The 55,956-nt window shown below is 71.8% G+C and carries 53 protein-coding genes and 1 pseudogene (2 of these 54 only partly in view); 30 read left to right on the top strand and 24 right to left on the bottom strand.

Annotated elements, in window-relative coordinates; genetic code table 11:
• The 3 genes from ACZ7HT_RS15190 to ACZ7HT_RS15200 form a co-directional block, all read right to left on the bottom strand.
• Window positions 1-146, bottom strand: partial view of a pyridoxine/pyridoxamine 5'-phosphate oxidase gene (locus ACZ7HT_RS15190; protein ID WP_471165033.1) — the beginning only. The gene continues 508 nt to the left of window position 1, outside the view; the window shows 146 of its 654 coding nt (coding positions 1-146); its start codon is at window positions 144-146; its stop codon lies beyond the left edge, outside the window.
• Window positions 143-1,378: an FAD-dependent monooxygenase gene (locus tag ACZ7HT_RS15195; RefSeq protein ID WP_471165037.1), complete on the bottom strand. Its 1,236-nt coding sequence runs from the start codon at window positions 1,376-1,378 to the stop codon at window positions 143-145. The genes ACZ7HT_RS15190 and ACZ7HT_RS15195 overlap by 4 nt, the downstream gene beginning before the upstream one ends.
• 119 nt (window positions 1,379-1,497) lie before the next feature.
• Window positions 1,498-2,661 carry a thiolase C-terminal domain-containing protein gene (locus tag ACZ7HT_RS15200; RefSeq protein ID WP_471165041.1) on the bottom strand — a complete coding sequence of 388 codons (1,164 nt, stop codon included), beginning with the start codon at window positions 2,659-2,661 and terminating at the stop codon, window positions 1,498-1,500.
• Window positions 2,662-3,169: 508 nt separating this feature from the next.
• On the opposite strand from ACZ7HT_RS15200, the pseudogene ACZ7HT_RS15205 reads away from it, so the two are divergent.
• Window positions 3,170-4,213 (top strand): annotated as a pseudogene (locus tag ACZ7HT_RS15205) (acyl-CoA dehydrogenase family protein); the annotation flags it as partial.
• Window positions 4,214-4,684, top strand: a complete 471-nt coding sequence (locus ACZ7HT_RS15210; protein WP_471165044.1) for a nitroreductase family deazaflavin-dependent oxidoreductase — start codon at window positions 4,214-4,216, stop codon at window positions 4,682-4,684.
• Window positions 4,685-4,786: 102 nt separating this feature from the next.
• On the opposite strand, the gene ACZ7HT_RS15215 is transcribed toward ACZ7HT_RS15210, so the two are convergent.
• Window positions 4,787-5,434: a TetR family transcriptional regulator gene (locus ACZ7HT_RS15215; protein WP_471165050.1), complete on the bottom strand. Its 648-nt coding sequence runs from the start codon at window positions 5,432-5,434 to the stop codon at window positions 4,787-4,789.
• 317 nt (window positions 5,435-5,751) lie between these two features.
• Between ACZ7HT_RS15215 and ACZ7HT_RS15220 the strand changes: the two genes are divergently transcribed.
• On the top strand, window positions 5,752-6,537 hold the full coding sequence (locus tag ACZ7HT_RS15220; RefSeq protein WP_471165051.1) for a VOC family protein: 786 nt from the start codon (window positions 5,752-5,754) through the stop codon (window positions 6,535-6,537).
• Between the two features lie 138 nt (window positions 6,538-6,675).
• Complete coding sequence (afsK, locus tag ACZ7HT_RS15225) at window positions 6,676-9,102, top strand: protein serine/threonine kinase AfsK (protein ID WP_471165053.1); 2,427 nt, start codon at window positions 6,676-6,678, stop codon at window positions 9,100-9,102.
• A 30-nt stretch (window positions 9,103-9,132) separates the two neighbouring features.
• Here afsK and ACZ7HT_RS15230 read toward each other — a convergent pair whose 3' ends face one another.
• The gene (locus tag ACZ7HT_RS15230) at window positions 9,133-9,759 is read right to left on the bottom strand and encodes a hypothetical protein (protein ID WP_471165056.1); all 627 of its coding nucleotides are present in this window, start codon (window positions 9,757-9,759) and stop codon (window positions 9,133-9,135) included.
• 126 nt (window positions 9,760-9,885) lie between these two features.
• Here ACZ7HT_RS15230 and ACZ7HT_RS15235 point away from each other — a divergent pair, with 126 nt between their 5' ends.
• Window positions 9,886-10,455: a hypothetical protein gene (locus ACZ7HT_RS15235; protein WP_471165058.1), complete on the top strand. Its 570-nt coding sequence runs from the start codon at window positions 9,886-9,888 to the stop codon at window positions 10,453-10,455.
• Window positions 10,456-10,564: 109 nt separating this feature from the next.
• On the opposite strand, the gene ACZ7HT_RS15240 is transcribed toward ACZ7HT_RS15235, so the two are convergent.
• The 3 genes from ACZ7HT_RS15240 to ACZ7HT_RS15250 are packed head-to-tail and all read right to left on the bottom strand — an operon-like array spanning window position 10,565 to window position 12,909.
• Complete coding sequence (locus ACZ7HT_RS15240) at window positions 10,565-11,335, bottom strand: enoyl-CoA hydratase/isomerase family protein (RefSeq protein WP_471165060.1); 771 nt, start codon at window positions 11,333-11,335, stop codon at window positions 10,565-10,567.
• A complete protein-coding gene (locus ACZ7HT_RS15245; protein WP_471165064.1) occupies window positions 11,332-11,757 on the bottom strand; it encodes a Zn-ribbon domain-containing OB-fold protein in 426 nt (141 codons plus the stop codon). The genes ACZ7HT_RS15240 and ACZ7HT_RS15245 overlap by 4 nt, the downstream gene beginning before the upstream one ends.
• Window positions 11,758-11,766: 9 nt before the next feature.
• Window positions 11,767-12,909, bottom strand: coding sequence for a lipid-transfer protein (locus tag ACZ7HT_RS15250; protein WP_471165066.1), 1,143 nt, complete (start codon window positions 12,907-12,909; stop codon window positions 11,767-11,769).
• Between the two features lie 87 nt (window positions 12,910-12,996).
• On the opposite strand from ACZ7HT_RS15250, the gene ACZ7HT_RS15255 reads away from it, so the two are divergent.
• The 3 genes from ACZ7HT_RS15255 (at window position 12,997) to ACZ7HT_RS15265 (ending at window position 15,443) form a co-directional block, all read left to right on the top strand.
• Window positions 12,997-14,556 carry a FadD3 family acyl-CoA ligase gene (locus tag ACZ7HT_RS15255; protein ID WP_471165068.1) on the top strand — a complete coding sequence of 520 codons (1,560 nt, stop codon included), beginning with the start codon at window positions 12,997-12,999 and terminating at the stop codon, window positions 14,554-14,556.
• Window positions 14,557-14,796: 240 nt separating this feature from the next.
• On the top strand, window positions 14,797-15,045 hold the full coding sequence (locus ACZ7HT_RS15260) for a type II toxin-antitoxin system CcdA family antitoxin (protein WP_471165071.1): 249 nt from the start codon (window positions 14,797-14,799) through the stop codon (window positions 15,043-15,045).
• Entirely contained in the window at window positions 15,042-15,443 is a 402-nt protein-coding gene (locus tag ACZ7HT_RS15265; RefSeq protein ID WP_471165074.1) for a DNA-binding protein, read from the top strand. The genes ACZ7HT_RS15260 and ACZ7HT_RS15265 overlap by 4 nt, the downstream gene beginning before the upstream one ends.
• Window positions 15,444-15,672: 229 nt before the next feature.
• Here ACZ7HT_RS15265 and ACZ7HT_RS15270 read toward each other — a convergent pair whose 3' ends face one another.
• Window positions 15,673-15,900, bottom strand: a complete 228-nt coding sequence (locus tag ACZ7HT_RS15270) for a hypothetical protein (protein WP_471165076.1) — start codon at window positions 15,898-15,900, stop codon at window positions 15,673-15,675.
• A gap of 214 nt (window positions 15,901-16,114) precedes the next feature.
• Window positions 16,115-19,216, bottom strand: coding sequence for an SARP-family global regulator AfsR (gene afsR, locus ACZ7HT_RS15275; protein ID WP_471165079.1), 3,102 nt, complete (start codon window positions 19,214-19,216; stop codon window positions 16,115-16,117).
• Between the two features lie 177 nt (window positions 19,217-19,393).
• On the opposite strand from afsR, the gene ACZ7HT_RS15280 reads away from it, so the two are divergent.
• From ACZ7HT_RS15280 to ACZ7HT_RS15315, 8 genes are all read left to right on the top strand, one after another.
• A complete protein-coding gene (locus tag ACZ7HT_RS15280) occupies window positions 19,394-20,611 on the top strand; it encodes an amidohydrolase family protein (RefSeq protein ID WP_471165082.1) in 1,218 nt (405 codons plus the stop codon).
• A 432-nt stretch (window positions 20,612-21,043) separates the two neighbouring features.
• Window positions 21,044-22,114, top strand: a complete 1,071-nt coding sequence (locus tag ACZ7HT_RS15285; RefSeq protein ID WP_471165085.1) for a hypothetical protein — start codon at window positions 21,044-21,046, stop codon at window positions 22,112-22,114.
• A gap of 201 nt (window positions 22,115-22,315) precedes the next feature.
• Window positions 22,316-23,233, top strand: a complete 918-nt coding sequence (locus tag ACZ7HT_RS15290; protein ID WP_471165088.1) for an LLM class F420-dependent oxidoreductase — start codon at window positions 22,316-22,318, stop codon at window positions 23,231-23,233.
• Window positions 23,234-23,251: 18 nt separating this feature from the next.
• Complete coding sequence (locus ACZ7HT_RS15295; protein ID WP_471165090.1) at window positions 23,252-24,013, top strand: SDR family NAD(P)-dependent oxidoreductase; 762 nt, start codon at window positions 23,252-23,254, stop codon at window positions 24,011-24,013.
• A 102-nt stretch (window positions 24,014-24,115) separates the two neighbouring features.
• Window positions 24,116-25,240: an LLM class flavin-dependent oxidoreductase gene (locus ACZ7HT_RS15300; protein WP_471165093.1), complete on the top strand. Its 1,125-nt coding sequence runs from the start codon at window positions 24,116-24,118 to the stop codon at window positions 25,238-25,240.
• A gap of 250 nt (window positions 25,241-25,490) precedes the next feature.
• On the top strand, window positions 25,491-27,218 hold the full coding sequence (locus ACZ7HT_RS15305; RefSeq protein ID WP_471165096.1) for an N-acyl-D-amino-acid deacylase family protein: 1,728 nt from the start codon (window positions 25,491-25,493) through the stop codon (window positions 27,216-27,218).
• Window positions 27,215-28,669, top strand: a complete 1,455-nt coding sequence (locus tag ACZ7HT_RS15310) for an aldehyde dehydrogenase family protein (protein WP_471165099.1) — start codon at window positions 27,215-27,217, stop codon at window positions 28,667-28,669. The genes ACZ7HT_RS15305 and ACZ7HT_RS15310 overlap by 4 nt, the downstream gene beginning before the upstream one ends.
• Window positions 28,670-28,907: 238 nt before the next feature.
• Complete coding sequence (locus ACZ7HT_RS15315) at window positions 28,908-30,479, top strand: APC family permease (RefSeq protein ID WP_471165102.1); 1,572 nt, start codon at window positions 28,908-28,910, stop codon at window positions 30,477-30,479.
• Window positions 30,480-30,556: 77 nt separating this feature from the next.
• Here the strand turns inward: ACZ7HT_RS15315 and ACZ7HT_RS15320 are convergent, their stop codons facing one another.
• The 4 genes from ACZ7HT_RS15320 to ACZ7HT_RS15335 form a co-directional block, all read right to left on the bottom strand.
• Window positions 30,557-30,775 (bottom strand): hypothetical protein, encoded by a 219-nt coding sequence (locus tag ACZ7HT_RS15320; RefSeq protein WP_116160445.1) that lies wholly within the window; start codon window positions 30,773-30,775, stop codon window positions 30,557-30,559.
• Between the two features lie 37 nt (window positions 30,776-30,812).
• Complete coding sequence (locus ACZ7HT_RS15325) at window positions 30,813-31,271, bottom strand: carboxymuconolactone decarboxylase family protein (RefSeq protein WP_376582385.1); 459 nt, start codon at window positions 31,269-31,271, stop codon at window positions 30,813-30,815.
• A gap of 71 nt (window positions 31,272-31,342) precedes the next feature.
• Window positions 31,343-31,810 (bottom strand): carboxymuconolactone decarboxylase family protein, encoded by a 468-nt coding sequence (locus tag ACZ7HT_RS15330; protein ID WP_471165107.1) that lies wholly within the window; start codon window positions 31,808-31,810, stop codon window positions 31,343-31,345.
• Window positions 31,811-32,008: 198 nt separating this feature from the next.
• Window positions 32,009-32,749 carry a GNAT family N-acetyltransferase gene (locus ACZ7HT_RS15335; RefSeq protein WP_471165111.1) on the bottom strand — a complete coding sequence of 247 codons (741 nt, stop codon included), beginning with the start codon at window positions 32,747-32,749 and terminating at the stop codon, window positions 32,009-32,011.
• 115 nt (window positions 32,750-32,864) lie between these two features.
• Here ACZ7HT_RS15335 and ACZ7HT_RS15340 point away from each other — a divergent pair, with 115 nt between their 5' ends.
• From ACZ7HT_RS15340 to ACZ7HT_RS15365, 6 genes are all read left to right on the top strand, one after another.
• Entirely contained in the window at window positions 32,865-33,503 is a 639-nt protein-coding gene (locus tag ACZ7HT_RS15340) for a hypothetical protein (protein ID WP_471165114.1), read from the top strand.
• Window positions 33,504-33,561: 58 nt separating this feature from the next.
• On the top strand, window positions 33,562-34,392 hold the full coding sequence (locus ACZ7HT_RS15345; RefSeq protein WP_471165117.1) for an LLM class F420-dependent oxidoreductase: 831 nt from the start codon (window positions 33,562-33,564) through the stop codon (window positions 34,390-34,392).
• Window positions 34,393-34,432: 40 nt separating this feature from the next.
• Window positions 34,433-34,894 (top strand): prevent-host-death family protein, encoded by a 462-nt coding sequence (locus ACZ7HT_RS15350; protein ID WP_471165119.1) that lies wholly within the window; start codon window positions 34,433-34,435, stop codon window positions 34,892-34,894.
• Window positions 34,891-35,244 (top strand): hypothetical protein, encoded by a 354-nt coding sequence (locus tag ACZ7HT_RS15355; RefSeq protein WP_471165121.1) that lies wholly within the window; start codon window positions 34,891-34,893, stop codon window positions 35,242-35,244. Before ACZ7HT_RS15350 ends, ACZ7HT_RS15355 begins: the two co-directional genes overlap by 4 nt.
• A gap of 57 nt (window positions 35,245-35,301) precedes the next feature.
• Window positions 35,302-37,884, top strand: coding sequence for a bifunctional FO biosynthesis protein CofGH (locus ACZ7HT_RS15360; RefSeq protein ID WP_471165124.1), 2,583 nt, complete (start codon window positions 35,302-35,304; stop codon window positions 37,882-37,884).
• A gap of 134 nt (window positions 37,885-38,018) precedes the next feature.
• On the top strand, window positions 38,019-39,134 hold the full coding sequence (locus ACZ7HT_RS15365) for an ADP-ribosylglycohydrolase family protein (RefSeq protein WP_471165127.1): 1,116 nt from the start codon (window positions 38,019-38,021) through the stop codon (window positions 39,132-39,134).
• A 21-nt stretch (window positions 39,135-39,155) separates the two neighbouring features.
• On the opposite strand, the gene ACZ7HT_RS15370 is transcribed toward ACZ7HT_RS15365, so the two are convergent.
• Entirely contained in the window at window positions 39,156-39,938 is a 783-nt protein-coding gene (locus ACZ7HT_RS15370) for an SDR family oxidoreductase (protein ID WP_471165129.1), read from the bottom strand.
• A gap of 82 nt (window positions 39,939-40,020) precedes the next feature.
• Between ACZ7HT_RS15370 and ACZ7HT_RS15375 the strand changes: the two genes are divergently transcribed.
• Entirely contained in the window at window positions 40,021-40,854 is an 834-nt protein-coding gene (locus ACZ7HT_RS15375; RefSeq protein ID WP_471165131.1) for a hypothetical protein, read from the top strand.
• 97 nt (window positions 40,855-40,951) lie between these two features.
• Here the strand turns inward: ACZ7HT_RS15375 and ACZ7HT_RS15380 are convergent, their stop codons facing one another.
• The 3 genes from ACZ7HT_RS15380 to ACZ7HT_RS15390 form a co-directional block, all read right to left on the bottom strand.
• The gene (locus ACZ7HT_RS15380) at window positions 40,952-41,152 is read right to left on the bottom strand and encodes a DUF397 domain-containing protein (protein WP_116160455.1); all 201 of its coding nucleotides are present in this window, start codon (window positions 41,150-41,152) and stop codon (window positions 40,952-40,954) included.
• A 179-nt stretch (window positions 41,153-41,331) separates the two neighbouring features.
• Window positions 41,332-42,192, bottom strand: a complete 861-nt coding sequence (locus ACZ7HT_RS15385; RefSeq protein WP_471165134.1) for a helix-turn-helix domain-containing protein — start codon at window positions 42,190-42,192, stop codon at window positions 41,332-41,334.
• Between the two features lie 237 nt (window positions 42,193-42,429).
• The gene (locus ACZ7HT_RS15390; protein WP_471165136.1) at window positions 42,430-43,137 is read right to left on the bottom strand and encodes a GOLPH3/VPS74 family protein; all 708 of its coding nucleotides are present in this window, start codon (window positions 43,135-43,137) and stop codon (window positions 42,430-42,432) included.
• A 183-nt stretch (window positions 43,138-43,320) separates the two neighbouring features.
• On the opposite strand from ACZ7HT_RS15390, the gene ACZ7HT_RS15395 reads away from it, so the two are divergent.
• A complete protein-coding gene (locus tag ACZ7HT_RS15395) occupies window positions 43,321-45,699 on the top strand; it encodes a D-alanyl-D-alanine carboxypeptidase family protein (protein ID WP_471165140.1) in 2,379 nt (792 codons plus the stop codon).
• A 145-nt stretch (window positions 45,700-45,844) separates the two neighbouring features.
• Window positions 45,845-47,791, top strand: a complete 1,947-nt coding sequence (locus tag ACZ7HT_RS15400) for an MFS transporter (protein WP_471165143.1) — start codon at window positions 45,845-45,847, stop codon at window positions 47,789-47,791.
• Between the two features lie 10 nt (window positions 47,792-47,801).
• On the opposite strand, the gene ACZ7HT_RS15405 is transcribed toward ACZ7HT_RS15400, so the two are convergent.
• Window positions 47,802-48,167 (bottom strand): hypothetical protein, encoded by a 366-nt coding sequence (locus ACZ7HT_RS15405; RefSeq protein WP_471165146.1) that lies wholly within the window; start codon window positions 48,165-48,167, stop codon window positions 47,802-47,804.
• Window positions 48,168-48,326: 159 nt separating this feature from the next.
• Between ACZ7HT_RS15405 and ACZ7HT_RS15410 the strand changes: the two genes are divergently transcribed.
• Window positions 48,327-48,620, top strand: coding sequence for an antibiotic biosynthesis monooxygenase family protein (locus ACZ7HT_RS15410; protein ID WP_471165149.1), 294 nt, complete (start codon window positions 48,327-48,329; stop codon window positions 48,618-48,620).
• 67 nt (window positions 48,621-48,687) lie between these two features.
• On the opposite strand, the gene ACZ7HT_RS15415 is transcribed toward ACZ7HT_RS15410, so the two are convergent.
• The 5 genes from ACZ7HT_RS15415 to ACZ7HT_RS15435 all read right to left on the bottom strand — a co-directional run bounded on the left by ACZ7HT_RS15415 (window position 48,688) and on the right by ACZ7HT_RS15435 (window position 52,925).
• Window positions 48,688-49,167, bottom strand: coding sequence for a DUF3515 family protein (locus tag ACZ7HT_RS15415; RefSeq protein WP_471165152.1), 480 nt, complete (start codon window positions 49,165-49,167; stop codon window positions 48,688-48,690).
• A gap of 56 nt (window positions 49,168-49,223) precedes the next feature.
• Entirely contained in the window at window positions 49,224-49,448 is a 225-nt protein-coding gene (locus ACZ7HT_RS15420; RefSeq protein ID WP_471165155.1) for a helix-turn-helix domain-containing protein, read from the bottom strand.
• Entirely contained in the window at window positions 49,448-49,993 is a 546-nt protein-coding gene (locus tag ACZ7HT_RS15425; RefSeq protein ID WP_471165158.1) for a DUF2975 domain-containing protein, read from the bottom strand. The genes ACZ7HT_RS15420 and ACZ7HT_RS15425 overlap by 1 nt, the downstream gene beginning before the upstream one ends.
• A gap of 1,187 nt (window positions 49,994-51,180) precedes the next feature.
• Complete coding sequence (locus tag ACZ7HT_RS15430) at window positions 51,181-51,819, bottom strand: hypothetical protein (RefSeq protein WP_471165161.1); 639 nt, start codon at window positions 51,817-51,819, stop codon at window positions 51,181-51,183.
• Between the two features lie 803 nt (window positions 51,820-52,622).
• Window positions 52,623-52,925, bottom strand: coding sequence for a hypothetical protein (locus ACZ7HT_RS15435; RefSeq protein ID WP_471165164.1), 303 nt, complete (start codon window positions 52,923-52,925; stop codon window positions 52,623-52,625).
• Window positions 52,926-53,272: 347 nt separating this feature from the next.
• On the opposite strand from ACZ7HT_RS15435, the gene ACZ7HT_RS15440 reads away from it, so the two are divergent.
• The 4 genes from ACZ7HT_RS15440 to ACZ7HT_RS15455 all read left to right on the top strand — a co-directional run.
• Entirely contained in the window at window positions 53,273-53,935 is a 663-nt protein-coding gene (locus ACZ7HT_RS15440; protein ID WP_471165166.1) for an HAD-IA family hydrolase, read from the top strand.
• 89 nt (window positions 53,936-54,024) lie between these two features.
• Window positions 54,025-55,227: a helix-turn-helix domain-containing protein gene (locus ACZ7HT_RS15445; RefSeq protein WP_471165170.1), complete on the top strand. Its 1,203-nt coding sequence runs from the start codon at window positions 54,025-54,027 to the stop codon at window positions 55,225-55,227.
• 194 nt (window positions 55,228-55,421) lie between these two features.
• Complete coding sequence (locus ACZ7HT_RS15450; RefSeq protein WP_189285127.1) at window positions 55,422-55,868, top strand: recombinase family protein; 447 nt, start codon at window positions 55,422-55,424, stop codon at window positions 55,866-55,868.
• Window positions 55,865-55,956: the start of a hypothetical protein gene (locus tag ACZ7HT_RS15455; RefSeq protein ID WP_018961500.1), read on the top strand. It continues 103 nt past the right edge of the window; 92 of the gene's 195 nt are visible here — the first part of the coding sequence; it begins with the start codon at window positions 55,865-55,867; its stop codon lies beyond the right edge, outside the window. Before ACZ7HT_RS15450 ends, ACZ7HT_RS15455 begins: the two co-directional genes overlap by 4 nt.

Below are 55,956 nucleotides of genomic sequence, written 5' to 3' on the forward strand. Positions count from 1 at the left end.
GGCTCGGTCTGGCCGGCCGCGGCGGCGGCCGTGAACCAGTCGTGGAAGAGGGGGAGCGGCTCGGGCGGGGCGCTCGCCGGGTCGAAGGAGGGGAGTGCGGTGTCCCAGACCCTGAGCGAGTGGAGGGCGCGGTGGAAGTCGGTCATGCGGCCACGGTAGGCCGTGCGGTGGTGTCGTGGTCCTCGATCGGGACGGCGTTCGCCGCGGCCTGGATCTCGTCGCGGATCTTCTTCGCGATGAGGTTCTTCCAGGGGGTCTTCGGCAGGGTCCGGACCATGAGCATGCGCAGGGCGATCTTCCACTTCCGGTCGACGACCATCTCCTTGACGAAGCGCTCGGCCATCCGCTGGTTGCGCTCCACGCCGGGCCGCATCCGCTCCTCGTAGCGGGCGAAGGCGACGGTGTGGTCGCCGCCCGCCCGGGCGAGCTCGCCCGCCAGGACGTACGCGCCGGTGAGGGCGAGGCCCGTGCCCTGGCCCGAGGCGGGGGAGGTGCAGTGGGCGGCGTCGCCGAGCAGCACGACCCGGCCGGTGGACCAGCGGTCCATCTCCACGAGGGCGATGGAGTCGAGGTAGAAGTCGTCGGCCCCGGCGGCGTGGCCGAGCAGGCGCGGGATCTCCCAGCCGTCGCCCTGGAAGGTGCGGGCGAGGAAGCGCTTCTGGGCGGCGGTGTCGTGGTGGTCGGGCTGGGGCTCCGTGGAGGAGAAGACGAAGAGGTTCTTGGCGTCGGTCTCGCCGGCGGAGCTGTAGACGCAGGTCAGCTTCCCGGGGAGCGCGTGGTAGGTCTCCCAGCGGTCCAGGCCCAGGTGGTTGGGGGCCGTGAAGATGGAGATGTACGCGTCGAGGTGGCGCTTGTAGCGCTCCTCCGGGCCGAAGGCGAGCCTCCGGGTGTTCGAGTGGAGTCCGTCGGCGCCGACGACCAGGTCGAAGCGGCGGACGGTGCCGCTCTCGAAGGTGACGGTGACGCCGTCGGCGTCCTCCGCCATGGAGGCGATCGAGTCGCCGAAGACGTACTCGACGTCCTCGCGGGTCCGGTCGTACAGGATGCGGGCGAGCTCGCCGCGCATGATCTCGTCGTCCTCCTCGACGCGGCCGCCGAAGATGTCGGCGGGCAGTTCGCCGATGGTGCGGCCGGCGTCGTCGACGTACGAACCGCCGCGCATGTCCGTGGAGTGGGCGCGGATCTCGTCGAGGACGCCCATCCGGCGGCAGACCTCGATGGCGGTGCCGCGGATGTCGACCTTGTATCCGCCGGTGCGCAGTTCGGGGGCGCGCTCGACGACGGTCGGGACGAAGCCGTGGCGGTGCAGCGAGAGGGCGAGGGCGGGGCCTGCGATCGAGGCGCCGGAGATCAGGACGGTCTTGGCGGTGCGCTGCATGTCGGACTCCTTGTCGGGTGTCTGCGGGCCGTTCCCCTGCCCGCGGACATGACTATACGGATGTCCTACACGGTTGTCTATGACGCTTGTGTAGATTCCTGGGCGGAGGTCCTGAGGGGTCAGTCCCGGCCCAGCACCACCGTCCCCGAGGAGCAGAACCAGCCCCCCGTCCCCGAGGCCACCGCCAGCTCCGGCAGGGAGCCGTCCGGGCGCCGCACCTGCAATCCCGGTGCCTCGCCGCGCAGTTGGCGTACCGCCTCCACGAGCAGGAACAGGCCCCGCATCCCCGGGTGGCAGGCCGAGAGGCCGCCGCCGTCCGTGTTCACCGGCAGCCGGTCCTTCTCCTGGACGAACGCGCCGCCCTCGCCCTTCGCGCAGAAGCCCAGGTCCTCCAGGGTCACCAGGGTCATGTAGGTGAAGGCGTCGTAGATCTCGGCGACATCGACGTCGGCCGGCCGGACGCCCGCCCGCTCGAAGGCCAGCCGGCCGCTGACGGCCGCCGGGGAGACCGTGAAGTCCTCCCACTCGGACATCGTCGTGTGCGAGACGTGCTCGCCGGTGCCGAGCACCCAGACCGGGGCCTTGCGGCAGTCCCGCACGTACTCCTCGGCCACGAGCAGCACCGCGCAGCCGCCGTCGCTGCGGATGCAGCAGTGCAGTCTGGTGAACGGGTCCGCGATCATCGGCCCGTCCAGGACGTCGTCGACGGTGATCGGCTCGCGGAACATCGCCTCCGGGTTGAGCGCCGCGTTCGCCCGCGCCCGCACGGCCACCTCCGCGAGCTGCTCCAGGGTGGTGCCGTACTCGTGCATGTGACGGCGGGCGGCCATCGCGTACTTGGCGATCAGGGTGTGCCCGTACGGCGCCTCGAACTGGAGCGGGCCGCGCGAGCCGAAGGAGAGGTTCGAGGTGCGGCGCCGGGCGCGGATGTCGGTGCGGGCGGTGGAGCCGTACACGAGCAGGACCGCGTTCGCGTGGCCCGCGGCGATCGCGTCGGCGGCGTGCGCGGCCATGACCTCCCAGGTGGCGCCGCCGACGGCGGTCGAGTCCACCCAGCGGGGGCGCAGGCCCAGGTACTCGGCGACCTCGACCGGGGCGAGCGTGCCGAGGCCCGCCGAGGCGAGGCCGTCGATCAGCGAGCGGTCGAGGCCGCTGTCCGCGAGGGCGCGGCGGGCGGCCTGGGCGTGCAGGGCGTACGGGGTGGCCTCGTCGACCCGGCCGCAGTCGGAGAGGGAGACGCCGACGACGGCGACGCGGCGGGAGCTGCGCGTGGTGGTGGGCATGAATCTGACGGTACATCAGATTCCTTGAATCGGGACCGGCGCCTCTCTGGGCAACCGGGGTCGCACCGCCCTAGCATGACGGACCGTCAGATACGGAGGGAGCCCCATGGACGCCGATTCCGCTGCGCTCAACGCCTCGAGGGTGGAACCGCCCGCGGGCCCGCCCCCGGCGGAACCGCCTGCCGGCCCGGGGCCGGACGCGCCCGCCGCCGCGCGGACGGGACCGCCTGCCGCCCAGGGGTCGGACGCGCCTGCCGTTCCGGGGGCGGAACCGCCCGCCGCCTCGGCGGCGGGACCGCTCGCCGTCCCGCCCGCGGGCCGGGCTGACCCCTGCGCGACCCCGCCCGCGGCGCCGTTCGCCGGCGCGCCCGCGCCACCGACGCCACCCGCGCCGCCGGAGGCACCCGCCGCCCCGCCCACGGCGCCTCTCGCCGAGGCGTCCGCGACGGCGCCCGCCGTCCCGCCCGTCTCCCAGCCCGCCGTCCCGCCCGCCGTCCCGCCCGCCCAGGATCAGCGGGAGCTCCGGGACGCCCTGCGGGAGCTGCTCGCCGAGCGCGCCGGGGCGGACGGGAGCCGGGGCTTCGGCCCCGGCCGGTACGACACCGCGCTCTGGGTCCGCCTCGCCGGCACCCTCGGTCTCGCCGGGCTCGCCATCGCCGAGGAGTACGGAGGCGCCGGCCGCGACCCCGCCGCCCTCGCCCCCGTCTGCGAGGAGACCGGCCGGGCCCTCGCCCCCTCCCCGCTCCTGGCCACCACCGTCCTCGCCGCCCCGCTGCTCGCCGCCCTCGGCACCCCGGCCCAGCGCGCCGCCCACCTCCCGCGCATCGCCGAAGGCGGTCTCACCTGCGCCCTCGCCGCCCCCGGCGGCCTCTCCCGGGCCCTCGGCCTCACCGGCGACAACACCGACGGGAACTGGTCGGGCGGCGGCCGCGCCGGCGGCATCCAGGCCGCCCGCGGGGCGGACGGCGGCTGGCGCCTCTACGGCGAGGCCGCCCAGGTCGTCGACGGACACAGCGCCGGTCTGCTCCTCGTCGCCGCCCACGCCGGCGGCTTCGCCCGCAGCCGTACGCTGCTCTTCCTCGTCCCGGCGGACGCCCCCGGCCTCGTACGGACCCGGCAGCCCGCCCTCGACCCCACCCGGCCCCTGGCCACCGTCCAGTTCCGGGACACCGGGGCCGAACTCCTCGGCGAGGAACCGGCCGACGTCCTCGGCGCCCTCGCCGCCACCGGCCGTACCGCCGCCGTGATGCTGGCCGCCGAGGCCGTCGGCGCCGCCGCGGCCGCGCTCGACCGCGCGGCCGGGCGCTTCCCACAGGGCCTCGCCGACCTCCACGTCCAGGTCGAGGTGGCCCGCTCCCTGACGTACTGCGCGGCCCGCGAACCCGACGGCGGACCGCTCGCCCTCGCCCACGCCCTGGAGGCGCTGCGCGCCACCGCCGACGACCTCTGCTTCAAGCGGGCGGCCTCCGACGAGCTGCTCTTCGGCCCCGCCCGGCGGCTGCGCGCCCGGGCCGCGGAACGGACCGGACTCTTCGGAGAGGAGGCGGCGTAGATGGCCGCCGGACGGAAGCTCGTGCAGAAGGTTTCCTCGACCCGGACCTTCGCCAAGGTCGCCCCGCACCTCATCCCGGCCATGGACCGGGCCGTGCACCGGCTGACCAAGGGAAAGGTGCTGCTCAGCGCGCGGATGCTGCCCGGCGTGATCCTCACCGCCCGGGGCGCGAAGAGCGGGCAGCCGCGGGTCACCCCGCTCGCCTGCATGCCGGAGGGGGACGGCCGCTGGCTCCTCGTCGGCTCCAACTTCGGGCGGCCGGGCCACCCGGCCTGGACGGCGAACCTGCTCGCCCATCCGGACGTCGAGGTCAACTGGCGGGGCGAGGACGTACCCGTACGGGCGGAACTGCTCGACGGCGAGGAACGGGCGGCGGCCTGGAAGGCGGCCCTCGACTTCTGGCCGCCCTACGCCACGTACCAGGCACGGATCGAGCGCGAGATCCGGCTCTTCCGGCTCACCCGCCGGTAGCGGCCCGGCACGGCGACGCCGACGGCGGTCCCGCCCCCCGTTTCTCGGGGAGCGGGCCGCCGCCGGCGTCGTCGACAGGACGGGTGAAGGAGGGGGGCGGAGCTATCTGGTCGGCTTCTTGCCGGTGATTCCCAGGTGCACCAACAAGGCGAGGTTCGGCTTGAGTTCGGCCTGCTTCACGCCCCAGGTCTGGAAGCCCTTCTGGTGGCCGGCGACCGAGGCCAGCATCGCCACCAGGGAGCCGGCCATCGCGGCGGGACTGATGTCCTTGTCGACCTTGCCCTTGGCCTGGAGCTCCTTCACCGCGTCCGTCAGGGAGTTGGTGACCGAGTTCAGGATCTTCATGCGGATCTTGTAGAACCGCTTGTCGCCCTCGGCGGCACCGAGGTCCACGACCCGCAGGATCGCGTCGTGCTTGCGCCAGAAGTCCAGGAAGCCCTCGACGAGTTCCTCCGAGGTCTGCCAGCCGGCCTTGCCGACCCAGGAGCGGCCGGAGACCAGCTCGGTCAACGCGGCGCCCTCCTTGGCCATTTCCTCCGCGATCTCGAGGACCGCTCCCTCGACGTCCGGGAAGTACTGATAGAACGTCGCGGGTGAAGTACCCGCCTTCCGGGCCACATCGATGACCTTGACGTCCCGGTAGGGCGAGGAGCTGAGCATCTCACCGAGGCAGTCGAGCAGCTTCTGCCGCGTCGCCTGGCCGCGTCGTCCGGCCACGCGGCCGTCGACGGTGCGTACTTGTCCTGTCATGCCGTCAGCTTACCGAGGGGGCTTCGGCGCGCGATTCGGCCGAGTGCAAATGGGGTGCACCCCGTTCTCCGAGGTCGGCCCGCGTGTCCCCGACGGAGGGGAGGGGCGGGTTCCGGCCACCTCGGCTCCGGATCCGGGACGCCCGTACCCGGGACGGTGGACCTCCGTGCCCGGACGTCCCCGGATCGGCTTATGAACAGTCTGTGGACAACTTCGGTGGACAACCCGGGCGCCCCAAGGGCTCCGGCCCCATGAATCGGCATTTTGTTCCCATCTCGGGGCGTGCGGGGCGGCCCCCGCCGTCCTAGCGTGTGGACATGGCCGTACGCATTGAGGGCACCCCCTGCTGGGTGGACGCACAGCTCCCCGACCTGGAAGCGGGCAAGCGCTTCTACGGCGAGCTCTTCGGCTGGACCTTCGACCCCGCCCGTGACGAGGCCCTCCTCGGCGGCCGCCGGGTCGCCGGGCTCGTCCCCAAGCGCGACGGGCGCATGCCCACCACCTGGACCCTCTACCTCGCCACCGAGGACGCCGGCACCCTCGCCGCCCGGATCAAGGCCGCCGGCGGGCAGATGGTCATGGAGCCCTACCCCGTCGGCCCCTTCGGCGTCTACGCGCTCGCCGCCGACCCCGGCGGCGCGGTCTTCGGCATCCGCCAGGAGGGCGACCCCGACGGCTTCGAGGTCACGAACGAGCCGGGCGCCTTCTGCTGGATGGAGGTCTACACCCGCCTCCCCGACGCCGTCGACACCTTCTACGCCAGCGTCTTCGGCTACCTCGGCCGCCAGGCCGACGCCGAGGCGGACGGCAGGGACCCCGGCTTCGACTACCGCGTCTGGTCCCCGCCCGGCTCACGGCCCGGCGACGACAGCGCCTTCGGCGGACGCGCCGTCATCAGCGAGGACTTCCCCGCCGAGATGCCCGGCCACGTCCTCGTGTACTTCGCCGTCGCCGACTGCGACGAGGCCTGTGCGACCACCGTCCGGCTCGGTGGCCGGGTCGCCACCCCGGCCTTCGACACCCCGCACGGCCGGATCGCCGTCCTCCACGACAACCAGGGCGCCCGCTTCGCCGTCCTCGCGGAACCCGCCGACGGAAGCTGACCACCGCCGCCGATCCGCCGCCGATATGAGGTGTGACACCCCGATCCGCCCCCGGGTTCGCAACCAGGCCCTCGGACAGGAAGAATCAGGGGCCACGGGGCCGTACCCTCATGGCCCGTACGGGGAGGTGGCAGGCAAGTGGAACAGCTGACGCAGCACGACCCGAGACGTATCGGGCCCTTCGAGGTGCTGGGCCGGCTCGGCGCGGGCGGAATGGGCCTGGTCTATCTCGCGCGCTCGGCCTCGGGCCGGCGCGTGGCGATCAAGACCGTGCGCACGGAGCTCGCGGAGGACCAGCTGTTCCGGGTCCGCTTCACCCGGGAGGTAGAGGCCGCCCGGGCGGTCTCCGGCTTCTACACGGCGGCCGTCGTCGACGCCGACCCGCGCGCCGCCGTGCCCTGGCTGGCCACCGCGTACGTGCCGGCGCCCTCGCTCGAAGAGATAGTGAACGAGTGCGGGCCGCTCCCGGCCCAGGCCGTCCGCTGGCTCGCCGCGGGCGTCGCCGAGGCCCTGCAGTCCATCCACGGCGCGGGCCTGGTCCACCGCGACCTCAAGCCCTCCAACGTCCTCGTCGTCGAGGACGGCCCCCGGGTGATCGACTTCGGCATCGCGTCGGGCGTCTCCAACACGCGCCTGACCATGACCAACGTCGCCGTCGGCACCCCCGCCTACATGTCGCCCGAGCAGGCCCGCGACTCGCGCAGCGTCACCGGCGCCAGCGACGTCTTCTCGCTGGGCTCGATGCTGGTCTTCGCCGCCACCGGGCACGCGCCCTACCACGGCGCCAACCCCGTCGAGACGGTGTTCATGCTGCTGCGGGAGGGCCCGGACCTGGAGGGGCTGCCGGACGAGCTGCGGCCCCTCATCGACGCCTGCATGCAGATGGACGTCACCCGCCGGCCCACCCCGGCCGACCTCCAGGCGCAGCTCGCCCCGCACCTCTTCGGCCCCGGCAGCGACGACAGCGGCACGGCCTCCGCGTGGCTGCCGCTGAGCGCGACCGCCATGATCGAGCGGCGCCGCGGCGGCGGCCGTCAGGTGCCGGGACCGACGCCGCCCCCGCCCCCGGCGGACCCGCCGGTCCCGGGCCGGGACCCGCGCTTCCCGGAGCGGACACCGGAGCGGGCGCCGGAGCACGCGCCCCCCGGCGGCCGGCACGCCGGGCCCGCCGCGAGCGCGGGCGGTCCCGTGCGCCTCGGCGGCGCGACCGTGCCGATCGGCCCCGGCCCCCGGGTCGCCGACACCCGGGCGGCGCTCGCCGTCGGCCGGGGCGCCGACGCGGGCCCCGCGACCGGCTGGATCCGCCCGCCCGGCGGCGGCCCGCACGGCGCCGACTCCGGTACGGCACCGGGGCCCGGGCCGCAGCACGTCCCGGCCCAGGGGAGCGGCCAGGCGGCCGCCCCGCAGCCCCCGCCGGAGCCCGGCCACTGGCGGCCCTGGCGCTTCCGCATGTCGAACGACGTCTGGGGCACCCCGGTCGTCGACGGCGACCTGCTGTACGTGACCTCCTTCGAGGTGCACGCCCTGGACACGGGGAGCGGCCGGCGCCAGTTCAAGACCCGGGACGTGGCCTGGTCGATGGCCGTCGCCTCGGGCCGTATCCACGCCTCCGACGGACCCACCCTGTACGCCCTCGACGCCGGCGACGGCAGCGAGCGCTGGCGGCTGTCCACGGACGCCTGGGTGTACTCGCTGAAGGTCGACCGGGGCACGGTCGTCACCGGTACCCGCGGCGGCGGCGTGCAGGCCTGGGAGGCCTCCAACGGCGCCAAGCTGTGGGAGCTCACCGGCGCGCAGACCGACTTCGAGACCCCGGAGGCGGGGCCCGCCGTGCACGGCGACACCGTGTACCTGTGGCGGGACGCCCGGCTCCAGGCCCTCGACGCCCGCACGGGCGTGGAGCGCTGGTCGTACCCGATCGGCGACGCCGCCTCCTGCGCCAACGTGCCGGTACGGGTGGCCCCGGCCGAGGACGGCTGCGTGTACGTCTCCGCCGGGACCCGGGTCCTGTCGATCGACATCGCCGCCGGGCACGTCCGCTGGCACTTCGAGGCGCCGGCCGTGTTCCTCTCCCCGCCCGCGTTCGCGCCGGGACCGGCCGTCACGGGCGGCGGGGTGTACCTCTCGGACCACCTCGGCACCGTGTACGCCCTCGACGCGACCACCGGGCAGGACCGCTGGCGGATCGCGACCGAGCCGCGCCAGTCGACCGAGCCGGTGCTCGTCGCCGACGGGAACGTGCACGTCGGCAGCGGCAGCGCGCTCTACACGCTGGACGCGGTCACCGGCACCCCCCGGTGGCGGTTCGCGGCGGGCGGCGAGCTGGTCGGCTCCCCGGTCGTCGCCGACGGCCGGGTGCACTTCGGCTCGGCCGACCACGTCCTGTACACCCTGGACGCGACCGGCGGCCAGCTCCGCTGGAAGCTCGCGACCGGCGGCGAGATCACCGGCTCGCCGGTGGCGAAGGGCGGGGTCGTGTACGCGTGCAGCAAGGACCGCTGCGTGTACGCGCTCGACGCGGTCAAGGGCACGGCGACGGGCCGGGGCGCGGCGGCGCGGGCGTGACGGCCTGAGGGTCCAAGGGGGGCCGGGGCGCTAGGTCCGGTCCGGGCCCTGGGTGTGTTCGGGGCCGTCCTCCAGGGGCGGCTCCGGCGGGCTCGGGTACGTGAGCGTCCGGTCCGTCCCGGCGGGCTCCGCGGGCTCGGGCGCGCTCGGGTACGTCAGCGTCCGGTCCGTCCCGGCGGGCTCCGCGGGTTCCGCACCCTCCGGAGGGTGCGGGGGCCGGTAGGGCCGGTCCACCCGGTGGGCGTGGCTGCGGCCCGACATCACGAGCGCGCCGAGGAGCAGCAGGACCCCGCCGCCGAAGGCGAACGCGAGCCCGTCGCCGAGCCCCGTACCGTCGGCGTCGATCGTGAGGCTGCCCTCCGCCTCGCCGACCCGCACCATCCACAGGATGGCGAAGCCGAGGACGACGATCCCGGCGAAGGCGACGAGCAGGCGGGAGCGGAGCAGTACGCCGACGACGGTGACGAGGGCAGCGAAGGCGAAGGGCAGCAGGATCGAGCCCACGATGTCGGCCTTGGCGTCGGTGATGCCGGTGAACAGGTCACCGATGGCGTAGTCACGCCCGTGACGGCCGTCGTACCAGGCACGGAAGGGGCTCCAGACGGCGGCCGTCGCTCCGGCGAGAGCCAGGACGGAGCCGGCGATGTTGCGGATCATCGGTGCGGCCTCCTCGGCGGTCCGGCCCTCGTTCCCGACGCTACGCCGGGTGTGGGGGCCCCGCCACGTGGCACGGACCCGCCGCTAGGGTGGCGCGGACACGACACACAGGGAGGGGTGGCGGCGATGGTACGGACGCGGCTGAAGCTCGCGGCGACGCTCACGGTGGTGGTCCTCGCGCTGACCGGTTTCCACACCGGCAAGGGCGGCCACGGCAGCGGTGGCGGCAGCGGGAAGAGCGGCAAGAGCAAGAGCCGGAGCCACAAGGGCTCCCACGACGACGACGATTCGGGCGGCGGCTGCTCCAGCGACGAGCAGGGCAACGACGACTACATCAGTACGGACGACGCGGGCGGCTCGACGGCCACCGCGAGCCCGTCCCCGACGTCGGCGCGGGTCGAGGTGGTGGTCGTCGACTGCGTGAAGCCGGCCCAGAAGAAGCGGAAGGGCAGGCCGGCCCGGAAGGCGGACACCACGTCGACGCTGAAGATCACCTCGCACGACGCCCTTGAGGGGACGTACGAGGTGACGGTGGACTTCAAGGGCGGCACGGGTTCCGCCGTCGACTCGACGACGGCCGTCGTCACCGTCGGGGCCTACGAGGAGAAGACCTTCGAGGTCGCGATGAACAACCCGATGGCCGTCTCGTCCGTGAAGAACTGCCGGGTCTACGACGTACGGAAGAAGAGGACGTAGCCCCGGCGAGGGTCGGTTCCAGCGGATCAGCGTCGTCGTCGGGGCGTTCCCACCGCTGTGGACGGTGTCTCGTCAGGCGAAGATCCATTAAGACAGACCTTCGCATCCGCTATCGGAGCCGGTGACCGCCGCTCCTTCGGGTGAACAGCTCGGCCTGCCGTTCCGGTGGCAGGTTCCCGAGCGCGACCAGGTGCGGGGCGTGGGCGAGGGCCTGGGCGCGGGCGGCCTCGCCGGCGGACCACAGCGCCCGTACCGTCCCCTGGACGGCCCCGGTCGGGTAGGAGGCGATGACGGCGGCGGCCTCGCGGGCGGCGTCGAGCGCCCCTCCCGGCTCCGTCACCTCGCTGACCAGGCCCGTCTCGTACGCGCGCCGGGCGGAGACCCGTTCGGCGGTGCCCATGAGGGCCATCCGGGCGATTTCCCCGTACGGCATCTTCTGGGCCATGTGGACGGTCTCGAAGGCGCTGACCATCCCGTACGTGGTGTGCGGGTCGAAGAAGGTGGCGCTCTCGCCCGCGATCAGGAACTCGGCCTCGCCGAGCAGGTAGAAGGCCCCGCCGCAGGCCATGCCCTCGACGGCGGCGATCACCGGCTTCCACAGGTCGTTCGCCTTGGGACCGAGGGCGATCAGGGGGTCGTCGATCGTGTACGGGGAGGAGGGCTGCGGCACGTCCACGGAGCGGTCGATCCCGGTGCAGAAGGCCCGCCCGCCGGCCCCGGTGACGACGATCGCCCGGACGTCGTCCTCGTAGCGGAACCCCCGCCAGGCGGCGGCGAGTTCGCGGGCCATGCCGAGGGTGATCGCGTTGTGCTTCTCCGGCCGGTCGAGGGTGACGACCGCGACCCCGGTCTCCTTGTCGCGCTCGATCCGGATGCTCACGGGCGCTCCAGGAGCCAGCGGGGGACGGTGACGCCGTCGACCTCGGTGAAGGCGACCCGTACGGGGGCGCCGATGCGCAGCCGGGCCGGGTCGACCGAGTTCAGGGGGGCGTCCGGGGCGGCGACGACGTTGCCGACGAGGCGGACGCGGGGGGCGTCGGCGAGTTCGACGAGCACCGCGTTGTACGGGGCCTGGGCGGCGTACTCGGGGAGGAGCGGCGGGTGGGGGAGGACGTACGACCAGATCCGGCCGCGTCCGGACATGAGCCGCCACTCGCTGTCGAAGGACCGGCAGTGCGGGCAGCAGGGGCGGGGCGGAAAGCGGAGCTCACCGCAGTCCGCGCACGCCTGGACGCGCAGTTCGCCCCGGGCGGCGTACTCCCAGAAGGGCGCGCCGTCCTCGTCGATGAGGGGTGTGAGCATCTCGACTCCTCAGGCTCGCAGCAGGATGGCGGATGTGGGGACGCCCTCGCCGGCCGTGACCAGGCAGGTGGCGGCGTCGGGGACCTGGGCGGTGGAGGTGCCGCGGAGCTGCTTCACGCCCTCGGTGATGAGGTTGAAGCCGTGCACGTACGCCTCGGAGAGCCCGCCGCCGCCGGTGTTGAGCGGCAGCCGGCCGCCGATCTCCAGGGCGCCCCCTTCGGTGAAGGCGGCGCCTTCGCCCCGGCCGCAGAAGCCGTAGCCCTCCAGGGAGAGCGGGACGAGCGGGGTGAAGGCGTCGTAGATCTGGGCGACGTCGACGTCCTCGGGGCCGAAGTCCGCGGTCTTCCACAGGTGCCGGGCGGCGGTCCAGGCGGGGCCGGAGAGCGGGTCGTCGTTCCAGTAGTTGACCATGCCGTGGTGCTGGGCGGGCAGGCCCTGGGCGGCGGAGTGCACGTAGACGGGCTTCTGCCGGCAGTCGCGGGCGCGTTCGGCGGAGACGACGACGCAGGCGAGCGCCCCGTCGGTCTCCAGGCAGTTGTCGAAGAGGCAGAGGGGTTCGCTGATCCAGCGGGCGGTCATGTACATCTCGCGGGTCAGCGGCCGCTCGTACATGATCGCGGCGGGGTTCTGGTTGGCGCGGTTGCGGCAGGCCAGGGCGACGTTGAAGAGGTGGTCGCGGGTGGCGCCGTACTCGTGCATGTAGCGGCGGGCGAGCATGCCGATCTCGTCGGCGGGCCGCAGCAGCCCGAAGGGCCGGGTCCACTGGCCGGGGGTGGGCAGCTGGACGGCGGTGTCGGTCCAGGGCCGGCGTCCGGAGCCCCGCTTCCTGGACCGCCAGGCGACGCCGACGCTCGCCTGTCCGGTGGCGACGGCGGCGGCGAGGTGCCCGACGGTGGCGCAGGACCCTCCCCCTCCGTATCCCACCTTGCTGAAGAAGGTGACGTCACCGGCGCCGATGGCCTTCGCCACCTCGACCTCGTCGGTCTCCTCCATCGTGTACGAGGCGAAGGCGTCGACCTCGGACGGGTCGATCCCGGCGTCGTCGAGCGCGGCGAGGATCGCCCGGCAGGCGAGGGCCTTCTCGGTCTCGGGGAGCCGTTTCGCGAAGGTGGTCTGTCCTATCCCGACGATGGCCGTGGCGTCCTTGAGCACCGAACCTCCTCCTGGGGCAGCACTGCTGACAGCGCGTCAGGCTACAACTAATCTGACGGATAGTCAGCTACGGGAGGTGGGGTCAGGATGGAGTGCGGCTCTGGGGTCAGGACGGAGCAAGGCTCGATACCGGAGGTGGTGCGCTGGGCGGCCGAGCGGTACGGGCCGGGGGAGGCGGTCGTCGAGGGCCGCACCCGTGTCTCGTACGCCGAACTCGGCGCCCGGGTGGAACGGGCGGCGGCCGCGTGCCTCGCCGGCGGCGTACGGCTCGGGGACCGGGTCGCGATCTGGGCGCCCAACACCCTCGACTGGATCGTCGCCGCGCTCGGCGCGGTGAGCGCGGGCGCCGTCCTCGTCCCGCTCAACACCCGCTTCAAGGGCGCCGAGGCCGCCGACGTCCTCGCCCGCTCCCGCGCCCGGCTGCTCTTCGTCACCGGCACCTTCCTCGGCACCTCGTACGTGGCCTCGCTGCGCCGCGCCGCCGCCGGACTCCCGGACCTGCGGCGGGTGGTGGTGTTCAGCGACACGGTGCCGGACGACCCGGCGTACACCACCTGGAAGTCCTTCCTCGCGGAGGGCGACGGGGTGGATCCGGCGCGGGTACGGGCCCGGGCCGACTCCGTCGCCCCCTCGGACCCCTCCGACATCATCTACACCTCGGGCACCACCGGCCGGCCCAAGGGCGCCGTCATCACCCATGAGCAGACCCTGCGCTGCTACGAGGTGTGGAGCGAGCTCGCGGGCCTGCGGGAGGGCGACCGCTACCTCATCGTGAACCCCTTCTTCCACACCTTCGGGTACAAGGCCGGGATCGTCGCGTGCCTGCTGCGCGGGGCGGTGATGGTGCCGCAGCCGGTCTTCAGCGTGGACACGGTCCTCGCCAACATCGCGGCGGAACGCATCTCGGTCCTGCCCGGCCCGCCGACCCTCCACCAGTCCCTCCTGGACCACCCGGCCCGAGCGGCCCACGACCTCTCCAGCCTCCGCCTGGTCGTGACGGGCGCGGCGGTGGTCCCGCTGCGGCTCGTCGAAAGGCTGCGGTCGGAACTGGGCGTGGGCACGGTCCTCACGGCGTACGGCCTCTCCGAGGCGAGCGGCATCGTCACGATGTGCCGCCGGGGCGACCCGGCCGAGGCCGTCGCGTACACCTCGGGCCGCGCGATCCCGGACACGGAGGTCCGCCTGTCGGCGTCGGGCGAGGTCCTGGTCCGCGGCTTCCACGTCATGCGCGGCTACTTCGAGGACGAGGAGGCGACGGCGGCGGCGATCGACGCGGACGGCTGGCTGCACACGGGAGACGTGGGCGTCCTGGACGGGACGGGCAACCTCCGCATCACGGACCGCATCAAGGACATGTTCATCGTCGGCGGCTTCAACGCCTACCCGGCCGAGATCGAACAGCTCCTCGGCCTCCACCCCGACATCGCGGACGCCGCCGTCATCGGCATCCCGGACCCCCGCCTGGGCGAGGTCGGCAAGGCCTTCGTGGTCCGCCGCCCGGGCTCGCCCCTGACGGCGGACGACGTCATCGCCTGGTCGCGCCGGGAGATGGCGAACTACAAGGTCCCGAGGGAGGTCGAGTTCGTGGCGGAACTGCCGCGGAACGCGAGCGGGAAGGTGGTGAAGGGGGGGTTGCGGGGGCGCTGAACGCGTGCCGCGGGCCAGGGCGTGTCCGGCGGATCAGGCGCGGCCCCGGCCATGATCCGCCGGACGGGGCCTGGGTGGGCGGACAGGCCCTAGGAGGGCGGACGGCCCCTAGGAGGCCGGACAGCCCCTAGGTGGGCGGACGGCTCAGCACCACGATCCCGTCCGCCTCCCGCACCACTCGCCACCCCCGCTCCCCGGATCATCTCGGCAGCGTCGCGCATACCGCAGTATGCTGACTTCATGGCTGACACGACCCGCATCACGGTCACTCTGCCCACGGAGCAGGTGGCGGAGCTGAAGAGGCTTACGGACAACGTCTCCGGCTACGTCGCGGAGGCGGTTGCCCGCCAGATCAGGCACCAGCTGCTCGGTGAGGAGCTGCGTCGCTATGAGGAGGAGCACGGCGCCTTCACCGATGACGAGCTGGCCGCAGCCCACGCGAGGATCTTCGGTGCGGCCGAGTCCGGGGACTCGGCGAGCGCAGTGTGAACAATCGCCTTGAGACCGTCGTGCTGGACTCCCAAGGGCTGTCCTCCTGGATCTCGCAGGACCGGGGCACGCTCGCGATGATCCGGTCCTTCCACACGATGGCGGCCGAACTGGTGGTCTGCTCCAACACCATCGTGGAAGTCGCGCACGCCCGGGTGAGCATCCCCCGACTCGACTGGGTGCTCTCCCAGGTCAGAGTGGAAGCGGTGACCGAGCGGGCGGCCAGAGCCGCCGCCGCGCTGCTGAAGGAGGCCGGCCTGCACGGCCACAAGTACGCGATCGACGCCACCGTCGCCGAGCTGGCGCTCCGCCGGCCGGGCCCGGTGGCCATCCTCACGTCCGACGTCGACGACATGGCCAAGCTCTGCGGCAATCGCGTCCGGCTCATTCCGGTCTGACACCGGCTTCGCCGGGGACCGTACAGACAGGAGGGGCCGGGCGGATGCCCGGCCCCTCCGTTGTGCGGTGGTCCGATCGCGTTGCGCACGGGCCCTGCCCGGACGGATCCCCCCTGGTTCCGCCGGGTGTCCCCCGAGCCCGTGTGCTCCCCCGTCGACCGGACCTCCCAGGTTGGCCCCGGCGGCTCCCCCGAAGTCGCCGCCGCGGCCGTTCCCCGTCGGGAGTGGCTTAGTTGGCCGGCTCGGTGGTGACGTGGACGTTGCCGAGCGGCGCGGCAAGCTCGGCGTCGGCAGTCGGCTCGGTCGTCACGTGGACGTTCTTGATGCCGATCTTCTCGGCTATCGCGTCCGTGGCGTCCTCGCCGCCGGTGACATGCACGTTCTTGGTCTCGATGTCGGCGAGCTCGCCGCCGGTGACGTGCACGTTCGTCGGCTTGATGATCTGGTCGTCACTCATCGTCGTCTCCTGTTGCTAGGGCAGGGCGGTTCTGCTGGGCCCGTCCGGCTGTTCCCCCGTGGACAGTCGGACGGGCCTCTGGTGCAGGGCCGTTCACCCTAGTTCCTGGGAGTGACGGCCTCTCCGTCGACCCGTCTGCCCCCCGACGCGGCGGATCGATGAGTAGAGCATCGCCGGTGGCGATAAACGAACGATGAACGCCCGCTGCCCGGACTCAGGCGACGGCGGCGGGGTGGAGGAGAGCGTGGACTTCGGCGGCCTCGGGGGAACCCAGGTGCGTGTAGATGTCGAGTGCCTCCTGCCAGCAGACACGGGCTCGATCGGTCTGGCCCAGGGGGTCCAAGGCCCGGCCCAGGACGGTCAGTACGTTGCCCCGGCGCCACTCGCCGCCGATGTCACGGAGCACGGTCAGTGCCATTTCGGCGTTGGAGGCCGCCTGGGCGTGCTTGCGTGCCGCCATGTCGACCTCGGCCAGCCGGAACAGGGCCATGCCCTGCCACAGGCGCTGGCGGCTGTCCGTGAAGACGGCCAGGGCGTCCCGAAGACGGTTCGACGCCTCGGGCAGCTGACCGCTGCGGGTGAGTGCCACTCCGAGTGCGTACCAGCCGTTCGCCCCCTTGAGCGCGTGGCCGAGCGAGTCGTACATCTCGGCCCCTTCACGCGCCAGGCGGACGGCGCTGTCCGTGCGTCCGGTCAGCAGATGGATACGGGACAGGTTGCACAGGGCGCTCGCCTCGCCGGCGGAGTCCTCGGCGAGCCGGAACTCGTCGATGGCCCGTTCGAGTTGTGTCTCGCCATCGTCGTACCGATTGCGGTAGATGGCAGTCACGCCGAGAAGGTTGGCGGCCCAGCAGCGGGGCAGTGGGTCCGCGTTCTCCGAGGCCAGGGCCCACGCCTCGCCCGCCTCTTGGTCGGCCTGATCGAACCGGCCGGACAGTTGGTGCACGTACGCCGACGTGATCGCGGCGCGGCCCGCCGCCCGAGTGTCCCCCACCCCGCCCGCCGCCTCCCGCAGCACCGTGGCCACCGCCTCGTACTCCTTCGAGTTCGCCCCCGACTCCGCCAGGTCCAGGGACGCCCACAGGAGGTCCACCCCCCGTCGCAGAGTGCCCGGGGACGACGCCGACTGGCGGACGCAGGCCAGGAGGCAGTTCGCTTCCGCGTAGAGCCAGTCCTGGGCCTCGTGGCGGTCGGTGAAGGTGAGGCCTTCGTAGGCGGTGGGTTCCAGGTGGTCCACCAGGCGGTCGCCGGGGCGTTCGATGGCGTACACGCGCGCCGCCGTCGAGAGGTAGAAGTCCAGGAGGCGGGAGAGCGCCGCCTCCTTCTCCGACGGGGGCTGTTCGTCGCGGTCCGCGCACGCACGCGCGTAGAGGCGGACCAGGTCGTGGTAGCGGTAGCGGCCGGGGGCCGCCGATTCCACCAGGGACGTGTCCACCAGGGCCTCCAGGAGGTCCTCCGTGTCCCAGAGCGGGAGGTCCAGGACCGCCGCCGCTGCCGCCAGTGAGATGTCCGGGCCGTCCGCCAGGCCCAGGAGGCGGAAGGCGCGCGCCTGGGCCGGTTCCAGCTGGCCGTAGCCGAGTTCGAACGTCGCCTTGACCGCCAGGTCGCCCGCCTGGAGCTCGTCCAGGCGGCGCCGCTCGTCCGCCAGCTTCGCCGCCAGGACGGAGACCGTCCACGTGCGGCGCGCCGCCAGGCGGGACGCCGCGATGCGGATCGCCAACGGGAGGAAGCCGCAGGCCGCCACCACGTCCAGGGCCGATTCCCGTTCGGCTCCGACGCGTTCCTCGCCGACGATACGAGTGAACAGCTGGAGCGCTTCCTCCGGCGACATCACGTCCAGGTCCACCAGGTGCGCCCCCGCCAGGTCGACCATCCGGATGCGGCTCGTGACCAGGGCCGCGCAGCCCGCCGTGCCCGGGAGCAGGGGGCGGATCTGGGCCGCGTCACGGGCGTTGTCCAGGAGTACCAGGACCCGGCGGCCGTCGAGCGTCGAGCGGTACAGCGCCGCCCGGTCGTCGAGCGAGTCCGGGATGGCCGAGTCCGGGGTGCCCAGGGCCCGGAGGAACGAGCCGAGGACCGTCTCCGGCGCGGCGGCGCGGTTGCCCGCGCCCTGGAGGTCCACGTACAGCTGGCCGTCGGGGAAGTGCGGCCGCGCCTCGTGGGCGACGTGTACGGCGAGCGTGGTCTTGCCGACGCCACCGATGCCCGCGAGCGCCGAGACCGCCATGACCGATCCCTCGGCCGTGGCGAGACGCGTGCCCAGTTCCCGTACGAAGGACGACCGGCCGGTGAAGTCCGGGACCGTCGCCGGGAGCTGGGCCGGGCGGGCGACCGGCGCCGCCGTCGGCGCCGGCTCCTCCACCGGTCGGGCGAGTTCCGCGTCGGCCTGGAGGATGCGCTGCTGGAGCCGGGAGAGTTCCGGGGTCGGGTCGACGCCCAGCTCGTCGGCGAGGAGCCGGCGCGTGTCCGCGTACACCGCGAGCGCTTCCGCCTGCCGTCCGCTGCGGTAGAGGGCGAGCATGAGGAGCTCGCGGAGGCGTTCGCGCAGGGGGTGCGCGGCCGTCAGTGCCGTCAGTTCGGAGACGGCCTCCGCGTGCGCGCCGACCTCCAGGTCGATGTCCAGGCGGGTTTCGAGGAGGGTGAGGCGCCACTCCTCCAGGCGGGTCCGCTGCGTCTCGGCGTACGGGCCCGGTACGGACGCCAGCACTTCGCCGTCCCACAGGTCGAGCGCCTCGGCCAGCCGCGCCCGCGCGGCCGTCCGGTCCCCGGCCGCGCGGAGCCTCTCGGCCCCGGCGGCCAGCTCCTGCGCGGCGGTCACGTCGAGCGCGTCGGCGCGCGTCCGGAGGGCGTAGCCGCCGGACTCGCTGACCAGCACCTTCGGGTCGAGGGCCTTGCGGAGCCGGGAGGCGTACGTACGGACCGCGGCGAGGGCCTGGGAGGGCGGGTCCTCGCCCCACAGCGCGTCGATCAGCTCGTGCGCGGTGGCGGTGCGGCCGCCGCGCAGGAGCAGCGCGGCGAGCAGGGCGCGCTGCTGGGGGGAGCCGGTGGGGACGGGTTCGCCGTCGCGCCAGGCGCGGACGGGCCCGAGCACGCCGAAGCGGAACCCGCCGCCGGAGGGCTGCCCCGAGGTGGCCGTCTCGCCCGTGGCCGTCTCGTCCGTGGTCGTCGCCTCCGTGCCGGTCGTGGCCTTGTGCTGCTCACCGCCGGGAGCTGCCGTCCTCCGGCCGTTCCGCTGCGCAGGCACGCCGGGTGCGGCCTTGGCGTCGCTTCCGTCCGGGATCCGTGCCGGAACTCGCGGCCCGTTCTCACGGTCCATCGCTCCCCCTGCCCTTACCGCTGGTTTCGCCCAGGACAGTCTGCCTTGTCCGGAGGGAGTCCGTCAGCATCGGGTCGGCCGTTGTACGGGCGTTGTGAAGCCGTTGTGAGGCCGCAACCCGGTCGTTCTGAGGCCCACTAGCTGACGGGTCGTCAGATCGGCGCTACCGTGAAGGACATGGAGACCTTCCCGAAGATCATCTCGGTGGACGACCACACCGTGGAGCCCCCGCACGTCTGGCGGGACCGGCTCCCGTCCCGGTACCGCGACACCGGACCCCGGATCGTCCGCGCCCCCCTCAAGGAAATGACCTTCCTCGGCGGAAGGTTCGCCCCCGTCATGGGCGCCAAGGGCGACGACGGGCCGATCGGCGACTGGTGGGTGTACGAGGATCTGCACAGGCCCCTCACCCGGCTCGACACCGCCGTCGGCTACGACCGCGACGAGATCCGCCTCGAAGTCATCACCTACGAGCAGATGCGGCCCGGCTCCCACTCCGTCCCGGACCGGCTCGCCGACATGGACGTCAACCACGTCCAGTCCGCGCTCTGCTTCCCCACCTTCCCGCGCTTCTGCGGGCAGACCTTCACCGAGGCGGGCGACCGCGAGCTCGGGCTGCTCTGCGTCCGCGCCTACAACGACTGGATGGTCGAGGAGTGGTGCGGCCCCGAGGCGCACGGGCGGCTCATCCCGCTCACCCTCATCCCGCTCTGGGACCCCGAGCTCGCCGCCGCCGAGGTCCGCCGCAACGCCGCGCGCGGGGTCCGGGCCGTCGCCTTCTCCGAGATCCCGCCGCACCTCGGGCTCCCCTCCGTCCACACGGACCACTGGGACCCCTTCTTCCGCGCGTGCGACGAGACCGGCACGGTCATCGCGATGCACATCGGCTCCTCCAGCCGGATGCCCTCGACCTCCGCCGACGCGCCGCCGGCCGTCGGCTCCACCATCACCTTCGCGAACTGCTGCTTCTCGATGGTCGACTGGCTGATGAGCGGCAAGTTCGAGCGCTTCCCGAACCTGCGGATCATGTACGCGGAGGGGCAGATCGGCTGGATCCCGTACATCCTGGAGCGCGCCGACGTCGTCTGGGAGGAGAACCGCGCCTGGGGCGGCGTCGCCGACAAGGTCACGCGGCCGCCCTCCGAGCTCTTCGCCGGCCACGTCTTCGGCTGCTTCTTCGACGACGCCTTCGGGCTGCGCAACCTCGACGCGATCGGGGCGGGGAACGTCCTGTACGAGACGGACTACCCGCACTCGGACTCCACCTGGCCCAAGTCGAAGGAGGTCGGCGAGGCCCAGATGGGCCACCTGTCGGCGGACGTCGTCGAGCGGATCGTCCGGGGCAACGCGATCGAGCTGCTCGGGCTGACGCCGGAAGGGCTCTGGCGGGCGTAGTCCCGCCGGCGCCGCGGCCGGGCTCCCTGCCGGGAGGGGAGCCCGGCCGTTTGTCGCCTGAACGGGTCAACCAGGCGGCCCCCTGATGGCGGAGTGTCGTGGACTGCGCACAAATAGTAGTCAAGTGTGCGTTTCTTGCACATCACGAGACAGCCAGTGGATGTCCCCCCGGGGACGTTCACGAACGGAGCCTGTGACATGACCCCCGACCCCCTCCCACACATCCATTCCGCGGACGACGACATAGAACCGACCGCCACAGAGCCCCGCCCGGTTCCGTCCCGCCAGCCGATCGTCTCCTCGCCTCCGACGCCGAAGCCGACGGCGATGCCGACGGTGACGCCGGCGTCGACGCCGACGGCGGCAGTGTCGCCGACGTCGACGGCATCCCGTGTCGTACCGAAGTACCCCATCGCGGCGAAGTCCCCTGTCGTGTCGGCGGTCCCGATCGGGGCGGCGTTCCCGCAGACCGCCCCGAAGTCTCCGGTCGGCCCGGAGTCCCCGGCGGAGCCGGAGCCGGAGCCGCAGGCCGCTGCCGCGAAGTCCCCGGTCGGCCCGGAGCCGCAGGCCGCCGCTCTGCACCCCCAGTCCGCTTCCGAGCCGTCCGCTCACGATGAGTCCGCTTACGACGAGTCCGCTCACGACGAGTCCGGTGACGAAGCGGTGCACACGCTGCTGCGGACGGCGGCGACCGAGCGGCCGGTGGAGGAGGTCGCCGCGCTCGTGGCCCGCCTCCAGGAGACCGGCGAACTCTCCAGCCCCGCGGACGTGGCCCTCCGCGCCGCGGCCGTCACCCGCCCCCTGGACGAAGTGCGCCAGCTGCTCGCGCTCCTGAACGAGACCGGGTACGACCTCCATCAGGCCGAGACCACGCTGCGCGCCGCGGCGGTGGGCCGGCCGGTCGAGGACGTGGTCCAGCTCGTCGGCATCCTCGGCGCCGACAGCAGCGACTGGCAGTCCACCGCGGACGGCGAGGGAGCCCCACAGGCCGCCACCACCAGCGCCACCGCCGCCACCGCCCCGAAGCGCGTCCGGAGCGCCTCGAAGGGGCGGAAGTCCCCCCTGGACGGCGCGCTGGCCTCGGGTCCCGGCAGTCACACCGCCTCGCCCGCGCTGCGGTCGGTCCTGCGCTGGCCCGCCGCGCTCGCCCTGTTCGCCTGTGGCCTCATCCATCTGCCGACGGACCTCTCGGGCCTGCGCTCGGGCGGCGACGCGCAGGCGCTGTCCGTGGTCGTCACCGTGCTCTGCCTGGCGTGCGCGGTGTGGCTCGCGGCCAGGGACACCCTGATCGCCTGGGCCGCCGCCGCGGGTGTCGCCGTCTTCGTCATCGCGCTCCACGGAGTGGCGGGCGTGCGCACCGTCGACCTCCTGAGCGGCAGCCTCGGCACCACCTTCGCCTGGGCGAAGGCGCTGGCGCTGCTGAGCGCCGTGGGCATCGTCTGCCTGGCCGCCTCGGCCGTGGTGCGCCACGTGAGGGCGACGGGCGCGGCGGACAGCGCCTGACGTACCGGAGTACGAGGACGAAGACCCTTCCCCCGCCCGGGCAGCGAGCAGCTGCCCGGGCGGGGGCGTTCCGTGCCGCCGGAGTGGCCCCGCGTGCCCCTACCCCTTGCCTGATGGATCGTCAGGTACGAGCATGGGCCTGCTCGTGGAAGTGACGATCCGTCAGATGCGGGCCGCGTGCCCGGGCTCAAGGGGGTTTCCATGGTGGTCTACGGCATGCAGCTGCCGGTCCAGTCGCAGAGCACCCTCTACGCCGAGGCCTGGGAGGCGGGCGCGGGTCCCGCGGATCTGGTCGCCGTCGCCCGGGCCGCCGAGGCCCACGGCTTCGACTACCTCGCGAGCTGCGACCACGTCGCCATCCCGCGCCGGCTCGCCGGGCCCATGAGCACCGTCTGGTACGACCCGGTGGCCACGCTCTCCTACCTCGCCGCCGCCACCGAGCGGATCCGGCTCCTCTCGCACGTCGCCGTCGTCGGCCTGCGCCATCCGCTCGTCACGGCCAAGGCGTACGCGACGCTCGACCACCTCTCCGGCGGCCGTCTGGTCCTCGGGGTCGGCGCCGGGCACGTCCAGGAGGAGTTCGAGGTGCTGGGCGTGGACTTCGGGCGGCGCGGCGCCGTGCTCGACGAGACCGTCGACGCGCTGCGGGCGGCCCTCGGGCCTGAGGAGTACCCGGAGCACCTGGGGGAGCGGTTCGCCTTCAAGGACCTCGGGCAGCTGCCCCGGCCCGCGCAGGAGCGGGTCCCGCTCTGGGTGGGCGGCTCCTCGCCGGCCGCCGTGCGCCGGGCCGCGCTCAAGGGCGACGGCTGGCTCCCGCAGGGCGACCCGCGCGACAGGCTCCCCGCACAGATCGCGAGGCTGCTGCGGCTCCGTACGGAGGCCGGTATCGCGGAGCCGGTCACCGTCGGCGCGATCACCGAGGCGCTGTACGTCGGCACGCCCGGCTGGGAGGCCGGCCGGCGCACCCTGACCGGCCGGCCGGAGGAGCTCGCCGCCTCCCTGCGCGCGTACGGGGAGATGGGCGTGCACCAGATCCAGGTGCGGTTCCGCTCCCGGAGCCGTACCGAACTCATCGACCAGATGGCGGCCTTCGGCACGGAGGTCGCCCCCCATCTGTAGACCTCTAGGAGTACGGACATGGGAAAGCTCGACGGGCGGGTCGTCCTCGTCACCGGTGCGGCGCGCGGGCAGGGCGAGCAGGAGGCGCGGCTGTTCGCCGCCGAGGGCGCGAAGGTGGTCCTCGCGGACGTCCTCGACGGCCCCGGGGAGGCGCTCGCGAAGGAGCTGGGCGAGGACCGTGCCGCGTACGTCCATCTGGACGTGACGAGCGAGGACGGCTGGGCGGCGGCCGTGGCGTCGGCCAAGGAGCGGTTCGGGAAGATCGACGGCCTCGTCAACAACGCGGGCATCCTCCGCTTCAACGAGCTGGTCTCGACGCCCCTGGAGGAGTTCCAGGCGATCGTGTCCGTGAACCAGACCGGCTGCTTCCTGGGCATCCGCACGGTCGCGCCCGAGATCGCGGCGGCGGGCGGCGGGACGATCGTCAACACCGCCTCGTACACGGGACTGACGGGGATGGCCGGCGTCGGCGCCTACGCCGCTTCCAAGCACGCCGTCCTCGGTCTGACCCGGGTGGCCGCCCTCGAACTGGCCGCCAGGGGCATCCGGGTGAACGCCGTCTGCCCGGGCGCGATCGACACCCCCATGAGCAACCCGGAGGGCGTGGACCCGGCCGCCACGGCCGAGCTCTACCGCAAGCTCGTGCCGCTCGGGCGGATCGGGCGGCCGGACGAGGTGGCGGCCCTGGCGCTCTTCCTGACCGGGGCGGACTCGGCGTACATCACGGGCCAGCCGTTCGTGATCGACGGCGGCTGGCTGGCGGGCGTCGGCCTTTTCTGACGGCTCGTCAGGTATTGACGCACCTGCGCGGCGGTGCGAGAGTCGGGCACATCGATGAATCTGACGGATCGTCAGAAACATGAAAGAGGGCGGTGAACTTCCTTGGAATTCGGGATCTTCGTACAGGGATACGTCGGCAAGCGGGCCGAGACCGATCCCGAGGCCGAGCACAAGGCGCTCATGGAGGAGACCGAGTACGTCATCCAGGCCGACACGTCCGGCTTCAAGTACGCCTGGGCCTCCGAGCACCACTTCCTGGAGGAGTACTCGCACCTCTCCGCCAACGACGTCTACCTGGGGTACCTCGCCCACGCGACCGACCGGATCCACCTCGGCTCCGGCATCTTCAACCCCCTCGCCCCCGTCAACCACCCGGTCAAGGTCGCCGAGAAGGTCGCCATGCTCGACCACCTCTCCGGCGGACGCTTCGAGTTCGGCTCCGGGCGCGGGGCGGGCTCCCACGAGATCCTCGGGTTCATGCCGGGCATCACCGACATGAACCACACGAAGGAGATCTGGGAGGAGACCATCGCCGAGTTCCCCAAGATGTGGCTCCAGGACGAGTACGCCGGCTTCCAGGGCAAGCACTGGTCGCTGCCGCCCCGCAAGGTCCTCCCCAAGCCGTACGGCAAGTCCCACCCCGCCATGTGGTACGCGGCCGGCTCCCCGTCCTCGTACGCCATGGCCGGGAAGATGGGCCTCGGCGTCCTCGGCTTCAGCGTCCAGAAGGTCTCCGACATGGAGTGGGTCGTCGAGTCCTACAAGAACGCGATCAAGGAGGCGCGCGCGGTCGGCGACTTCGTCAACGACAACGTGATGGTGACGTCGACGGCGATCTGCGCGGAGACGCACGAGAAGGCGGTCGAGATCGCGGTCGGCGGCGGACTGAACTACCTCCAGTCCCTCCTCTTCCGCTACCACGACACGTTCCCGCGGCCGGAGGGCATCCCGGAGTGGCCCGAGCTCCTCCCGGAGTACTCCGCCGAGATCATCGAACTCCTCATCGCCGAGGAACTGATGATCTGCGGCGACCCGAGCGAGGTCCTCGCCCAGTGCAAGCGGTGGGAGCAGGCCGGGGCCGACCAGCTGTCCTTCGGCCTCCCGATCGGGATCTCGTACGAGGACACGATGAACTCGATCAAGCTGATCGGGGAGCACGTGATCCCGGAGATCGACACGGACCCGGTCCACCGGACGACGCGCATGAGGCAGTCGGCGGGGTCCTGAGGCGGGCGCACGACGAAGCGCGGGGTGGTGTCTTCCCGGATCGCCACCCCGTACCGGCCCCGGCCGGAGGCCGTTCCGCGGCGGCCCCGGTCCGGGGCACACCCGCGTCCACGGACGGATCCGGGCCCACCCGCGTCCACGGACGGATCCGGGCCCACCCGTGTCCACGGACGGATCCCGGCCCACCCGCGTCCACGGACGGATCCCGGCCCACTCGCGTCCTGGACAGCACGCCCAGAGAGGAACCGGCATGCTCGACCATCTGATCAAGGGCGCCACCGTCGTCGACGGCACCGGCGCCCCCGCCCGCGTCGCCGACGTCGGCATCCGCGACGGGCGGATCGTCTTCCCCGCACCAGGGGCGACCGCCCGTACCACCCAGGACGCCACCGGCCTCGTCCTCGCCCCCGGCTTCGTCGACCCGCACACCCACTACGACGCCCAGCTCTTCTGGGACCCGTACGCCACCCCGTCCATGAACCACGGCGTCACCACCGTCGCCGGCGGCAACTGCGGGTTCACCCTCGCCCCGCTCCACCCCGGCCGGCCCGAGGACGCCGACTACACGCGCCGCATGATGTCGAAGGTCGAGGGCATGGCCCTCAAGGCCCTCGAAGAAGGGGTGGACTGGAGCTGGTCCTCCTTCGCCGAGTACCTCGACGCCCTCGACGGCCGGATCGCCGTCAACGCCGGGTTCATGGTCGGCCACTGCGCCCTGCGCCGGTACGTGATGGGCGCGGACGCGGTCGGCGGGCAGCCCACCGAGGAACAGCTGGCGCAGATGGTGACCCTCCTCAAGGAGGCCATGGACGCCGGCGCCTGGGGCCTCTCCACCACCCAGTCCTCCACGCACTCCGACGGCGACGGCGCCCCCGTCGCCTCCCGGCACGCCACCCCCGCCGAACTGATCGCCCTCTCGCGGGCCGTCGGCGAGCACGAGGGGACCCAGATCGAGGCCATCCTCGCGGGCTGTCTCGACCAGTTCTCCGACGACGAGATCGAGCTGTTCGTCGAGATGACCGCCGCCGCGGGCCGTCCCCTCAACTGGAACGTCCTCACCATCGACGCCGCCGTCCCCGAGCGCGTCCCGCGCCAGCTCACCGCCTCCGAGCGGGCCCGGAAGTCCGGCGGCCGGATCGTGGCCCTCACGATGCCGATCCTCACCCCCATGAACATGTCCCTCGGCACCTTCTGCGCGCTCAACCTCATCCCCGGCTGGGGCGAGATCCTCGGCCTGCCCGTCCCCGAGCGGATCGCGAAGCTCCGCGACCCGGACGTACGGGCCGGGATGCTGCGGCGCGCGGACTCCAGGGAGGCCGGGGTCTTCCGGCGGCTCGCGCACTTCGGCCGGTACGTCATCGGCGACACGTACAGCAGGGCGAACGAGGGCCTCACCGGCCGCGTCGTGAACGACATCGCGGCCGAGCGCGGCCAGGACCCCTTCCAGGCCCTCGTCGAGATCTGCGCCAACGACGACCTGAGGACCGTCCTGTGGCCGATGCCCAGCGACAACGACCCGGCCTCCTGGGCCCTGCGCGCCGAGACCTGGCAGCACGAGGACGTCCTGCTCGGCGGCTCGGACGCGGGCGCGCACCTGGACCGGATGTGCGGCGCCCCGTACACGACCCGCTTCCTCGGCGACTGCCTGCGCGGCCGGAAGCTGGTCCCCCTGGAGCGGGCGGTGAAGATGCTGAGCGACGACCCGGCCCGGCTCTTCGGGCTCCGGGAGCGCGGCCGGATCGCGGAGGGCTTCCACGCGGACCTGGTCCTCTTCGACCCGGAGCGGATCGACGCGGGCCCGGCGACCCTCGTGCACGACCTGCCGGGCGACAGCCCGCGCCTGGACTCGCGGGCGGTCGGGATCGTGTCGGTGCGGGTCAACGGCGTGGAGACGGTACGGGACGACGAGGTGACCGGCGCGATCCCGGGGCGCGTCCTGCGCTCGGGCCGTGACACGAGGACGGTGAGCACCAGGTGAAAACAGAGAAGCTCTTCATCGGCGGGGAGTGGGTCGAGCCCGACGGCGGGCACTACGAGGTGATCGACCCCGCCTCCGAGGAGGTCGTCGGGCTCGCGCCCGAGGCCTCCCGGGCGCAGGTGTACGAGGCGGCCGCCGCCGCCCGCGAGGCCTTCGCGACCTGGTCCCGTACGAAGCCGGAGGAGCGGGCGGCGATCCTCGACCGGGCCGCGGACCTGATGGCCCGGGACGCCGAGGCGAACACGCTCCTCGCCCGCGCCGAGACCGGTGCCACCACCGGCACCGCGCGCGGGATGCAGGTCGCGGTGGGTGCCTCCCGTTTCCGCCGGTACGCGCGCGGGGCGATGGAGCCGGTCGAGCAGGCGCTGCCCCCGCAGATCAACGAAGCCGGTCCGATGGGGAAGGCCGGGGTGTTCGGCGCGGTGGCGGTGCGGCGCCCGGTCGGCGTCGTCACCTGCATCACCTCGTACAACAACCCCTGGGCCAACCCGGCCGGCAAGATCGCCCCGGCGCTCGCGATGGGCAACACGGTCGTGGTGAAACCGGCCCCGCAGGACCCGCTCTCGGTGTACGCGATGACGCGGGCCCTGGAGGAGGCCGGGGTCCCGGCGGGCGTGGTGAACGTCGTCACGGGCTCCGCGCAGGCGGTCGGCGAGGCGGCCGTCGACTCCCCGGACGTCGACATGGTCTCCTTCACCGGCTCCACGGCCGTCGGGCAGGCGATCGGCGAGGTCTGCGGCCGTTCGCTCAAGCGGCAGCTGATGGAGCTGGGCGGGAAGGGGGCCGCGCTGGTCTTCGACGACGCCGACCTGGACTCGGCGGTGATGGGGATCGGGACGACCTTCGCCTTCTACAGCGGCCAGATCTGCACCGCCCCGACCCGGGTCCTCGCCCAGCGCGGGATCCACGACCGTCTGATCGAGAAGCTGACCGGCTACCTGGCCTTCATGAAGGTGGGGGACCCGGCGGAGAAGGGGACGGTGGTCGGCCCGGTGATCTCGGCCGCCCACCGCGACCGGGTGGAGTCGTACGTCGAGCTGGGGAGGAAGGAAGGGGCCCGGGTCGTCGCGGGCGGTGAGCGTCCGGACTTCGCGAAGGGCTTCTACGTGGCCCCGACGCTGCTCGCCGACTGCACCAACGGGATGCGGGTGGTGCGGGAGGAGATCTTCGGCCCGGTCGTCGTGGTCGTCCCCTTCGACGACGAGGAGGAGGGGATCGCGCTCGCGAACGACAGCGACTACGGACTGATCGACTACGTGTGGTCGGGCGACGTGGCCCGCGCGTTCCGCGTGGCGGCCCGGCTGCGGGCCGGCGGGGTGGGCGTGAACACGATCGGCCGGAACATGGAGGCGCCGTTCGGCGGCTTCAAGAAGAGCGGTGTCGGGCGGGACGTGGGCTCGTACGCGCTGCACGCGTACAGCGAGCTCCAGGCGGTCGTCTGGCCGGGGTGAGAAGCGTCTCGAAAATTTCACGGGAAATTTTTGAAGCGGACATTCGGGGCACAGCTGCGGTTTCCGCATATCGGACACCCGTCGACGGGCTTGCCGGTTGCTCGGCTCGTTCGAATGGTCGATCTTTCAATCATTGGCGGGTGTCCGGTTCGACCCTCGCAATGCAAGGCAGTGATCGATCAAATGAGCGGACTCTGATCCTCCGGATGTGGAAACCGCAGCATTTAACGTCGAGTTCATGACTCAGGTGGACGTACGGCCGCAGGCCGGAGACACGGCAAGGGGCGCCGACGCTCAGGGCGGCGCCTCCGGCGTGCGCACCAAGGGCCTCGGCGGCAACTCCGTGGGCCTCCTCGGCAGCGCCGTCATCGGCATCTCGACCGTCGCCCCCGTCTACTGCCTGACCTCCACGCTCGGCTCCACCGCCGGCGAGGTCGGCCTGCAGATGCCCGCCGTCTTCCTCGCGGGCTTCCTGCCGATGCTGCTCGTCGCGTTCGCGTACCGCGAGCTCAACAAGCGCATGCCCGACTGCGGCACCTCCTTCACCTGGACCGTGAAGGCCTTCGGCCCCAAGGTCGGCTGGATGTGCGGCTGGGGCCTCGTCATCGCGACGATCATCGTGCTGTCCAACCTGGCCGGCGTCGCGACCTCGTACTTCTGGCTGCTCGCCGGGGAGATCAGCGGCAACCCCTCGATCGCCGCCCTGGACGACAACAAGGCCGTCCACATCCTCACCTGCCTCACCCTGATCGCCGCCGCGACCGCGATCAGCTACCGCGGCATGACCGCCACCAAGGGCGTGCAGTACACCCTCGTCGGCCTCCAGCTGGCCGTCCTCGCGGTCTTCGTCGTCATGGCCTTCTCCAAGGCCGGCTCGGTCGACTTCCCGACCGGGGCGAGCTTCTCCTGGTCCTGGCTGAACCCCTTCTCCGTCGGCTCCTTCGCGGCCTTCACCGCCGGCCTCTCGCTGTCGATCTTCATGTACTGGGGCTGGGACACCTGTCTCACGGCCAACGAGGAGACCACCGACAGCGACAGGACCCCGGGCCGCGCCGCGCTCATCTCGATGGTCGTCCTGGTCGGCTCCTACCTGGCCACCGGAATCGCCGCCCAGATGGTCGTCGGCTCCGGCGGCAAGGGCCTCGGCCTCGCCAACCCGGAGACCTCCGACAACGTCTTCGCCGCCCTCGCGGGCCCCGTCATGGGCCCCGTCCTCGGCATCGCGCTCTTCGTCGCCGTCCTCGCCTCCGCCGCCGCGAGCCTGCAGACCACCTTCATCCCGGTCGCCCGCACGGTCCTCGCCATGTCCAGCTACGAGGCGCTGCCGCCGTCCTTCGCCCGGGTCCACCCCGTCTTCAAGGTCCCCGGCAAGGCCACGATCGTGGCCGGCGTCGCCACCGGCGTCTTCTACACCGTGATGACCCTGGTCAGCGAGAACGTCCTGGTCGACACCATCTACGCGCTCGGCCTCATGATCTGCTTCTACTACGCGCTGACGGCCTTCGCCTGCGTCTGGTTCTTCCGCAAGGAGCTCTTCGCCTCCGCCCGCGACCTCGCCTTCAAGGGCGTGATCCCGTTCCTCGGCGGCCTGATGCTCACCGCCGTCTTCGGCAAGACGCTCTACGACATGTGGGACCCGGCGTACGGCTCCGGCTCCGCGGTCTTCGGCGTCGGCTCGGTCTTCGTGATCGGCGTCGGGCTGCTGCTCCTCGGCGTGGTGATCATGCTGGTCATGCAGCGCCGGAGCCCCGCGTTCTTCCGCGGCGAGATCCTGACGAAGGAGACCCCGTCGCTGGTGGTCGCGGACTGACGCCGCGGAGGCGTCTCCGAAACGCGAAGGCGGCGGACCCGTGGGGGGCCCGCCGCCTTCGTCATGCTCCGTACGGCTCAGTGGTGCCCGGGCAGCAGCCGCTCCACCGCCGCGTTGGCGGGCGGCAGGTCGGGGGTGCCTGCGGGCTTCGCCTTGGGGGTCAGGACGCCGCTGAGCGGGACGACCGAGGGAAGGTTCATGCCGCCGGTGTCGGCGGACGCGGTCCCGGCGGCCGCGCCGGCGGCACCGGCGGCGGCGAAGACGGTCAGGGCGGCTGCGGTGAGGATCCTCTTCATGCCCGTCGTAACGCGCGTCTCCCGACGGGGTTACGACCTACCAGGTCGCGCCGGCCGGCTGCCGGGTCGTCGCGTTGATCCGGTTGAAGAGGTTGGTGACCCCGAGCCACAGCACGATCTGGGCCAGCTGCTTCTCGTCGTAGTGGCGGGCCGCCTCGTCCCACACCGCGTCCGGCACGGCGTCCGGGCGGTCCGCGAGCCGGGTCGCGTACTCGGCGAGGGCCAGCGCCGCCCGTTCCGCCTCCGTGAAGTACGGGGTCTCCCGCCAGGCCGCGACGGCGTGAAGCCGCTCGTCCGTCTCGCCCTCCTTCTGCGACTTCAGGGCCCCGCCGACCACGCAGTACCCGCAGCCGTTGATCTGGCTCGCCCGGAGGTGGACCAGGTCCAGGGTGGTGGCGGGCACGTCGCCGCCGGACTGGACGGCCTTGATGAGCTGGAAGATCGCCGGCATGGCCTCGGGCAGGACGGTGGCGGGGTTGGGCATGCGTGCGGACACGGAGGGCTCCTTGGGCTGCGTACGTGTAGGGGGGAACGAAGGGTCCGAGGACGCGGTGGACGTGCTGCTGCTCAGAACCCCACGCCGGCCGGCTGCCGCACGGTGACGTTGAGCCGGTTGAACAGGTTGGTGACGGCGACCATCAGCACGATCGCGGCGAGCTGCTTCTCGTCGAAGTGGTCGGCGGCCGCGTCCCACACCTCGTCCGGCACCGCGTCCGAGACGTCGGCGAGCCGGGTCGCCGCCTCGGCGAGGGCGAGGGCCGCGCGCTCCTCGTCGGAGAAGTACGGAGCCTCGCGCCAGGCGGCGACGGCGAACAGCTTCTCGTCGCTGACGCCGTTCTTCCTGGCGCTCTTGGCGCCGTAGTCGACGCAGAAGCCGCAGCTGTTGATCTGGCTGGCCCGCAGGTGCACCAGCTCCAGGATCGACTCGTCGACGCCGCCCTGACGGGTGGCCTTGACCAGGTTCTGGATCGCCGGACCGGCGTCGGCCAGGAGGTAGGCGGGGTTCGTCATGCGGGCCTGGGGCGTGTGCGTCATGGTGACTGCTCCTCGTGTTCCGTCGTTCGTGCGGCGCTTTCACTGCATTGACGGAGCGCGCGCCGAGGATGTGACACGACCGGAGAAGTTTTTCGAGATTTCCTTCCGGGCCCCGCGATCAGGCCCGATCAGGCCTCAGCGATCAGGCCTCAGCGCTCAGGCCTCCTCGCTCAGGCCTCCTCGCTCAGGCCTCCTCGCTCAGGCCTCCGCGATGAGGGCGGTCGCGACGGTGCGGAAGCCGAGCCGGCCGTAGAGGCGGGCCACGTCCGCGTCCGAGGCCGTGAGGAACACGAGCTCCGTGCCGTGGGCGCGGGCGTCCGCGACGAGGGCGGCCGTGACCGCGAGCCCGAGGCCCCTGCGCCGCGCCGTCGTAACGGTGCCGACGCCGACGACTTCGGAGACGGCCCCGACGGGCTGGTGCTGGCCGGCCGCGAGGGCGTCCCCCGAGCCGTCGAAGGCCGCCGCGAGTCGGGTCAGGCCGGCCGTGATCCGGTCGGCGACGCGCGCGGTGGCGCCGGGCTGCGGCTCCGCCCCGAAGGCGGCGTACGGGGCGGCGACGGCGCTCTCCAGGGCCGGGTCGTCCGCGCCCACCATCCGCACGGTGAAGCCCTCGGGTGCCGGTACGGCGAGCGGCGCGCCGTCCAGGACCATCAGCGGGTGCTCGTGCACGGTGAGCCCGGTCGCCTCCACGGCGGCCCGCAGCCCCGGCGTCGTCCCGGCGACCCACTCGAAGGCCTCGGGCACCCCCAGCTCCCGCTGCCGGGCCCGCACCTTCTCCACGGCCCCGGCGGACACCTCGCCCTCGTGTCCGAGCGCCGGGCGGGCGTAGTAGGGCCAGCCCTGCCCCTCCTGCACGAAGAGGGTCAACGGCCCGAAGTCCTCGGTGCGGGCGGAGGAGCGGGGGACGGCGTCGTAGTACGTCTCGATTCGCTTCAGCACCCGGTCACGGTAGGGGGCGGCGGCGGAGACCGCAGGCGGTTTTCGAACGGACCGGGGGGAACCGGGCGAGGGCACGCTCTCGTCCCACAGCGCGACCGTGGGAAATGGGGGAACCATGAGCCGTACGGGACACACGTGTCCGGGGTGCGAGCGGGACGACCGGGTGCAGGCCGTGCCCGCGGTGTACCTCGCGGGCCGGGACGCCGTCACCAGCAGGGAGCGGGACCGCGAGGGCGACATGCGGACCGTGACGCGGGCGGTGACGACCGGACTCTCGGACGCGCTCGCGCCGGTGCCGGAGTCGCCGAAGCACGCGATCGGCTGCGTCGGCCTCGTCGCCGGGGTCGTGTGCGTCTTCTCGTTCATGGGCTGGGTCACCGTCGGGGGCGCCCTGGAGGACGACCCCGAGCCCACGGTGGCCTTCGGGCCGCCGCCGCATCATCATCTCGGCCCCGACCTGGGGTTCCTGGGCTGGGTCTCGGCCCTCGCGCTGGTCGTCACCGTCCTGGTCGTCGTCGAGCTGCGGCGGCGCAAGGCCGCCTTCGCCCGCTTGACGCGCGGACGCCACCGCGCCGAGGAACTCTGGTCGAAGGGGTGGTACTGCCACCGCTGCGGCACGGTCCACTTCTCCGGTGTCCCCGGCGAGGACCGTGCCCCGCTCACCCTCCAGCGCTTCCGCGAGCGGGTCTGGGAGCACGGCGGGTACGGGGACCTGGCGGCGGTGCAGCGGGCGGTGGATCCGGCGCGTTCCTGAGGGCGCCGCCCGTGTCGTACCCCTCGGAAATCCGGGTCCCAGCCCCTACCGTGCGGCTATGCGGATCTCGACCACGATCTTCCTGACCGACGAGACCATCAGCCCGGTGCGGCTCGCGCGCGAGCTGGAGCAGCGCGGCTTCGCGGGGCTGTACCTGCCCGAGCACACGCACACGCCCGTCTCCCGCGAGACGCCCTATCCGGCGGGCGGGGAGCTGCCCCGGGAGTACAGCCGGACGCTCGACCCGCTCGTGGCCCTGGGGCAGGCCGCGGCGGTGACCGAGACGCTCGGCCTCGGCACGGGCATCACCCTGATCACCCAGCACGACCCGATCGTGCTGGCCAAGCAGGTCGCCACGCTCGACCACCTCTCCGGGGGCCGGTTCACGCTGGGCGTCGGCTTCGGCTGGAACCGGGAGGAGGCCGCGGACCACGGCGTCGACTGGTCCACCCGCCGGGAGCTCGGCCGGGAACGCCTGGACCTGATGCGGGCCCTGTGGGCGCCCGAACCGACGGCGTACGCGGGGGAGTCCGGCGTCTCGGTACGGGCCTCGGAGGTCTGGCCCAAGCCGGCCGGGGGCGCGCCGCGCGTCCTCCTGGGCGGCGCGGCGGGCCCGAAGCTCTTCGCGCAGATCGCCGCGCAGACGGACGGCTGGATGCCGATCGGCGGCCGGGGCCTGACGGAGTCCCTCCCGGTCCTCCGCGAGGCCTGGGAGAAGGCGGGCCGCACCCCGGACACCCTCCAACTCGTCCCGTACGCGGTCCTCCCGAACCCCGGCAAGCTGGCCCACTACGAGGAACTGGGCTGCGAGGAGGTCGTCCTCCAGCTGCCACCGGGCGACGAGCCGGAGGTCCTGGGCGTCCTGGACGCGTACGCGCGGTACCTGTGAGCGATTGACTTCGGAATACGTTCCGAAGTACCGTCGAGGCATGCTGACGCAGACTGTCTCCTTCTCCGAGCTCTCGAAGAACTCGAAGCGGGTCGCCGAACGGCTCGACAGCGAGTACCGCCTGCTCGTCACCCGGCGTGACGGGGAGGACCTCTACCTCACCACCGCCAGCTACGACCAGGAGCGCGAGGAGACGGCCGACGTCACGGCCCGCCTCCTCGCCGCGCTCCTTGCCGCGGACGACGGTGCGCGCGTCATAGGGCATGCCCTGCCCTCGGTCTTCCCCTGGGTGCGGCACCTGTCCGCCGAGGAGCAGCGGGAGTTCGTTCAGGATCTGGTGGACGCGACGCATGACGCCGCGCAACTCGACGTCCACGCCACCCTCCACCGCACGATCGTGGAGTGGCGAGCGACAGCGCGCATCCTCGCCGACCCGGGCCTCACGGCTCAGCTCACGCGTCCCCTCCCCGACGAGGACCACGGAGAGGTGACGGCCCCGTGACACCGAAGCGCGGGGACGACGTCCCCCCGCCTCCGGTCGGTGAGGAGTGGCGCCTGCGCTTCGCGACGAACGAGGCGGCCAAGGGGTGGGGCGAGCTCGCCGCCGAGGCCCCGGGAAACACGCGGCGCTGCTTCGAAGCCCTGCGCCGGGATCCGCTCCGGTGCGATGATCCGGACCGGCAGCACCGGTTGCGTGGTCGCCTCGCCACCGGGACGCTTGGCGGGCGCGTCCACCCGCAGTGGGAGTACGAGGTGACGGCCGGTGGCCGCGTGCGGTATCTCGTCGACGAACCGCGCCGGACGGTGCACCTGGTGTATGCCGCGCCCCGGCATCCCAAGGACACCGACTGACCTCCTTCCCACGGGGATCCGAACTCACCCTCGCGGGCCCGCTCGTATGCTCGGTTCATGACGGATCACCAGGCAGGACGACCCACCGAGAACGCCATGCGCCGTGCCCTCAAGCGGGCCAGGGACGGGGTCGCGCTCGATGTTGCCGAGGCCGCCGTGCTGCTGCGGGCGCGGGGGAGCGATCTGGACGACCTCGTCGCCTCCGCGGGGCGCGTGCGGGACGCCGGGCTCGAGGCCGCCGGGCGGGCCGGGGTCGTCACGTACTCGAAGAGCGTGTTCATACCGCTCACCCGGCTCTGCCGGGACAAGTGCCACTACTGCACCTTCGTCACCGTCCCCGGCAAGCTGCGCCGGGACGGCCACGGGATGTTCATGTCGCCGGACGAGGTCCTCGACATCGCCCGCCGCGGCGCCGAGATGGGCTGCAAGGAGGCCCTGATCACCCTCGGCGACAAGCCCGAGGACCGCTGGCCCGAGGCCCGCGAGTGGCTCGACGCGCACGGGTACGACGACACCATCGCGTACGTACGGGCCATGGCGATCCGGATCCTGGAGGAGACCGGGCTTCTTCCGCACCTCAACCCCGGCGTCCTGTCCTGGACCGACTTCCAGCGCCTCAAGCCCGTCGCGCCCTCCATGGGCATGATGCTGGAGACGACCGCGACCCGGTTGTGGAGCGAGCCCGGCGGCCCCCACTACGGGTCCCCCGACAAGGAACCCGCCGTGCGGCTCAGGGTCCTGGAGGACGCCGGGCGGTCCTCCGTCCCCTTCACCTCCGGGCTGCTGCTCGGCATCGGGGAGACCCTGGAGGAGCGGGCCGAGTCCCTCTTCGCGCTGCGGCGCGTGTCCCGGGCCTACCACTCGATCCAGGAGCTGATCATCCAGAACTTCCGCGCCAAGCCGGACACGGCGATGCGCGGGATGCCGGACGCCGAGCTCGACGACCTCGTCGCCACCGTCGCCGTCGCCCGGCTCATCATGGGCCCCTCCGCCTGCCTCCAGGCCCCGCCGAACCTCGTCGACTCCGCGTACGAGCGCCTGATCGCCGCCGGCATCGACGACTGGGGCGGCGTCTCCCCGCTCACCATCGACCACGTCAACCCCGAGCGCCCCTGGCCGCAGATCGAGGAGCTCACCGCGAGGTCCCGCGCCGCCGGCTTCGAGCTGCGCGAACGGCTCTGCGTCTACCCCGAGTTCGTCACCCGGGGCGAACCCTGGCTCGACCCCCGGCTCCTCCCGCACGTCCGCGCCCTCGCCGACCCCGAGACCGGCCTCGCCGACCCCGACGCGCCCGTCCGCGGACTGCCCTGGCAGGAGCCCGACGAGGCCTTCACCGCCACCGGCCGTACGGACCTGCACGCGACCATCGACACCGAGGGCCGCACGTCCGACCGGCGCGAGGACTTCGACGACGTGTACGGGGACTGGGAGGCGCTCCGCGAGGCCGCCGCGCCCGGGATGGTGCCGGAGCGCGTCGACGCCGACGTGCGCGAGGCGCTGCGCACGGCCGCCGACGACCCGACGAAGCTCACCGACGCCCAGGCGCTCGCCCTGCTGCACGCGGACGGCCCCGCGCTCGACGCGCTGACCCGCCTCGCGGACGACGTCCGCAGGTCCGTCGTCGGCGACGACGTCACGTACATCGTCACGCGGAACATCAACTTCACCAACGTCTGCTACACCGGCTGCCGCTTCTGCGCCTTCGCCCAGCGGCGCACCGACGCCGACGCGTACACCCTCTCCCTCGACCAGGTCGCGGACCGCGCCGAGCAGGCCTGGGACGTCGGCGCCGTCGAGGTCTGCATGCAGGGCGGCATCCACCCCGACCTGCCGGGCACCGCCTACTTCGACATCGCGAAGGCCGTGAAGGAACGCGTGCCCGGGATGCACGTGCACGCGTTCTCGCCGATGGAGGTCGTCAACGGCGCCACCCGCACCGGCCTGTCGATACGGGAGTGGCTGACGGCCGCGAAGGAGGCGGGTCTCGACTCCATCCCCGGCACCGCCGCCGAGATCCTGGACGACGAGGTCCGCTGGGTGCTGACGAAGGGCAAGCTGCCCACGGCCACCTGGATCGAGGTCATCACGACCGCGCACGAGCTGGGCCTCCGCTCCAGCTCGACCATGATGTACGGGCACGTGGACCAGCCCCGGCACTGGCTCGGCCACTTCCGCACGCTCTCCCGCATCCAGCAGGAGACGGGTGGCTTCACCGAGTTCGTGACCCTCCCCTTCATCCACACCAACGCGCCCGTCTACCTCGCCGGCATCGCCCGCCCCGGCCCGACCGCCCGCGACAACCGCGCCGTCATCGCCATGGCCCGGCTCCTCCTCCACCCGCACATCCCCAACATCCAGACCAGCTGGGTGAAGCTCGGCACCGAGGGCGCGGCGGAGATGCTCCGCTCGGGCGCCAACGACCTGGGCGGCACCCTCATGGAGGAGACCATCTCCCGCATGGCGGGCTCCAGCTACGGCTCGTACCGCTCGATCCGCGACCTGGAGGCGATCGCGGAGGCGGCGGGCCGCCCGGCGAAGCCGCGTACGACGCTGTACGGCGAGGTCCCGGAGGAACGGCAGCGCACGGCCCGGGCCTCGGACGGCCACCTCCCGGAGCTCCTGCCGCTGGTCCAGGAGTAGGCCCGCGGTCGGCGGCTGAACGCGGTCAAAAGTGGTCTGAAGGGCGTCCGATCACATAACGTTCTGGACCCCGATCCGCCGTACCCGGTCCATTACAGTGCTGCGCAGACCGGTCTACGGGGGGAGGGCACGTCGTGGTCACGACAGCCGCAGCCGTGTGGGGCCGCGCCGAGCAGCAGGACTTCCGGTCCCGCGTACGGGGCTGCCTGCTCGGCGGGGCCCTCGGTGACGCCCTGGGCGCCGGAGCGGACGGACGCCTGGAGGAGCTGCGCGAGGCGCACGGACCTGACGGACTCACCGAGCCCGTGCCCGCGTTCGGCCGCCGCGGCGCCGTCACCGCCGCGACCCAGATGGCCCTGTTCACCGTCGACGGCCTCGTCCGCGCCCAGGTCCGCCGCGACACCGGCCACTGGCATCCGCCCAGCGACGTCCACCGGGCCCATCTGCGCTGGGCGGCCACCCAGCGCGACTGGGGCCCCGACGAGCGCCGCAAGGACAACGGCTGGCTGGCCCGCGAGGAGTGGCTCTACGCCCGCCGCAACCCGCCCCGCGCCTGCCTCACCGGCCTCGGCGACGACACCCTCGGCACCCTCGACAAGCCCAAGAACCCGGACGCCGGGGACTCCGGCGCGCTGGCCCGCTCGGCCCCCTTCGGCCTGCTCGTCGGCTGGGAGCCGCAGCTCGTCTGCCAGCTCGCCGTGGAATGCGCCGCGCAGACGCACGGCGCCCCGGCGGCCGGACTCGCGGCGGGCGCGTTCGCGGTGACCGTCCACGGCCTGGCGCGCGGCGGCTCCGTGGAGACGGCGGTGGCCCGCGCCCTGGAGCAGCTCGCGGTCCGCCCGGGGCACGAGCCGGTGACGGAGGCCCTCAAGGGTGCGCTGACCGCCGTACGGGAAGGGGCGCCGGACGCGGACCGGGTGACGGCCCTGGGGGCCGGCGAGGACCGGGCCGAGGGGCAGCTGGCGGCGGCCGTCTACTGCGCGCTCGTCGGCGAGGACGTACGGCACGGGCTGCGGCTCGCGGTGAACCACGACGGGCCCTCGGCGGTGACGGGCGCGCTCACGGGCGCGCTGCTCGGCGCCCTGCACGGCGAGACGGCCCTCCCGCCGGCCTGGCTGGCCGACCTGGAGGGCCGCGCGACGGTCCTGGAGCTCGCGGACGACTTCTCGATGGAGATGACGCAGGGCGCGGCCCTGCACAGCGCCACGGACTCCGCGCCGGGCTGGCTGACGCGCTACCCGAGGGGCTGAACACCCGCCTCACAGGGGTGTTCAGCGCATCAGCTCCCCCGCGTTGACGAGCAGCGACTGTCCGGTGATCGCCCGGGCCCGGTCCGAGGCCAGGAAGGCCGCCGCCTCCGCCACGTCCCCGTCCGTCGCCAGCTCCGGCAGGGCCATCCGCCCGGTGAGCCGGGCCAGCACCTCGGCCTCCGGCACCCCCTCGGTGTGCGCGGCGAACTGGACGTACGCCTGGACCGGCGGCCCCCACATCCAGCCCGGCAGCACCGTGTTGACCCGGATCCGGTGCGGCCCCAGCTCGTGCGCAAGGGAGTACATCGCCGAGGTCAGCGCCCCCTTCGAGGCCGCGTACGCCGCCTGCCGCACCTGCGTGGGCGCCGCCACCGCCGACTGCGTGCCGATCAGGACCACGGAACCGCCGCGCTCCTTCAGCGCCGGCAGGCAGGCGCGGGTCATCCGCAGCGTGCCGAGCAGGTTGACGTCCAGGACCCCCTGCCAGGTCCCGAAGTCGGCGTCCTCCAGGCCGCCGAAGTAGGAGTCCCAGGCGGCGACGTGGACGACCGCGTCGATCCCGCCGAAACGCTCGACGGCGAGCGCGGCGAGGGCCTCGCACTGCTGCTCGTCGGTGATGTCGGTGACCCGGTAGGCGGTCCTCGTGCCGGACGGGTCGATCTCGGCGGCGGACTTGGCGAGGTTGGCCTCGGTGCGGGCGCCGAGCACCGCACGGCCCCCGTCCCGTACGACCGTCTCCGCGATCCGGTGGCCGAGCCCGGCACCGACCCCCGACACGACGACCGTCTTCCCCTGGAGCAGCATCCGGTCCCTCCTCGACCCTGGCCAAGTATCTGACGGTCCGTCAGAGTAGGAGCCCGGAACCGACATGGGAAGGGGTACGAGAGTGAGCGACGAGACCCGCAGCGAGACGTACGCGGAACTGGCGGCCGTCGGCCCGTACGGGGTCCGCCCCGGCCACGCGCTGATCACCATGGTCGAACCGCACCCGGGCCAGGAGTACGCGTACAACCGCTGGTACGAGGACGACCACTACTACGCGGGCGCGATGGCCATGCCCTGGATGTACGCAGGCCGCCGCTGGGTCGCCACCCGCGAGCTCCAGCTCCTGCGCGGCCCGGAGAAGTCCGCCGTCGCCCAGCCGGTCACCGCCGGCTGCTACCTCTCCACGTACTGGATCACCGAGGGCCGCTACGACGACCACATGAAGTGGACCGTCGGCATCAACAAGCGCCTCAACCGCGACGCCCGCGTCCACCAGGCCCGTACCCACGTCTTCACCGCGTTCCAGGACCACGAGGCCACCGTCTACCGCGACGGGGCCGCCGGCCCGCGTGACTTCCACGCCCTCGACCACCCCTACGCGGGCCTGATCCTCCAGGTGATCGACGCGGAGAGCCCGGAGCGGCGGGGAGAACTGCTCGACCGGCTGCGCGACCGCGAACTCCCCGCACGCCTCGCCGGCTCACCGGCGGCGATGGTGACGGTCTTCCGCCCGACCCCGCTGCCCGGCGACCGCATGACGTACGTGAAGCAGGTCGAGGGCGTCGACACCCGGCTGACCCTGCTCTGGTTCCTGGAGGAGGACCCCCGCGCGTGCTGGGCGGAACACTTCGCGGACCTGGAGTCCCTCGCCTCCGGAGCGGGCCGGGTGGAGCTGGTGGCGCCGTTCATCCCGACGGTCCCGGGGACGGACCGCTACGTCGACGAGCTGCGGTGACGTCTCCCGGGCAAGAGCCGAGCCCCCTCGGCCAGGACGGCGGACCGGTCGAGAGGGCTCATACGTACTGCTGGTGACGGCGTGCGCGCACCGGGGCTCAGAGGGCCCCGTTGCTCACCTCGCCGACGAAGGCGTTCCACGATCCCGGGCCGAAAGAGAGGGACGGGCCCTCGGGGGCCTTGGAGTCCCGCACCGCGATCGCCGACACGACGGGGGACTTCACCTCGACGCAGGCCCCGTTCCCGCCCGAGTACGAGGACTTCGTCCAGGTGTCCGTTCCGCCCTGAATAATCGCCATGCCGCTCACTCCGGTTCTGTCGAATAGTGTGTCGCGCCAACGTTCTTGATGGCGTGATCGACGCTACTCGCCGGTCCCGGGCGGCGGGACCGGCGTTCACACGTCCGAGTGGCATATTCCAACTGAGCTTCCGTGGGAGCGATCACGGGGTGTACGGTGCCTGCCCCGCCCCGCGGCGATCATCCCTGGGCGTGCTTCTTCGCCATCTGCGAGATGAACTCCCGCGTCTGGTCCACGTTCAGCGCCTGCGCCCTGAGGTGCTCGTACATGACGGAGTACTTGCCGACGTCCTGCGCCTTCTCCAGGTACAGATCGCTCGTCACGCCCTCGATGTACACGACGCTGGAGTCCGAGGTGTCCGGGAACTCGAGGATCGAGTACTGCCCGCTGATCCCCGGGTGAGCGCCCATCTCGAACGGGATCACCTGCACGGTCACGTGCGGCAGGTGGGACTGCTCGATGAGGTGCTCCAGCTGCTCGACCATCAGCTGCCGGCTGCCCACGATCCGGTGCAGCGCGCCCTCGTCGATGACTGCCCACAGCCGCAGCGGACGCTCCTCGTCCCGGATCCGATCCTGACGGCGGGTCCGCACCGTGACCCGCTTCTCGATGTCCACCGGCGCCGACTCGGGCATCGCGCCGGAGATCACCGCCTCCGCGTACGCGGGGGTCTGGAGCAGTCCGGGGATGATCTGCGACTCGTACATCCGCAGGCTCTCCGCGTCGGTCTCCAGACCGATGTAGACGCTGTACGGGATGTCGCCGAAGGCGTGCCACCAGCCCTGCTGGCGCGAGTCCTTGGCCATCTGCATGAGGGAGTCGACCATGCGCTCGTCCTCGACCTCGTACACCCCGCACAGGTCCCTGACGTCACGCTGGCTGATGGAGCGACGGCCGTTCTCAAGGCGGCTGATCTTGGACTGGGAGACGAGAAGACGCTCGGCGACCTGCTCGGCCGTCATGTTCTTCGCCTCGCGGAGCTTGCGCAGCTCCTGGCCCAATCGGCGTCGCCTGACGGTGGGGTTGACGTTGGACGCCACGGAAACTGCACCTCCGGCTGTCTGCTGCGTAGCTGTGAGTATCTACCGCTTGGCAGATTGCCACCAAAGGCCGGGTGCGCGCTGGAAAACCTGGACAACGGGAAACCCGGACGACGCACATGTGCGGAGCGGCCGTCCAGACCGCCCCGCACACCTGTGCGGCTCCCGGGATGGTTCCAGGTGGTACGTGGTACGTGGTCGCCCGGCGCGGGCCGCGCTGTGCTGGCTGCGCGCAGGTCAGTGCGCGGCCGCGCGGGCCATGCTGCCCCGAGGCTGTGCCGGGACGCCCGGGGCGCCCGGGGCGCTCCGGCGCGGCTGTGCGGCCGCACCGTTCTGGACGTCCATCACGGCGTGCGCCACGAGTCCGCCCATGGGGTCGTGCCGGATCAGATCGCGCAGCCGGGACCGCGACGACCGTCCTTCGTTGCCGGGGTAGAGGTGCTTGCCGAGACCGACCGCGTGGGCCAGCGCGGCAAGCGCCGCGGTCCGCGGGTCCGGCGGTACGCCGGTGCGGATCGCACTGTCCAGCCGGGCACGGATCTCCCGACTGATCGCCGTGTCCGTCGCCTGGTAGCGAGTCGTCGGCAACACCCCGCACATCTGGCCCTCCACGGCATGCACCATGCCGCATCGCTCCAGATGCGAGAGATACGTCTGACGGAGCCCCAGCCGGGGCCCGCCGATCCAGTGGACGGCCCGAACCGGGCTGCCACGCCTGCGCAGCAGCTCCAGTGCGGAGTCCAGTGTCGGATCTCCGGTCGGCCGTGGCATCACCACGGCGATACGATCCCCGTCAGGGGCTATCCGGCCTGCCAGAGCCAGCTCCACTAGCTGTGCTCCGGCCAGACCGAGGTCGAGCGACTGCGGCTGCGCTGTGGTACCCGTGGTCGGGTCCAGAGCGAGCAGCAGAAGCTCTTCCGGAATGGTTCTGCGGCTCCTGCCCATCCATGCCTCCCCGCGTGGATGAATGACAGGGTGACCCCTCTCACATTCATCTGTCGAGAGTGCCTGGGTGCTTCATCCGGGAACCAGTAGGTATGTCGTTCTCGTCTAGCACGGGAGCCAAGGGGTTCACACAGGACACTGGTAGACGGTTCGGACGTACGTATGACGCATGGAGGAGGCACGGTGGCGGGCGAGTCCCCCGACAAGGCGGAGCAGCAGGGGTCGTCGCAGGAGACGGCGGCCTCGGGCGGCGGCGGCCGGGATCCCAGGCTTTCCGTGATCCGTGAGTCAGAGTCCGCGCCGTCCTCGGCGGTCCGGGTCGACCAGCCGACGGCCGTGTTCAAGACCCTGACACCGCGCACGCCGGAGGACGACGAGCCGACGACGGCCGCGGAGCCGAAGCCGAAGGCCGGGGGCGAGACCGAGGCCGGGGGCGAGGCCGAGGGTGACCGTCTGAAGGCGGCCGTGGCGGCGTGGGTCGCGACGGAGGAGGAGCCGGAGGGGTCGGAGTCCACGGACTCGGAGGCCGAGGCTTCGGAGACCGAGGCGCCGGAGATCGAGGCTTCGGAGACCGAAGCGTCGGTCGAGGAGCCCGAGCCCGAGGCCGAGCCGGAGGACGCGGGCGAGGACGAGCCGGAGGACGAGGCCGAGGCCGACGACTCCGAGGCCGAGGCCGAGCCGCTGGACGACGAGCCGGACGACGAGCCCGAGGACGGCCCCGAGGAGACGGACGACGCGTCCGACGACGAGGCGGACGACGAGCCGGTCGAGGACGTAGAGGACAAAGCACCTTCCGGGTCCTGGTTCGCCGCGCGTAAGCCTGCCGCGAACGAGAAGCCCTCGGACGCCCCTTCCTCCTCTTCCGAGGCCGAGGCCGAGGACGAGGACGGCGACGAGGACGGCGACGAGGACGAGCCGGTCGACCAGCCGACGACCATGTTCAAGATGGTCCGTCCGCCGGTCGTGGACCAGCCGACGACCGCCCTGAAGCTCCCGTCCGCCCTGACCGGGGACTCCGACAGCGAGCGCACCAGCGTCTTCCGTGCGCTGCGTCCCGACATCCCGGCCGACCAGAAGGCCGAGAAGGCGGCACAGGCCGGGAAGGCCGCGCAGGCCGGGAAGGCCGCCCAGGAGGCTCCCAAGGCCCCCGAGGCGGCCGCGCCCAAGGCTCCCGAGGTCAAGGCGCCCGCGCCGGCGCCCGCCCCCGCCCCCGCCTCCGTACGGTCGCGATCCGGCCTCTCCGAGCCCGAGCGGACCCGGCAGCAGCCGCTGCCGCCGCTGCCCCCGCTCGACCTGCTCGCGGAGCTGACGAACACCCCGCCCCCGGCGCCGAACGCGCTGCGGACGACCCTGAGACGCGTCCGGATCTGGACCCCGCTGGTCCTGCTGCTCCTGATCGTCTTTGCGATCGTGCAGATGGTCCGCCCGCTGCCCGCGCCCGCGCTGACCCTGTCGGCCGATCCGACGTTCACCTTCGAGGGCGGCGAGCTGAAGATGCCGTGGCCCACCGAGGGCCAGGGTGCCGTCGAGGTCGAGGGCGTCGGTTCCATGGGCATGTACGGAGCGCAGAAGCCGGCCCCGATCGCGTCCGTGACGAAGACGATGACGGCGTACGTGATCCTCCGCGACCGCCCGATCAAGGGGAACCAGGAAGGCCCCCGGATCACGATCGACAAGAAGGCCGCCGACCAGGCGAAGCACGACTCGGAGTCGACGGCGCCGGTCCAGGAGAACCAGACCTACACGGAGAAGGAGCTCCTGGAGCTCCTCATGATCCCCTCCGCGAACAACGTGGCCCGGCTGCTCGCGCGCTGGGACGCCGGTTCGGAGGCCGCGTTCGTCGAGAAGATGAACGCCGCCGCGAAGGAGCTGGGGATGACCCAGTCGACGTACACGGACCCCTCGGGTCTGCTCGACAGCACGATGTCGACCCCGCAGGACCAGCTGAAGCTGGCGAAGGCGGTCATGCAGTACGACGTGTTCCGCGAGATCGTGAACATGCCGAACGTGACGGTCGAGGGCATCCCCGGCCGGATCGAGAACAACAACAACATCCTGCTTCACGACGGTGTCAGCGGCATCAAGACCGGCTCCTCCACCCCCGCCGGCGGCAACCTGCTCTGGGCGGCGAACACCAAGGTCGACGGCAAGAACCGCCGGATCCTCGGCATCGTGATGGGGGCGAAGGACGCCCAGCGCCTCATCGACAAGCTCCAGCTCGCCATCGACAACAGCCTCAAGCTGATCCAGCAGGCCCAGAAGGACGTCACCTCGGCCGCCGTGGTCACGAAGGGCGAGGTCCTGGGCTATGTCGACGACGGTCTCGGCGGCCGGGTGCCGGTCGTGGCGACCAAGGAGCTCAAGGCGGTCGGCTGGCCGGGCCTCCAGGTGAAGCTGGAGCTCACGGACGGCGGAAAGGCCCTCCCGCACACGGGGAAGGCGGGCGACGTCGTCGGCCAGGTGTCGATCGGTACGGGCGCCGGGAAGGTCAGCTCCCCGGTCGCCCTCCAGAAGGACCTGGTGGAGCCGGGCTTCGACAAGAAGCTGACCCGCCTGGGCTGAGAGGCCACCCGCTCGGCCGGGCGCCCCGGTTCTCCGGGGCGCCCGGCTGTTAGCGTTTCCGGGGGGACGAGAAGCACGGGTGACGTACGCGGGACACGCGTGACCCACGCGAGAAGCGAGACGGGCAACACGGGAAAGGGCCGCAGTGACCACCGCCGAGCCGACACGCGCCGACCGCGCGGACTCCGACCCCGACGTCTACGGTGAAGCCCATGAAGCCCATGAAGCCCGTGACGCTCGTGACGACAGGGACGCCGACGGCATCGCGCCGCCCACGGATACCGACCCCTCTTCGCCCTCGCGAATAGTGCTCCCGACGCAACGGCCGGCCCCGTCCCCGGCACCGCCCACCCACGCGAGCGCCACCCCCACCCCCGTCCGGCGGCGCAAGCGCCGCTACACGGTCCTGGCGGCCACCGGGCTCGCCGCCCTCACGCACGTCCTCTGGTTCTTCCTCTTCGCGAACAGCGGCGGGGACCTGGCCGCGCAGGACGCGTGGGCCGAGTTCGTCGGGCGGCACCCGGACTCCGCGTACAACCTGGCCTGGTACGGCGGGATGCACCCCGTCTCGTACAGCGTGGTCTCGCCCTATCTGATGTCGGTGCTCGGCGTCCGCAGCACGATGATGGTCGCGGGGACGCTGTCGGCGGGCCTGACGGCGCTGATCCTGGTGCGGGTGCGGGCGGTCCGTAACCCGATGGCGTGCTCGATCGCGGCCGTCTTCGCGTTCCTGTGCAACGCGCTCTCGGGCCGGGTGACGTTCGGCCTCGGCATGATGTTCGCGCTCGGCGCGGTCGCCGCGGTCTTCTGCTGGCCGTACCGCTGGCGCCGCAAACGCTGGGCGAAGGCGGCGGTCGCCGCCCCGCTGGCGGGTCTGGCGACGGCGTGCAGCCCGGTGGCGGGCCTGTTCCTGGGAGTCGCGGCGGCGGCCCTGTTCCTGAACAAGCGCCGCCCGGGCGCCTACGCGCTGGGCCTCGCCCCCGTGGCCGTCGTGGCCCTGTCCTCCTGGCTGTTCCCGTTCTCGGGCACGCAGCCGATGGCCTTCGGCTCGACGGTCCTGCCGCTCCTCTTCGGCGTGCTCACCTTCGTCCTGGTCCCGAAGACCTGGCGAACGGTCCGCACAGCGGCAGCCGTCTACACGATCGGCACGCTCCTGACCTGGCTGATCGACTCCCAGATCGGCTCGAACATCTCCCGGCTGCCGATGCTCTTCGCGGGCGTCGTGCTGCTCGCGGCCCTGCCGTACACGGCGCCGCGTTCCCGCCGCTGGTACGCGCTGCTGCTCGCCGTCGCGGGCCTGAACTTCTGGATCGGCTTCAAGGGCGTCGACGACGTGATCCGCACCGCCCCGGACGCGTCCTGGGCCCGCGAGCTCGCGCCGCTCGTCAACCAGCTCCAGGTCCGGGACGCGGGCAAGGCGCGGGTCGAGGTCGTGCCGGCGTCCAGCCACCGCGAGTCCTCCGCGCTCAGCCCGTACATCAACCTGGCGCGCGGCTGGAACCGGCAGGCGGACATGGAGCGCAACCCGCTCTTCTACGACGACACGCTGAACGCCGCGAACTACCAGGACTGGCTCGACCGCTGGGCCGTCCACTACGTCGTCCTGCCCACCGGCGCCCCCGACTCGGGCGCCGAGCGGGAGGCGGAACTGGTCCGCGAGGGCCTGCCGTACCTGAACCAGGTCTGGTCGGACGAGAACTGGCGGCTGTACGAGGTCGAGAACCCGACCCCGCTGGCGGACCCGCCGGCCCAGGTGCAGAGCGCGGAGGAGAACGAGGTCGTGATCCGGGTCGACCGCCCCGGCCGGGTCCTCATCCGCGTCCCGTACTCGCCGTGGCTCGCGCTCGTCGACGAGAACGGCGCCAAGATCGAACCGCCGAAGGAGACGGAGGCCTCGAAACTGGCCCGGGAGGCTTCGGACACGGAACTCCCGAAGGTCTTCGCCAACGAGAAGGGCTGCCTGTTCAAGACGGAGGCGGACCCGGAGGGCGACGAATGGACGGAACTGATCGCCCCGAAACCCGGCACCTACCGCCTGGCGGCCCCGTACAAGCTCTCCCGCGGCACGGCCTGTCCGGAGGAACTCCGCTGAGGCACGGGCCTCAGGCCAGATCCGTCAGCTCCTCGGCGAACACCTGCGACAGCGGCTGCGGCCCCACGTACCGCTGACAGTTGCACGTCCCGGCCTCGTACCGCACCGGCTTCTTGTTCTCGTCCCAGGCCGTCGGCACCTCCACCCGCTCGTGGCACCGCCCCTGCTTGTCGTGCTTCGCCAGATGATGCGTGCACCCGCACACGGGCTCCGGCGTCCGCTGCGAGGCCTCAAGCGCCAACCGCTCCTGCTTGGCCGCCTCCAGGACCTCCATCTTCCGCTCGTGCCGATGCCGCAGCGCGGTCCGCACATTGTCAGCGGCCCAAGCGAACCCGCCACTCCAGAACAGAATGAGCACCCACCAGAACCAGTCCACGGCTCTCCCCCGCCTTCCCCCGGTAAGGAGCCCAGGATAGAATCGGCGCCAGCCGGCGTCACGGCCCGCATCATCGCTCTACGGATCTGCGCGATTACCGACCGCTAGGATCGCGGGCGCCGCCGCAGTAGCGCGGCGGCTGGAGAGAGGGGCATTCGCATGGCCGTCATCGTCACCTTCGACCTCCCCGGCGCCGGGCAGGAGGTCTACGACGAAGTCATCGCGCGTGTGACCGGCGGGAAGGGCTTCACGCGCTTCGCCGACGTGGGGGATCCGGGCCTCGTCTCCCACGCCGCGGGTCCGGTCGACGGAGGATTCCGCGTGACCGAGGTCTGGGAGAGCGAGGAGGCCCTCGCGGCCCACGCGAAGACCTTCGGCCCGATCCTGGCCGCCCTCGGCCACGCCGACGCGCGGCCCACGATCATTCCGGCGCACAACGTCGTCGTCCGGTAGGGGCGGTCCGGGCTGCACCGGCCCTGGCCGCACCGGTCCGAGCCGCACCAGCCCGGGCCGCACCGGCTCAGGCTCGCTTCGCGCACGCCTTCTGTTGGGTCAGCCCCGAAACGATCCCGGACATCTCGGCGATCACGGCGTCCTTGTCCTTGATCCGCTCGGACACCGTGACCTCGGCCGCGGGACTGCGCCCGTACGACAGGACCGTCTTCACCCCGTCGCGCGTCTTCTCCGGATTCACGACCCAGTCGATCCCCTTGACCGACGTGCACGCGGCCGACTCCGGGACGTCGGAGATGTTCCCGCAGCGGAGAACCACATCTCCGTCTCCCCACACGGCCGTTCCCTTCTGGTCGGCGTCGTCGCGCTCGTGCCCCGCCAGCTTCTGCGGTGCCTTGCTCACCAGACCGGAGCACGCGGCGCTGTCACCCCCGGGGGCTCCCGACACGTTGTAGTCACGCGAGGAGGACCCGCATGCGGCGAGTACGGCCGCGCACACGGCGATCACGCCGGCCTGTGCCAGCCGCCGGCCAGAGGTCGTCTCCATGAGCAATCCCTTGTCTAGTAGCACGGTTACGGGCCTTCTCGGACGAGTGATCGGAGTCAGTCCTCGCGGACGCTGAGCAGGTCGCCGGGCTGGCAGTTCAGTTCGCGGCAGATCGCGGTGAGGGTGGAGAAGCGGATCGCCTTCGCCCGGTCGTTCTTCAGGACGGAGAGGTTGGCCACCGTGACGTCGACCCTGGTCGCCAGTTCGGACAAGGTCATGCCTCGTTCGGCCAGGAGCCGGTCCAGGTGGACCTTGACCCGGTGTTCCTCCTCTGGCGGCATCAGACCAGCCCCTCGGTGTCGGCGCGGAGCTTCGTACCGCGTCGGAACACCTCGCCCAGGGCCAGGATGAGGAAGGCGAGCAGGACGTACTCCCCGGTGAAGGTGACCGACGAGGGGATCTGCCCGGCCAGGGGAGTGCCCCTGACCAATTGCTTCGTCGTGAGCGCCGGCAGTACGGGGGAGAGGACGGCCTGCACCAACACCGTGAGTCCTATGACGCTCAGGCGGCGGGCGTTCTGCGGCACGAAGACGTCTCCGTCGCGCAGCGTCCCGGCCATCTGGAGGAGAAGGGCCAGGACGAGGAGCAGGATCAGGCTGCCGACGACTTCCGGCAGCACGAGCAGCAGGCGCTGGCCCAGGTCGGGGTGGGCGACGACGAGGTCGGCCTGGTGGGTGCCGGTGAGGGTGCCCAGGTACGGCGGCGGGCCGGGCGCTCTGAGCCGGTGGACGAGGAGGCGGTGATGGGCGTTGGAGGAGAGGGCCGCTTCGGTGCGGTGATCTCCCCGTTCATCTGTGGGTGACCCCTTCGGCCGGGTATCCCGCACACGCAAACGGCCCCGGACGAGTCGTCCGAGGCCGAGCGGGCCCCTCCCCGGGATGATTCTCAGGTCGGAGCGGTCATACGTTGTGCCCCCGGCAGGATTCGAACCTGCGACACCCGCTTTAGGAGTGGGATCGAATCCGTGCCGGGCGGTTCCAGACTGTGCCGCGCGGTGCTGTTCTGCCTGATCAGCGCCGCGCGGCACGGTGCCCGATCCGGCATGTGACGTCTGGTGTCGGCCCGTCCGCTCACGCATTGCGCACGCAGGCGGACTATCCACCGGCTGGTCTCTTCTCACTGCTGAGAAGGACCCGTTCCATGGCCGCCAGCCCGGCCGGTTCAGTCGTGATGGGGTCGCCAGCGCTCCGACTCGCGTATCGCGCCCCGTGCCGCGAACATGGCCATCACCGCGGACAGCGTGGCGAGCGCACCCACCACCAGAGCCAGCGTCGAGCTCGGAAGCTCGCCGTTGCGCGGCGCTGTCGTCAGCGGCAGGGTGATCCACCCACCACACCCATCGCGGCCGCCACCCACAGCGGTGCCATCAGTGTCCAGGCCGCGACGGCCGCGTAGACCCTTCTACTGCCTGCCAGCACGTTCACAGGGGCGATGGCACGGGTGAACCGCATGACCTCAGCGAGGGAAACCAGGCGTTCGACTACGAGCTACTCAAGCCTGTGTGGCGCACTTCCGAGTGAGACGAAATATCGAGCTTCCAGTCCGCAACCCAGGGGTGGCCTAGAGATGAGAATCCACAGATTTCTATCTCACGAGATCCCTATTCGCGAGACTTAAATATCAATCCAAGCGCAGCGAACACAACAGAGATCGCAATAAAGGGGAACGCAATCGCGTCGCGAACAAGCCTTTCGTAGGCGAAATCCAACCCTCGACCTGCCAGCACCGCAGTAACAAAAACCAAGGCGGCTAGGGTGAAGAGTGAAATCTTTCCGAACGCACGGGATAACGCTCTAGAGTTCATACGCTTCAGCGTATCGCCTCCCTGCGCTCACCTCTAGCCTTCGGAGCGGGTGGAGCCCCCGACCCATTCGCGGCGAGATGGAATAGTTTGCGGAATTTGCATGATTTAACCGTCGACCCGCTACCGGTAGGAGCAGGGCGCGGATCGACGGCTCACCATGCGGCTACGCCAGGCGTTGCCGCCACCCGCTCAGCGCGCGGCCATCATGCTCACACAGCGTCGAAATCGATCAGCGGGACGTAGGCGATCTCTTCCGTTTCGCCGTTCTCGTCCGTGACGGTCTCGTGGTGCATGCCGTCCTCCTGGTACCTCAGAGGATCGCCGTCGGGCTCGGCCCCTGCCAGGTCCGTGGGGACGGTCACGGGCTCACCCTCGTCGTTGAGGAGGGGGCTTCCGTCGCTTCCCGCGACGCCCATCTGGCTGGGAACCCGCTCTGCGTCCACTCGGCCTTCCTCGTCCACCCAGTCCGGAGCGATGTCCGCCTGAGGAGACGCGAGTGACGCCGTAGTCGGCAGGTAGTGGGACCCAGACCACAGGCCGACGTTGCCGTACCACGTGCCGCCATACGAGACGGAAGAGATGGTCGAGGTTCCGTACCACCCGTTACCGCAGGGCGGACTGGTGAAAGTGTTCGTCGTCGCCTGGACGGTGAACGACGCGTTGGTCCCACCGTTGTAAAGCCAAGGGGTACTCCTACAGACGAGCCATTTCCCCTGACTGGCGTTCCACTTGAATATGTATAGCCTCGTCGCGAGATAGCCCGGGGAACGGTACCAGGGCAGGGTGCAGTCGGCCGGCCACAACTCGGCGTCCTTCGAAGCCATCGTACGGCCCTTGAAGTAGCCCATTCCCGCACCGTGTGAAATCTCGGACCTGCTGTACAGACACTTCGAACTGTCCGTGTTCGACCACATCTCATCGGAGGTGTAGACGACGTGCGCACTGGCGGGCGATGCGCTTACAGCGGCCATCGTCAAAGCAGCCGTGGCTACGCCCACCGCGCGTAACAACTTGCTGGCGATTCCTCTATGTAAGATGGACCCCTCCTGGAATGACGGATTCAGCCTTCCCGGGCTGACGAAGCCCCAGAGAAAGCCGCCAAAACTCACTCGGACGAGACGAGACCGGCAACTCAAGCAGGCCAATCAAAAGCCTTCAAGAGGAACGACCTCTTTCGCTTATGTGGCGCAAAAAAGGATGGCCAATTTGCGAGGTTGACGGCGGGAAAGGAGAGAGCTTCAACGGCCACGTAGTCCGGATCTGATCAGCTTCAAGCCGTTGTGGTGAGCCTCCGGGTGAGACAAATGCCGAGCACCGTACCGATGCGCTTGAGCTGGGCGTCAGTCAGTGGCGGGGCCGCGTCCACGCACTTCCGGATCCACTGTTCCCTGGCATCGTCCGTCAGGGAACGAACCGGCTTCTCCTCGACCGTGATCACTGCCAAGGGTTCCCTTCTGTCTTGAGATGTTCGGTGTGAGCGAGATCGCGGTGAACACAGGGCTTGATCAAGCTCCGTAAGTGACCGGATCGTTGGTGAGAGGATGCACAGTGCCACGCACTCCGATCAGACGTGCCAGTCGCACGCCGAGCAGCACATGGCAGTTGCGCAGAACCACCGCGTGGTGACCATAGAGTGATGCCTTCCGTGCCGTCAGACAGCAGCGGGGAGAGCCCGCAGGCGGTCGCGGAATTCCCGAACAGTCAGCACCTTCGAGTGCGGTTCGAGGTAGTTGCTGAACTTCGTTAGCCGGACGTGTGCCCGGTCGGAGCGGACTCGGTTCTCCAGTAGTTCCAGGCCGAGGTTGGCGGCGTCCAAGGCCCCGTCCAGGTCCCGGGCGGCCATGCGTGCCGTGGCGAGGCGGCCGGAGCGTACGGCACGGACGCGGGGGACCGCTTGGTCCACCGCCACAGCGAGTGCGCTGGTCGCTCGCTCGGGGAAGCCGGAGCGCAGCATGATCTTGCCTTCAGTCGACTTGAGTTGGGCCTCGCCGTACCGGTCGAGCCAGTCGGGACGGTCGCCTTCGCGGTGTGCGCCCCACAGGTCGTAGCAGCGGCCGAGGGACTTGCCGGCGGCCTCGTGCCGGGTGTCCCGGGATAGGGCTTCGGCCTGGTGGATGCTTTCGACTGGCGGAAGGTTCGGTTTGCCGATGTCGGTCTCGATGAGTCACGCGCGGACGGGCCGATGCGCCCGCCGCTTCTTCCGGCTAGGAGTCCTCGGCGGAGAACCTGAGGCCGTAGGTCTGCGCCGCAGCGCGGTAGCGTCACCGACGGAACCCCCACCATGGAAGGGACGGTCGCCGGATGCCGCAATGCACTGATGCCATCGTCGGCCGCGAACAGCGTGGCCTGATCCTCGACTTCGCCGGGGTGCTCACTGCCAACCCCCTCACGGTCCACCGCGAGTGGTGCGTGTCCGAAGGGTTGGCTCCTGAGGCGTGGCGCAGCACTCTCAACGATCACCCCGAAGGGCGTCGCCTGTACGCGGCCCTGGAGATCGGGGAGATCGGGCAGGCCGAGTGGAACGAGGGCACGGCGCCACTGTTGGGTGCGCATGTGGATCCGGCGAACCTGATGGGGCGGGCCTGGGCCGGGGTGCCCGCAGCCCGTCGGATGGTCGCGCTCGCACGTGCCGCGCGTGCCGCCGGTCACCGGCTTGCCTTGCTGTCCAACAGCTTCGGCCTCGACCCGTTCAACCCTTACGAACACGTCGGCATCTGGGACCTGTTCGACGTGCACGTCGTCTCCGAGCTGGTCGGCATGGCGAAGCCCGATCCAGCGATCTACGAATTCGCCCTGGAGCGGATCGGACTGCCTGCCGAGCGGTGCGTCTTCGTGGACGATCACGCGGTGAACCTTCCGCCGGCCGCCGATCTGGGCATCGCCACGGTCCACGTCACGGACGAGGATGCGGCCGTGACCGAGCTGGAGGCCCTCCTCGGTGTCACAGCGGTGCTCGCCGCGTGAACCCAACTGCGGTCTGATCAAAGGCTGTCGGCTCCACCGCTCCAGCCAGTACTGTCCGTGTGGGGCCCATCACGCGGAGGTTCTGGAGCATGCAGTGGTCGGAGTACACCACCTCTGAGCGCTTGAAGGCGCTGCGCGGCGGCATGACACAGGAGCAGTTGGCGGAGGCGGCCGGCGTGTCCGTCGGCGTGGTCCGCAAGCTCGAACGCGGCGGAACGGCGTCCCTGCCGTCCCTGCTGTCGATCGCCGACGCGCTCGGTACGGACATCGCCGTGCTCCTCGGTCAGCAGGCGCCACGGCGGTCCATGGACCGCGACGAGCGGGCCGCGTTACGCCTGGTCTCCGCAGCCACCCATGACGCGGCCATCGGCATCCCCGCCGAGGTCGAGCCAGGCACCGTCGAAGAGCTCCGCGCCGTCGTCCGTCGTGCGGACGCCGCGTACTGGGGAGGCCGGTACACCGAGCTCGGCACTCTCCTTGGGCGGCTCCTACCCGAGGCGCGGGCCAGGTTCGACATGGCCGGCCTCGATGAGCGGGAGGCCGCCGCCGGCGTCTTGATCGACACCTTCCAGACGGCGGGCATGGCCGCCAACGTGCTCGGATCACGAGATCTGGCGTATGCGGCGCTGACGTACGGACGGCAGATCGCCGTGCAGGGCGGAGACGATCTCCGTGACGCGCACCTTGCCGCCACCACCGCGTGGGTCAACCTCCGCGACGGCCGGACCAAGCAGGGCTTCCTCCTTGCCGCAGCACAAGCCGACCGGATCGAGCCCAAGATGAGCGAGCACAACCCGGACCGGCTGAGCGTGTACGGGCAGCTCGTCACGAACGCCGCCGTCGCCGCGTCCCGGGGCGGTGCGAGCTCGGACAACGCCCGCGAATACCTCTCCCAGGCGCACGCCGTCGCCGCCCGAATCGGGGACGAGCATGCCCGTGGCGCGCACGCCCAGCCGTACGGACCGATGTACGCCGCAACGCAGGCCATGAGTATCGCCGTGGCCCTCGGTGATACGGCTGGAGCGCTGCGGCTCATGGACACCGTTCGCCTGGACGACACGGTGCCCCTGGCCACTCGGGCCCGCTACGGTCTGGACGTAGCGCTCACCCAGGTCGAATGCCGACGGTGGGAGGCCGCAGCCGACACCCTCCAGGCCGTCTGCGCGACGGCCCCGGGATGGGTGCGTCACCAGATGCTTCCCGGCGTCATCATCAGTCGACTCGCCGGGGTGTCCGTCAACCGACTGCGAGGACTGGCGAACTCCGCGGGCGTACCCCTCGGCGTGCGTTGACCTACGAGCCGAAGTACCACGGTCCGTAGTAGGTACGGGCGCGCCATCAGCGCGACTGCTACGGGGCGTGGCACACCTTCGGGCGACCCTGCTTCCGCTGCCACGCGGCGTGGCGGTCCGACCGGATACGGAGTCTCTCCACTGCGACGGGCCGTGCCTGGGCCCCGACTCCGCAGCCCAGCAGCCTTGTGGGTATGCCGACCAACCCGCCCGGCGGCCTCGGGCACGTGCCCGTCGCCGTCTACTCCTGCGCCACCACCTCCACCGCCCTCGGTGAGAGCGAGGAGCGTGGCCGCTACTACGCCGACGCCCGGCACTGGCACGTCGCCGGCGTCTGGTCCGACCCCGCCCCGTCGCTGCCGCTCATGGAGCGGCCGGGCTGGCAGGCCGTCACGGCTGCCCTGTCCGCCGGAATGATCCGAGGTGTCGTCGTCAGCGGCCTGACGCATGTCGCCGCCGACGCCGCCCAGTTCGCGGCTCTCGGAGTTCTCCTCCGCGACCGGGGAGGGTTCCTCGCGGACGCGTCGAGTGGTACCCCGACCCGTCGAACCCCCGGCCAGGCCCGTCGTCGCCGTGACATCGCGGACGCGGCCTCCGGCTGGTTCACGCAGACAGGCACGTACGAGGAGGACGGCTCGTGAGCGCCCGGCGCGCCTGGGTCGGTGACCTCGTCCGGGACGGCGGCGGACGGCGGGCGATCGTCACCGACGTCCGTGCCGGCGGCACCGT

The organism is Streptomyces sp. NPDC037410, assembly GCF_055602235.1.

Coding starts and splice junctions, on each gene's coding strand:
- ACZ7HT_RS15260 (WP_471165071.1), top strand. CDS start 14,797: ATGGCTGACACGACCCGCATCACGGTCACTCTGCCCACGGAGCAGGTG.
- ACZ7HT_RS15370 (WP_471165129.1), bottom strand. CDS start 39,938: ATGCTGCTCCAGGGGAAGACGGTCGTCGTGTCGGGGGTCGGTGCCGGG.
- ACZ7HT_RS15220 (WP_471165051.1), top strand. CDS start 5,752: ATGGCCGTACGCATTGAGGGCACCCCCTGCTGGGTGGACGCACAGCTC.
- ACZ7HT_RS15415 (WP_471165152.1), bottom strand. CDS start 49,167: ATGGAGACGACCTCTGGCCGGCGGCTGGCACAGGCCGGCGTGATCGCC.
- ACZ7HT_RS15210 (WP_471165044.1), top strand. CDS start 4,214: ATGGCCGCCGGACGGAAGCTCGTGCAGAAGGTTTCCTCGACCCGGACC.
- ACZ7HT_RS15230 (WP_471165056.1), bottom strand. CDS start 9,759: ATGATCCGCAACATCGCCGGCTCCGTCCTGGCTCTCGCCGGAGCGACG.
- ACZ7HT_RS15450 (WP_189285127.1), top strand. CDS start 55,422: ATGCCGACCAACCCGCCCGGCGGCCTCGGGCACGTGCCCGTCGCCGTC.
- ACZ7HT_RS15330 (WP_471165107.1), bottom strand. CDS start 31,810: ATGACGCACACGCCCCAGGCCCGCATGACGAACCCCGCCTACCTCCTG.
- ACZ7HT_RS15245 (WP_471165064.1), bottom strand. CDS start 11,757: ATGCTCACACCCCTCATCGACGAGGACGGCGCGCCCTTCTGGGAGTAC.
- ACZ7HT_RS15420 (WP_471165155.1), bottom strand. CDS start 49,448: ATGCCGCCAGAGGAGGAACACCGGGTCAAGGTCCACCTGGACCGGCTC.
- ACZ7HT_RS15345 (WP_471165117.1), top strand. CDS start 33,562: ATGCGGATCTCGACCACGATCTTCCTGACCGACGAGACCATCAGCCCG.
- ACZ7HT_RS15280 (WP_471165082.1), top strand. CDS start 19,394: ATGGAGACCTTCCCGAAGATCATCTCGGTGGACGACCACACCGTGGAG.
- ACZ7HT_RS15435 (WP_471165164.1), bottom strand. CDS start 52,925: ATGCTGCGCTCCGGCTTCCCCGAGCGAGCGACCAGCGCACTCGCTGTG.
- ACZ7HT_RS15430 (WP_471165161.1), bottom strand. CDS start 51,819: ATGGGCTACTTCAAGGGCCGTACGATGGCTTCGAAGGACGCCGAGTTG.
- ACZ7HT_RS15380 (WP_116160455.1), bottom strand. CDS start 41,152: ATGGCGATTATTCAGGGCGGAACGGACACCTGGACGAAGTCCTCGTAC.
- ACZ7HT_RS15410 (WP_471165149.1), top strand. CDS start 48,327: ATGGCCGTCATCGTCACCTTCGACCTCCCCGGCGCCGGGCAGGAGGTC.
- ACZ7HT_RS15215 (WP_471165050.1), bottom strand. CDS start 5,434: ATGACAGGACAAGTACGCACCGTCGACGGCCGCGTGGCCGGACGACGC.
- ACZ7HT_RS15235 (WP_471165058.1), top strand. CDS start 9,886: ATGGTACGGACGCGGCTGAAGCTCGCGGCGACGCTCACGGTGGTGGTC.
- ACZ7HT_RS15445 (WP_471165170.1), top strand. CDS start 54,025: ATGCAGTGGTCGGAGTACACCACCTCTGAGCGCTTGAAGGCGCTGCGC.
- ACZ7HT_RS15320 (WP_116160445.1), bottom strand. CDS start 30,775: ATGAAGAGGATCCTCACCGCAGCCGCCCTGACCGTCTTCGCCGCCGCC.
- ACZ7HT_RS15295 (WP_471165090.1), top strand. CDS start 23,252: ATGGGAAAGCTCGACGGGCGGGTCGTCCTCGTCACCGGTGCGGCGCGC.
- ACZ7HT_RS15270 (WP_471165076.1), bottom strand. CDS start 15,900: ATGAGTGACGACCAGATCATCAAGCCGACGAACGTGCACGTCACCGGC.
- ACZ7HT_RS15255 (WP_471165068.1), top strand. CDS start 12,997: ATGGAGTGCGGCTCTGGGGTCAGGACGGAGCAAGGCTCGATACCGGAG.
- ACZ7HT_RS15350 (WP_471165119.1), top strand. CDS start 34,433: ATGCTGACGCAGACTGTCTCCTTCTCCGAGCTCTCGAAGAACTCGAAG.
- afsR (WP_471165079.1), bottom strand. CDS start 19,216: ATGGACCGTGAGAACGGGCCGCGAGTTCCGGCACGGATCCCGGACGGA.
- ACZ7HT_RS15390 (WP_471165136.1), bottom strand. CDS start 43,137: ATGGGCAGGAGCCGCAGAACCATTCCGGAAGAGCTTCTGCTGCTCGCT.
- ACZ7HT_RS15200 (WP_471165041.1), bottom strand. CDS start 2,661: ATGCCCACCACCACGCGCAGCTCCCGCCGCGTCGCCGTCGTCGGCGTC.
- ACZ7HT_RS15195 (WP_471165037.1), bottom strand. CDS start 1,378: ATGCAGCGCACCGCCAAGACCGTCCTGATCTCCGGCGCCTCGATCGCA.
- ACZ7HT_RS15440 (WP_471165166.1), top strand. CDS start 53,273: ATGCCGCAATGCACTGATGCCATCGTCGGCCGCGAACAGCGTGGCCTG.
- ACZ7HT_RS15290 (WP_471165088.1), top strand. CDS start 22,316: ATGGTGGTCTACGGCATGCAGCTGCCGGTCCAGTCGCAGAGCACCCTC.
- ACZ7HT_RS15340 (WP_471165114.1), top strand. CDS start 32,865: ATGAGCCGTACGGGACACACGTGTCCGGGGTGCGAGCGGGACGACCGG.
- ACZ7HT_RS15305 (WP_471165096.1), top strand. CDS start 25,491: ATGCTCGACCATCTGATCAAGGGCGCCACCGTCGTCGACGGCACCGGC.
- ACZ7HT_RS15360 (WP_471165124.1), top strand. CDS start 35,302: ATGACGGATCACCAGGCAGGACGACCCACCGAGAACGCCATGCGCCGT.
- ACZ7HT_RS15315 (WP_471165102.1), top strand. CDS start 28,908: ATGACTCAGGTGGACGTACGGCCGCAGGCCGGAGACACGGCAAGGGGC.